Genomic DNA, 55,942 nt, shown 5'->3' with positions numbered 1-55,942 from the left:
GGCGGCCACGACGGTCTGGCCCGTGCGCTCATTCCCCCGCACACGCGCGTCGACGGAGACGCCCTGGTCGCGGTGGCCACCGGGCAGGTGAGCGCGAGCGTCGACGTCGTACGACTGCTCGCGCTGGCCTGCGTCGCCGACGCCGTGCGCTCGGTGGACTCGTGAGCCTGTCTCAGCGGTGCACGTGGGCCCGCTGGCCGTCGCGGTCGAAGATCGCGATCAGCTCCGCCGGGCCGTCCAGCGCGCCGAACGAGTGCGGCGTCATCGTGCTGAACTCCGCCGCCTCGCCGCTCTCCACGACGATCTCCCGGTCGCCGAGCCACAGCGTCACCCGGCCCTCGAGGACGACGAACCAGTCGTGACCAGGATGGACGCGCTGCTCGGGAGGCGTCACGGTGGGCTCCAGGCGCATCTTCAGGGCGCTCGTCCTGCCGTCGGAGCGGCTGAGCGACCAGGTCGTACGACCGTCGACGCTGTGCCCCTCGGGACGGATCACGACGTCCTCGTCCCCCGGGACCTCGAACAGCATGTCCAGGCTCACCTCGAGGGCGCGGGCGAGGGGGACGAGCACGTCCAGCCCGAGCGTGCGCTTGCCGGTCTCGATACGGCTGATGGTGGACGCGCTGAGGTGCGTACGCGCGGCCAGGTCGTCCAGCGAGTAGCCCATGGTGGCGCGCAGCGTGCGCAGCCGGCTCCGGGCCAGGGACTCGACGTCGGCGGACTCGCTCATGGCAGCAGTCTGGCAGGAGTTGCGAATGCTGCAAGAGCCTTTTCTGAAACCGGGCTACCTGTCTAGGGTCGCGGCATGACCGATCACCCTGAGCACCGGACCATCGAACGACACTGCGACGTCGCCGTCATCGGCGGCTCGGCCGCCGGGCTGGCCGGCGCCCTCCAGCTGGCGCGGCAGCGTCGTACGGTCGTCGTCGTCGACGACGGCACCGCCCGAAACGCCCCCGCCGCGCACATGCACGGCTACCTCGGTCGCGAGGGCGCCGAGCCCGCCGAGCTGCGCGCGGTCGGCGCCGAGGAAGTGCGCTCGTACGGCGGCGAGGTCCTCACCGGCCGCGTGCTCGACGTCTCCGGCGAGAAGGGCGCGTTCCGGCTGGCCCTGAGCGGCGGCCACACGCTGGTCGCGCGGCGGATCCTCGCCGCGACCGGCATCCAGGACGAGCTCCCCGACATCCCCGGCCTGGCGGAGCACTGGGGGCGCGAGGTGATCCACTGCCCGTTCTGCCACGGCTACGAGGTGCGCGACCAGGCGGTGGTGCAGGTGCTCACCCACCCGATGGGGCTGCACCCCACTCCCCTGCTCCGCCACCTCACCGACCGGCTCACGCTGGTGCTGCACGACGCTGCGGGGGTCGACGATCAGGCCCTCGACGCCTTGCGTGCGGGCGGGGTCGAGGTCGTCGCCGACTCCGTCACGCGGGTGACCGAGGCTGCTCCGGCCGGTGGAGTGAGCCTGGAGCTCGGAGGGGGCCGGACCCTGACCGCCGACGCGGTCCTGGTCGGTCCCCGGTTCCGGGCCCGGACCGACGTGCTGGAGGGGATCGGCGTGACGGCCGTGCCGCACGCCAGCGGGCTGGGCTCGGTGGTCGAGGTGGACCCGGTGGGCCTCACCTCGGTGGCCGGGGTGTACGCCGCCGGCAACCTCACCGACCCGTCGATGCAGGTGCTGCCGGCCGCGGCGCACGGCAGCCGCGTCGGAGCAGGAGTGGCCTTCAGCCTGGCCGAGGAGGACCTGGCCGCCGAGAGTGGTGCGGGCGGCGCCCGCGCGGACTGGGAGGCGAGGTACGGCGGCGACGACCACGTCTGGAGCGCCAACCCCAACGGGACCCTGGTCGCCGAGGCCTCCGACCTCCCAGTCGGTCGGGCCCTCGACGTCGGCGCGGGCGAGGGCGCCGATGCGCTCTGGCTGGCCGAGCGCGGCTGGGCGGTCACGGCCTTCGACATCTCGGCGTCGGCGCTCGTGCGCGTCGGCGCCGAGGCGGACCGGCGCGGCCTGCGTGTCGAGCGCGTCCGCGGTGACGCCAACGACCTGGCCCCCTTCGGTGCAGAAGGCTTCGACCTGGTGTCGCTGCAGTACGGGTCGTTCCAGCGCACCCCCGACGAGCGTGGCCTGGGCAACCTGCTGGCCGGCGTCGCCCCCGGCGGCACCCTGCTCGTGGTGGCCCACGACCTCACGCCGCTCCAGGCGCCGGTCGACGCGGCGACCGAGACCCGGATGTTCGACCACGGCGCGTTCGTCGGCGTCGACCGGATCCACCAGGCGATCGCTGAGTCGGCCGACTGGCGCGTCGAGACGTACGAGACCCGCGACCGTCCGCCCGGTGCGGCGAGCTCGCACCACGTCTCCGACGTGCTCCTGCGCGCGGTACGCCTCGCCTGACACAGAACTGATCCCCGGGTCCTCGACGAGGAGGACCCGGGGATCTGCTGTGTCCGAGGGGGGACTTGAACCCCCACCCCCTAATACGGGGACTAGCACCTCAAGCTAGCGCGTCTGCCTATTCCGCCACCCGGACGAGTGGTGCGCGAGCGGCTCGATGACCTCTCCGGCGCGGGCGCAACCATAGCAACGATCGGCCCGAGAGCTGGAATCGGGCACCGCCGCCGCGGCCGTGGTCAGCGGTCGTCGGCGCCGCCGGTGAACGTGACGCGCACGTCGTCGTACCCCAGCGAGCCGAACAGGCCGTCGAGCGTCTTCTCGGTGTTGGCCTCGGCGCGGTCGGTGAGGCCGGCCCGCGTCGCGGCGGCGGCGATCTTCTGATCGGCCAGCTCGTAGAGCTGCTGCTGGTCGTCCCCGGCCCCGGAGCCGACCAGGTCGCCGAGCCGGTTCAGCAGGCCGCGCTGCTCGGAGTACGCGTACGACTTGTCGACGTCCAGGCTCGGCCGGCCCAGCTCCGGCGCGGGCAGGGTCACCTCGACGGTGTCGTCGTCGACGACCTTCACGGCGCCCTTGTCGAGGGCCGCGAAGTCGACGTACGACTCGACGCTTCCGGCGGCGACGAACAGCGTGCGCTCGTTGAGCAGGAACTCGGGCACGTTGTCCCGGTTGTTCTGGAGGTCGACGACGACCTGGAAGTCGCCTTCGGCGGCGACGAAGCGCGAGAGATCGCGCACCGACTTCAGCAGGGCCGGCTGGCTGCGGTCGGTGGTCTTCGAGTCGAACGGGTTCAGGTCGGGCAGGTGGGCCACGCGGGCGACCAGGAACAGCACCAGGACGACCAGCCCGACCACGGCCAGCAGGCCCACCAGGCCGCGGGCGAACCAACGCGCGGCAGGTGGGGCCTGGTCCCGTGAAGGCTCCTGTGTCTCGCCCCGGTCGTCGCGGTCCTCGCGTCGGGTCGCGTCGGCGCGCTCGTCGCGCACCGCGCCCGCGCGGATGGGAGCGGTGGGCGCGTCGTCGTCGACGGACCGGCGGGAGTCGGGCACCTCGTCACGATAGGTGGGGGCGCCGCACCGCTCCCGCAGGCTCACCAGCCGGCGGGCAGCGGCTTGCCCTCGGAGTAGCCGGACGCCGACTGCACGCCGACCAGGGCACGCTCGTGGAGCTCGGCGAGGTCGTGCGCGCCGGCGTACGTGCACGCCGAGCGGACGCCGGAGCAGATCATGTCGACGAGGTCCTCCACTCCGGGCCGGACGGGGTCGAGGAACATCCGCGAGGAGGAGATGCCCTCCTCGTAGAGGCCCTTGCGCGCGCGGTCGAAGGCACCGTCCGCCGACGTACGGTTCGCGACCGCACGTGCCGAGGCCATGCCGAAGGACTCCTTGTACGCCCGCCCGTCCGGGCCGACCAGCAGGTCGCCCGGCGACTCGTGGGTGCCGGCGAACCAGGACCCGATCATCACCTGCGAGGCGCCGGCGGCCAGCGCGAGGGCGACGTCGCGCGGGTGGCGTACTCCCCCGTCGGCCCACACGTGGCGACCGAGACGTGCCGCCTCCTCGGCGCACTCCAGCACGGCGCTGAACTGGGGGCGCCCGACCCCGGTCATCATCCGCGTCGTGCACATCGCACCCGGGCCGACGCCGACCTTGAGGATGTCGGCCCCGGCGTCGACCAGGTCGCGCACGCCGTCGGCGGCGACCACGTTGCCGGCCACCACGGGCACGTCGATGCCGGCGCCACGGACGGCCCGCAGCGCCTCGACCATGCGCTCCTGGTGGCCGTGGGCGGTGTCGACGACGAGGCAGTCGACACCCGCCTCGAGCAGGGTCTTGGCCTTGAGGGCCACGTCGCCGTTGACGCCGATCGCGGCGGCGACCCTGAGCCGGCCGTCGTCGTCGGTGGCCGGGGCGTAGATCGTCGAGCGGAGCGCGCCGGTGCGGGTCATCAGGCCCACGAGCACGCCGTCGTGGTCGACGACCGGCGCGAGACGGTGCCGGGTGCCGGCGAGCACGTCGAACGCACCCCGGGGGTCCAGGTCGTCGGTGAGCGTGACGACGTCGGTGGTCATCACGTCCTCCAGGCGGCTGAACCGGTCCACCCCGTCGCAGTCGCTCTCGGTGACGATGCCGACCGGGCGTCGGGCGGCGTCCACGACGACGGCGGCCCGGTGCGCGCGCTTGGGCAGCAGCGCCAGCGCGTCGCTGACCGTCTCGTGCGCCGACAGCGTGATCGGTGTCTCGAAGACCGGGTGTCGTGACTTCACCCATCCGGCGACCTCCGCGACGACCTCGAGCGGCACGTCCTGGGGGATCACCGACAGCCCGCCGCGACGGGCCATCGTCTCCGCCATCCGACGACCCGAGATCGCGGTCATGTTCGCGACCACGAGCGGGATCGTGGTCCCGGTCCCGTCGGTCGACGACAGGTCGACGTCGTAGCGGGACGCGACCGCCGAGCGGCGCGGCACCATGAACACGTCGTCGTACGTCAGGTCCCAGCCGGGGCGGCGGTCGTCGAGGAAGCGCATGGGACGAAGCCTAGGCTTCAGCGGTGACCGACGACCCGCGCCGCCGTGCCCGCGCCTCCGCCGACCCCGAGTGGGTCCGGCCCTGGAGCGATGCGGAGGGACGCCGAGCCGCGCTGGAGACCTTCCGCGACCGGTACGACGACGAGCCGGACCTCGTCGCCGCCGCACCCGGCCGGGTCAACCTGATCGGCGAGCACACCGACTACAACGACGGCCTGTGCCTGCCGCTGGCGCTGCCGCACTCGACGTACGTCGCGATCCGGCGCCGTGACGACGACCGCGTGGTCATCGCCTCCGGCCTCGAGGACGGGGCGTGGACCGGCGCGCTCGACGACCTCGGCACGGCGGAGGGCTGGCCGGCGTACGTCGCGGGCGTGGCCTGGGCGCTCGGAGAGGCAGGGTTCACCGTGCCCGGCTTCGAGATCATGGTGGAGAGCACGGTCCCCCTCGGTGCGGGCCTGTCCAGCTCGGCCGCGCTGGAGTGCGCGACGGGGACGGCGGTGCTTGCGCTGCTCGACGTCGAGGAGTCCCGCGAGACACGGATGGGACTGGCCCGCGCCGGGATCCGCGCCGAGAACGAGGTCGCCGGGGCGGCCACCGGAGGCATGGACCAGACAGTGGCCGTGCTCGGCAGCCCGGCGCACGCGCTGCTCCTGGACTGCCGGTCGTGGGAGACCGAGCTGATCCCGTTCGACCCGGCAGCGGCGGGGCTGGAGCTGCTGGTGGTGGACACCCGAGCCCACCACCAGCTCAACGACGGCGCGTACGAGAGCCGCCGGCGGGCGTGCGAGCGCGCCGCCGCGGCGATCGGCGTGGACTCGCTTCGCAACGCGACGCCGGCGCAGGTCGACGCCCTCGAGGACGCTGAGCTGCGCTCCCGTGCGCGGCACGTCGTCACCGAGATCGCCCGGGTCGCGGAGTGTGCGGACGTCCTGCGGAGCGGGTCCTGGGACCGGGTCGGTGAGCTGATGTCGGCCTCGCACGTCTCGATGCGCGACGACTTCGAGATCTCGTGCCCCGAGCTGGACCTCGTCGTGGACACCGCGACCGCGCGGGGCGCGCTCGGCGCCCGGATGACCGGCGGCGGGTTCGGCGGGTCGGCCATCGCGCTCGTACGCCAGGACGACGTGCCCGACACGGCGCGAGCGATCACCGAGGCCTTCGCCGCGCAGGGCTACGACGCACCCGGCTTCCTGCCTGCGCCCGCCTCGGCGCCGGCCCGCGTACTGCCCGCGCTGCACCTGATCCGCTGACCCGGGCCGCCTACTTCAGCTCGGCGCTGGTCAGGCCCAGCACCCGGCGGGCGACGATCAGCTGCTGGATCTGCTGGGTGCCTTCGAAGATGTCGAGGATCTTGGAGTCGCGTGCCCACTTCTCCAGCAGGTCGTGCTCGGAGTAGCCGACCGAGCCGCACAGCTCCACACAGCCCAGCGTGATGTCGGAGCCGACCCGGCCGGCCTTGGCCTTGGCCATGGACGCCTGCATCGAGTTCGGCTGCTTGTTGTCGGCCATCCACGCCGACTGCAGGGTGAGCAGGTACGCGCCCTCCCAGTCGGCCTCCATCGCGATGAAGCGGGCGGCCGCCGCCGAGAGCGAGTACGTCGGGGCGTCGTAGTCGATGTCGACGCCGGCGTCGGTCAGCAGCTCGCGGGTCAGGTCCAGCGCGGCCCGGGCGCAGCCGACGGCCATCGACGCCACCAGCGGCCGGGTGTTGTCGAAGGTCGCCATGGCGCCCGCGAAGCCCTGCTTGGTGTCGATGTCGGGCGAGCCCAGGAGGTTCTCGGCAGGCACCCGGCAGTCGGTGAAGCGGATCGCCGCCGTGTCGGAGGCGCGGATGCCCAGCTTGTGCTCGAGCCGCTCGACCTCCATGCCAGGCGTGCCCTTGGGCACCACGAAGGACTTGATGGCCGCGCGGCCCTGCTCCTTGTCCAGGGTCGCCCAGACCACGATGTGGTCGGCGCGGTCTCCGGAGGTGACGTAGATCTTCTCGCCGTTGATGACGTACTCGTCGCCGTCCTTGGTGGCCGTCGTACGGATCCGGGCGGAGTCCGAGCCGACCTCGGGCTCGGTGATCGCCATCCCGGCCCACACGCCGTCGAACCGCTCGAGCTGCTCGGCGTTCGCGACCGAGGAGATGGCGGAGTTGCCCAGGCCCTGGCGCGGCATGGAGAGCAGGAGCCCGACGTCGCCCCAGCACATCTCCATGATCGAGAGCACGGAGGCGAGGTTGGAGCCGTTGCGGGTGCCGCCCTTGCCTGACTTCTCAGCTTCGGCGTCCTTGCGCTTCTCCGCCTCGGTCTTCTCGCCGACGCCGGAGGCGCCGGCGCCCTGCGCCTGACCGGAGTCCGACAGGCCATCAATCATGGCGGCGAGCATGTCGAGCTCCTTGGGGTACTCGTGCTCGCCCTCGTCGTAGCGGCGTGAGATCGGTCGCAGCATGTTCATCGCGACCTGGTGGGCCTGGCCGACCAGCGGCTGGAACTTCTTCGGGGCTTCGAGGTTGATCATGACTGTCTCCTGGTTCGTGGGGTGGACTCGCGGGTGCGTACCGGCCCTAGACCAGGACCCCTCCCTCCATGACGCCGATGGCGCGCAGGTCGCGGTACCACCGCTCGACGGGGTGCTCCTTGACGAACCCGTGCCCGCCGAGCAGCTGCACGCCGTCCAGGCCGATCTGCATGCCCTTCTCGGTGCAGATCCGGTGGGCGAGGCCGATCTCACGGGTCGCGTCCTTGCCCGCCGCCACGCGTCCCGCGGCCTTGTAGGTGACCAGGCGCATCGCCTGGAGCTCGATCGCGATGTTCGCCACCATGAACGCGACCGACTGCCGGTGGGCGATCGGCTCGCCGAAGGCCTCGCGCTCCTTGACGTACGGCGTCACGTAGTCGAGCACCGCCTGCGCCGTGCCGACGCTCAGCGCGCACCAGGCCAGCCGGGAGAGCCGGAGGGTCTCGGCGTACGACGTACCGTCCGGGTCGCCGAGCAGCGCGATCGCACCCACCCGGACCCCGTCGAGGTGCAGCCGGGAGAGCGACGCGGCACGGACGCCCATGGAGGGCTCGGACTCGATGGTGATGCCCTCGGTCCCGGACTCGACGAGGAACAGCGCGGGCGTGCCGTCCAGCATCGCTCCCACGACGAACAGCTCGGCGTCGGCGCCGCGCGGCACCATCGACTTCACGCCGTCGAGCACGAAGCCGTCGCCCTCCCGCCTCGCCGTCGTCTGCGGCGTGCGCGGGTCGAAGAGCACCCGTGGCTCAGTCAGCGCCAGGGCCGCGGCCGGGACCCCGGTGTCTCCGGCGGGCTCGGTGAAGGCGGGGAGGTACGTCTGCTGCTGCTCGTCGGTGCCGAAGAGCCCGATCGCGGTCGCGACGGCGCCCGGCGCGAGGGCGGCGACGGCCAGCCCCATGTCGCCCTTGGCGAGCGCCTCGTGGACCAGCGTGCCCGCCATCGCGGTGCGCTCCTCGGAGATGCCGCCGACCTTCTCGGGCAGGCCGAGGATCGGCAGACCGAGCTCGACGGTGGCCTCGAGCACCTCTGCCTGCGCCTCGCAGGCAGTGTCGGCGTCGGCAGCGGCGGGGCGTACGACCTCGTCGGCCAGCTCGGTCACGACGTCGACGAGCATCTGGTCGTCCTCGCTCGGCGTCAGGTCGAACACGCCGGTGGACGTCGCGGCGGTCGCCGGGCGGGCGCCCTTCGTCGCCTTGCCCGCCCGGGCGAACACTCGGCTGGTCGCCCCGAGGGTCTTGAACCCGGCGCTGGTGACCCGGTAGACGGTCTCCTCGGTCTGCTTGCGGATGCCGAAGCGGTCCAGCAGGTCGGTGCCGGCGAGCCGGTTCAGCCCGGCGACGGCGAGGCCGATCGGGTCGCGGCGCTCGGTGGACGCGAGGCCGTTCCTGCCGCCCGCGTTGAGGGCGTTCCTGGCGGTGTCGAGGAGGGACATGCTGGTAATGTAACTCGGAGTTACACACTGCGCCACAGTTCGGCGCTACCGAGTGCGGGTAACCCTCGTCACGGGGGCCGCAGGGCGGGGTCGACGCGTTCTGGGACACTCGGCCGGTGTCCGAGAGTGAACGTCCCGCCGAGGGTTCCCGCGCCGTCCTGCCCGTCTCCCCCGCCTCCGTCGACCTGCCGACCGGCGGCGTCGTACGCCCGATGACGCGATGGGGCACGCCCGTGATGCACGAGGCGCAGGCGCCGGTCACCTCGTACGACGACGAGCTGGCGTCGCTGGTCGCCGACATGGTCGCGACCATGTACGCCGCCGACGGGGTGGGCCTGGCGGCCTGCCAGGTCGGAGTGGACCTGGCGGTGTTCGTCTTCGACTGCCCCGACGAGGACGGCGTCGTGACGCGGGGCGTGGTCTGCAACCCCGTGCTGGAGCTGCCTGAGGGCAAGGACCGTCGCCTGGACGACGGCGACGAGGGCTGCCTGTCGTACCCGGGCGCCTTCGTCGAGTGCGCCCGCCCGGACACCGCGACCGTGCGCGGCCAGGACGCCGGCGGCGCCGACGTCGAGTACACCGGCACCGGTCTGCTGGCGCGGTGCCTCCAGCACGAGACCGACCACACCGCGGGCACGGTCTTCGGCGACCGGGTCAGCGCCCGCAACCGAAAGAAGCTGCGCAAGCAGATGGAGTCGGCGGCCGAGGACTACCCCGAGGGCTGGCCCACCACGAGTTGAGTGGTGCCCCCTACCGGTCCGAGTGGTGCTCGGTACCGGTTCGAGTGGTGCGCTCTGCCGTCGCCCCGCCCGACGGCCGGGAGAACCGGCCACTCGACCCAGCGCCACACACCACTCGACCCGGTGGCGGGCACCACTGAAGCCAGCAGAGGGCACCACTCGACGAAGCAGGTCACGCGCGGCGAGAGCGGGCGACGTGGCAGGCGATGGCGGCGGTCGCGGCGACGTTGAGGGAGTCGACGCCTCGGTCCATGGGGATCCCGGCACGGACCGTCGCTGTCGCCGTCCAGCGCGGGGAGAGCCCGTGCCCCTCCGCGCCGAGGACGAGCGCCAGCCGGTCGGCTCCGGCCACCGCGTCCTCGAGCGGCACCGTGTCGTCGGCCAGGGTGAGCGCGACCGTGCGGAAGCCCCGCCGGTCCAGGTCGAGCAGCGCGTCCGCCCAGTCGGTGAGGCGCGTCCAGGGCAGCGAGAACACCGTGCCCATCGCCACCTTCACCGCCCGGCGGTACAGCGGGTCGGCGCACCGCGGGGAGAGCAGTACGGCGTCGGCGCCGAGCGCGGCGGCGTTGCGGATGGCAGCGCCGACGTTCGTGTGGTCGACGAGGTCCTCGAGCACGACCACGGTCCGCGCCCCGTCGAGCACCTCCTCGAGCGGCGGCAGGGCTCGCCGGTGCAGCGAGGCGAGCGCGCCCCGGTGCACGTGGAAGCCGGTGACCTGCTCGGCCACCGCCTCGTCCACGACGTAGCAGGGCGCCTCGCAGGCGTCGAGGACGTCCGCGAGCCCGTCGAGCCAGCGCGGAGCCATCAAGAACGAGCGGGGACGGTAGCCGGCCTCGACGGCACGTCGTACGACCTTCTCACCCTCGGCGAGGAACAGGCCCTGCTCGCTCTCCAGGCTCCGGCGCAGCGTGACGTCGCGCAGGTCGCGGTAGTCGGCCAGCCGCGGGTCGTCGGCCGCGGACGGGCCGTCGATCTCGATCAGCTCGGCCACGGAGCCTCGGCTCAGCCGTCGAAGGCGGTACGCACGGCGGCCATGTCCTCGTCACCGTGCCCGGACTCCGACGCACGGTCGTAGAGCCCGAGGACGGTACGCAGCAGGTCGGCGGACATGCCGCCGGCCTCCGCCGCGGAGACCATCAGCCCGAGGTCCTTGCGCACGCCGTCCAGGGCGAAGGAGACCGCCGAGTAGTCGCCGCTGATCATCGGCGCACCCTTGACGTGGGCGTACGGGGTGTCGACCGCGCCACCGTCGATGGCGTCGAGGAACAGCTGCGGGTCGACGCCCTGGGCCTGGGCCAAAGCCAGCGCCTGCGCGGTGCCCGCGGTGATCAGCCCGACCCACGAGTTGCAGGCCAGCTTGAGGGCGCTGGCGTCGCCCAGGCGCTCCCCGGCGCGGACCGTGCGGGAGCCGATCGCGTCGAGCACCGGCTGCGCCCGCTCGACCAGTGCCGCCGGTCCGGACGCCAGCACGACCAGGGCGCCGTCCTCGGCCGGCTTCCGCGTGCCGAGCACCGGAGCGTCGAGCATCCGGTCGGCGGCGTCACCGGCCGCCTCGGCGATCCGCCGCGCGCCGTCCGGACCGACGGTGGCGGTCTGCACCCAGACCGCGTCGCCCGACGCGCGGGCGACGTCCTCGGTCACGGCCAGCACGGCGTCGGTGTCGAAGAGCATGGTGAGGACCACGTCGACGCCGCTGACCGCCTCGGCGACCGAGGCTGCCGCCGAGATGCCGTCACCGACGAGCGCCTCAGCCTTCTCGGCGGTGCGGTTCCAGACGACGACGTCGTGGCCCTCCCTCGCCAGCGAGCGGGCCATGCCCGCGCCCATGATCCCGGTGCCGATGACTGCGGTACGCATGCCACCGAGGGTGCCACCTCAGGTGACGGCACCCTCGCGGGTGTCTCGGTCGACGTCACGCGCCAGCGCCACGACCTCGCCGATCACGATGATCGCCGGCGGGCGCACGTCGTGCACCTCGAGGTCGCGCCCGAGCTTCTCGAGGGTGCTGAACACGGTCCGCTCGCCGGCCATCGTGCCGTCGCAGACGACCGCGACCGGGGTCTGGGCCCGACGACCGCCGGACACCAGTGCCTCGGCGATCGCGGGCGCGTTCTGCACCGCCATCATCAGCACGACCGTGCCGTGCATCGACCCCAGCGCCGGCCAGTTGACCAGCGAGTCCGGGTGCCCCGGCGGCAGGTGCCCCGAGACAACGGTGAACTCGTGGGTGACGCCGCGGTGGGTGACCGGGACGCCGGCGACCCCCGGCACCGCGACCGAGCTGGTCAGCCCGGGGACGACGGTCACGGGGATGCCCGCCTCCCGGCAGGCGAGCAGCTCCTCGAAGCCGCGGCCGTACACGAAGTTGTCGCCGCCCTTGAACCGGGCGACGCGGCGCCCGGCCAGCGCGTGCTCGACGATGACCCGGTTGATCTCCTCCTGGCTCGCCGAGCGGCCGCGCGGGAGCTTGGTGACGTCGATCAGCTCGACGTCGGGTGCGAGCTCGCCGAGCAGCTCGCGCGGCGCCAGCCGGTCGGCGACCACGACGTCGGCCTGCATCAGCGCCTTGCGGCCGGCCACGGTGATCAGGTCCGGGTCGCCGGGGCCGCCGCCGATGAGGGTCACCCCCGGCACGCCGTGGGACTGCGGCGAGGCGACCACGCCGTCGCGCAGGGCGGTGAGCAGCTCGTCGCGCACCGCGGCGCTGCGGCGCGGGTCGCGCTCGTCGAGGTGGCTGCCGAGCACGGCGACGGTCACCTCCTCGTGCCTGCCGACCGCGGGTGTGAAGGCGCTGCCGCCGGCGGCGTCGTCCGCGCGCACGCAGAAGATCCGGGCCGCCTCGGCCTCGGCGCAGACGCGGGCGTTGACCTCGGGGTCGTCGGTGGCGGCGATCGCGTACCAGGCGCCGGCGAGGTCGCCGTCGACGTACTCCCTCAGCGCGAGGTCGATCTCGTCGCCGAGCCCCTCGATCGCCGGGGTGACCACCGGGGAGACCACGCTGACCAGCGCGCCGGTGGCCAGCAGCGCCGGGACGCGGCGTGCCGCCACGTGCCCGCCGCCGACGACGACGACCCGCCGGCCGGCCAGCCGGAGCCCGGCGGGGTAGGTGACGAAGTCATGGTCAGCGGGAGCACTCACTCCCCCATTGTCACGTCCCCTACGTTGGAGCCAGGCCCCTGTCCGTCCACCGAAGGAGTACGACGATGAGTCTCGACCGTCCCGTCACCCCCGACCCGTACGAGCTGCTCCCAGCCGTGCCGTCGTTCGACGTCAGCAGCGACGACGTCACCTCGGGGCAGCCGCTCAAGGACGACCAGGTGGCGGACGGCGGCAACTCCTCGCCGCAGCTGACCTGGAGCAACGTGCCGGAGGGCACCAAGTCGTTCACCGTCACCTGCTTCGACCCCGACGCGCCCACCCCGTCGGGCTTCTGGCACTGGGTGCTGGTCGACCTGCCCGCCGACACCACCTCGCTCGAGGCCGGCGCCGGGGCCGAGGGCGCCGACCTGCCGGGCAACGCCTTCATGTGCCGTGCCGACACCGGCGCGCACGCCTTCGCCGGCGCGGCTCCCCCGCCCGGCGACCAGGTGCACCGCTACTACTTCGTGGTCCACGCGGTGACGGAGGAGAGCCTGGGTGTCGACGCCGACACCTCGCCGGCCGTCGTGTCGTTCAACCTGGCGTTCAAGACCGCCGGACGCGCGATCGTCGCCGGTACGTACCAGCACTGAGGTCGGCCGTCGGCCCACCCCTCGGGAGGAAATCGTGGGGTGGGGCGACGGCGCGGGCGGGTTTTCTTGACCCGTTCCAGATCGCGTGCTTGTGTCGTGGGTGTGAGCCACCTCGATCCGTCCGACCTGCTGCGTGAGCACGGGCTGCGCGTCACGCGACAGCGCTCCGCGGTGATCGAGGTCCTGCGCTCGGAGCCCCACTCGCGGGCCGAAGCGGTCATCGACCTGGTCCGTGACCGCGCAGACGTGGCGACCGGTGGTCGCGCCGTCTCCGTCCAGGCCGTGTACGACGTGCTGAACACCCTCACCGCCCGCGGCGTCGTACGACGGATCCAGCCGGCCGGTGCCGTGGCGCGCTACGAGCTCGCCACCGGCGACAACCACCACCACGCCGTGTGCCGCTCCTGCGGGGCGATGCACGACGTCGAGTGCGCGACCGGCTCGGCCCCGTGCCTCGACGCCGATCCCGCACCCCACACGAGCGGCTTCGAGGGCTTCGTGATCGACGAGGCCGAGGTCATCTACTGGGGCCTGTGCCCCGACTGCCAGCGCGAGCATTCCCACCAGACCGCCGGTACCGCCGGCACGAGTTCGACCGACCCCACCGAAGAAGGAGCACGCCCATGACCGAGACGGCGAACCTGCAGGGCTCGACCACCGTCACCGGCGCCCCGGCGCCGAGCGACCGCAACTCCCTGACGCTCGGTGACACCGGGCCGATCCTGCTCCACGACCACCACTTCCTCGACCAGATGGCGCACTTCAACCGCGAGCGCGTGCCGGAGCGCAACGTGCACGCCAAGGGCGGGGGTGCCTTCGGCACGTTCGAGACCACCGAGGACGTCTCGGCGTACACCAAGGCGGCGCTGTTCCAGCCCGGTGTGAAGACCGAGATGCTGGCGCGGTTCTCCACCGTCGCCGGCGAGCAGGGCTCGCCCGACACGTGGCGCGACCCGCGTGGCTTCTCGCTGAAGTTCTACACGACCGAGGGCAACTACGACCTGGTCGGCAACAACACCCCGGTCTTCTTCGTGCGCGACACGATGAAGTTCCCCCACTTCATCCGCTCGCAGAAGCGCCGTGGCGGCACCGGGCTGCGCGACAACGACATGCAGTGGGACTTCTGGACACAGACCCCCGAGTCGGCGCACCAGGTGACGTACCTGATGGGTGACCGTGGTGTCCCGCGCTCCTGGCGGCACATGAACGGCTACGGCAGCCACACCTTCATGTGGGTCAACGAGGCCGGTGAGAAGTCCTGGATCAAGTACCACTTCATCTCCGACCAGGGCGTCAAGGGTCTCACCCAGGCCTCGGCGGACCAGATCGCCGGCGAGGACTCCGACTTCCACCGCCGCGACCTCTCCGACGCCATCGACCGTGGCGACTTCCCCACCTGGCAGCTGCACGTGCAGGTGATGCCGTACGAGGACGCGAAGACCTACCGGGTCAACCCGTTCGACCTCACCAAGACCTGGTCGCACAAGGACTACCCGCTGATCAAGGTCGGCACGATGACCCTGGACCGCAACCCGGAGAACTACTTCGCCGAGATCGAGCAGGCGGCCTTCGAGCCGAGCGCCGTCGTCCCGGGGATCGGGTTCTCCCCCGACAAGATGCTGCTGGGCCGCGTGTTCGCGTACGCCGACACGCACCGCTACCGGATCGGGCCGAACTACCACCAGCTGCCGGTCAACCGGGCCAAGCACACCGAGGGTCAGAACACGTACACCTTCGACGGCCCGATGGCCTACGACCACTCCGGCGACCAGCCCGTCTACGCGCCGAACACCTACGGCCGGGGCTACTCCGACCTCACCGGCGGCGTCGAGGACGGCTGGGAGGCGGACGGCGAGATGGTGCGCGAGGCGTACTCCCTGCGCCCCGAGGACGACGACTTCAGCCAGCCCGGCGCGCTCGTCCGCGAGGTGTGGAACGACGAGCAGCGCGAGCGGTTCGTGCAGAACGTCTCCGGTCACATCCTCGGCGGTGTGAGCGACCGGCTCCTGCCGCTGGTGTTCGAGTACTGGAAGAACGTCGACCCGGAGACCGGCAAGAAGATCGAGGAGACGGTCACCGCGGGCAAGGCGGACCCGCCGGCTCCGCACCCCACCGAGCCCGAGGGCGTCATCTGAGCGCGCTCGTCTCGACGAGGGGCGCCCCGACCGGCCGGTCGGGGCGCCCCTCGCGCGTGTCAGGATCGCCGGCGTGAGCGAGGACTGGCGGCCCGACGTCCTGGGGGCGCCGTACGAGTCGCGCACCCTGCCGCTCACCCCCGACAGCGAGGGTCCGGCCGTGGCGACCCTCGTCCGCCGGCTGGTCCCGGGCGGTGAGGCGCGCGGGGCCGTGCTGCACGTGCACGGCTTCGCGGACTACTTCTTCCAGACCGGACTGGCGCAGTGGTGGGTCGACCGGGGCTGGGACTTCTACGCGGTCGACCTGCGCGCGTACGGGCGGTCCTGGCTGCCGCACCAGACGCCGACGTACGTCGCAGACCTGCGGACGTACGACGAGGACCTCGACGCCGCAGTGGCGGTGATCGGCGACGACCGCCCACTCGTGCTCAGCGGCCACTCGACCGGCGGGCTGGTCGTCCCGCTGTGGTGGCGGCGCCGACCGGCGCTGCCCGTCATCGGCTGCGTACTGAACTCGCCGTGGCTGGAGCTGCGTGGTCCGTCGTGGCAGCGCACGGTCGGCACCCGTCTGATCGACGTCGTCGGACGGGTCGACCCGAGGCGGGTGCTCGAGCGCGAGGTGTCGGGCAACTACGCCCGCAGCCTGCACCGCGACCACGACGGGGAGTGGGACTTCGACCTGACCTGGAAGCCGCTGGACAGCTTCCCGACCCGCTTCGGCTGGCTGCGCGCGATCCGGCGCGCCCACGCCGAGCTGCACCGTGGGCTGGACCTCGCGGCGCCGGTGCTGGTGCTCGGCTCGGACCGTACGGGCTCAGACGTGGTGATGGGCCCCGAGGTGTTCGAGACCGACGTCGTGCTCGACGTCGAGCAGATCCGGCGGTGGACGCCTGCCCTGGGGCGCCACGTGACCCTGGCGCAGGTGCCGGGGGCGATGCACGACGTCTATCTCTCCCGCGCCCCGGGACGCGACCACGTCTACGCCGAGCTGGACCGGTGGGTCGGGGCGTACGTCGACCGCTGACCGCCCGTGCCGCGGTCCACGGCCGGGCCCAGGCTAGGTTCTGCGCCATGAATCCCGTGGTCGTCCTCAGCCTGGGCCGTGTCGGCCTGGGCGCCGTCTCCCTCGCCCGACCCGACCTGGCAGCGAAGGCCTTCGGGCTCGACGCTGCGAGCAACCCGCAGCTCGGGTACATGACGCGCATGTTCGGCTCTCGCGAGGTCGCACTCGGCGTCCTCACCCTGGCCTCGCGGGGCACCGCGCGTCGGGCCCTCCTGGCGGTCGGAGTCGCCGTCGACGGCGCCGACGTGGCGGCGGGGGTCGCCGGCGGCAACGACGGCTCCCTCCCCCGCTCGACCAGCGCACTCGCCGCGGGAGTCGCGGGCGCAGCGGCCGTGACCGGTGCTCTCGCCCTGGCGGGGACGTTCCGCCGCGGCGCGCGGGTGCCGGTCGGCGACTGAGCTCACGTCACCAGCAGGACGACGATCGCCACCACGCCCACGGCGACGATGACCGCCCTGAAGACGACGGGCGGCAGCCGTCGGGCCACGACGGAGCCCAGCTGGGCGCCGATCGCCGAGCCGACGGCGATCACCAGGACTGCCCACCAGTCGATCTCCTCGGCGACGACGAGGAAGACGACCGCAGCGACCGCGTTCGCGACCAGGGCGAGGGCGTTCTTGACGCCGTTGAGCCGCTGCACGGTGTCGGCGATCCCGATGCCGAGCATGGCGAGCAGGATGACGCCCTGCGCAGCGCCGAAGTAGCCGCCGTACACGCCGGTCCCGAGGACGGCGGGCCACAGCCACCACGGGTTCTCGTGACCCGTGCCGCCGCGCTCGGCCTTGCGACGGGCGACCCGTCGCTGGAGCGGTGGTCCGAGGATCACCAGCAGCACACCGACGCCCACGAGCACCGGGACGACCGCGTCGAACGCACCCGCGGGCAGGCGCAGCAGCAGGAGCGCACCGAGCACGCTCCCCAGCAGCGAGGCGATGCCGTAGCGCAGGACGCGCCGTCCCTGACCGACGAGCTCACGGCGGTGCCCGAGGACCGCGGAGAGGCTGCCGGGCACGAGCCCGAGGTTGTTGGAGACGTTCGCCGTGACCGGTGGAAGGCCGGCCGCGAGCAGCACCGGGAACGTGACCAGCGTGCCCGAGCCGACCACCGCGTTGATCGTGCCGGCTGCCACACCGGCGAGCAGGACGGCCACCGCCTCCAGGGCGGAGGAGATCATGCGCCTCCGCCCCGGCGGGGCTCACTCACGTGGCGTCCGGCTCCTCGGGTGAGGGCGTCGCCGGTACGTCGGTCGGTGCCGGTGTCGACGGGGCGCTCCTGCGTCCGCCGGCGCCCTGCTCGGACTGCTCGGCCGCGGCAATCGCCTCGCGGACGGCCTCGTTGGCCTGCGCTCGCGCGGCGTCGGTGTCGGGCGTCTCCGGCTCCTCGGCCCCCATGTCGATGCGGTGCTTGACCCCACCGGTGCTCTGCGGGATCCCGGCCACCTGGTGCACGGCGGACCCGAGGCCCTCGAGGGCCTTGGTGATCTCGGAGGGCACGACCCACAGCTTGTTGGCGTCGCCCTCGGCGATCTTGGGCATCATCTGGAGGTACTGGTAGGCCAGCAGCGACTGGTCCGGCTGGCCGTCGTGGATCGCCTGGAACACCGTGGTGATCGCCTGCCCCTCACCCTGGGCCTTGAGGATCGCGGACTCCCGCTCCGCCTGCGCACGCAGGATGGTCGACTCCCGGTCACCCTCGGCGTTGAGGATCGCGGACTGCTTGTTGCCCTCCGCGGTGAGGATCGCGGACTGCCGCTGGCCCTCGGCGGTGAGGATCGCGGCCCGCTTGTCGCGGTCGGCGCGCATCTGCTTCTCCATCGAGTCCTTGATCGAGGGGGGCGGGTCGATCCCCTTGATCTCGACCCGGCCGACCCGGATGCCCCACCGGCCGGTGGCCTCGTCGAGCACGCCCGACAGCCCGCCGTTGATCTCCTCGCGCGAGGTCAGCGTGCTCTCCAGGTCCATCCCGCCGACGATGTTGCGCAGCGTGGTCATCGTGAGCTGCTCCACCGCGGAGATGTAGTTGGCGATCTCGTAGGTCGCCGCGACCGGGTCGGTGACCTGGAAGTAGATGACCGTGTCGATCGAGACGACCAGGTTGTCCTCGGTGATCACCGGCTGCGGCGGGAAGGAGACGACCTGCTCGCGCAGGTCGATCTTGTAGCGCACCCGGTCCACGAACGGGGTGACGAGGTTCAGCCCGGGGTTCAGGGTGGTGCGGTACTTGCCGAAGCGCTCCACGATCCCCGCCCTGGCCTGCGGGATGATCTTGATCGTCTGTCCCAGGACGAAGGCCACGAGGACCAGCAGGACGAGGATGACGATGAGTGCTGCCATGGCAGGGCTCCTCGGCTCGGGGTGGTGTCGTCGGGCGACGACCCAGGTACGTGACGGGATGGATGGTGCCAAACCCGGCGGCGTGCGGTGAGCCTACGACGTCGCGCCGACCAGTTCCCGGTGCCGACGCGCGCAGCGAGGTCAGGCGCGTCTGATGTACGCGGTGGCGCCGCGGATCTCGACCACCTCGGCACGCTCGCCGGCGTCGAGCTCGTCGAGCTCGTCGTACGGCGCGGCCGTCCACTCCTCGCCGTCGAGCTTGACCCGTCCCGTCCGGCCCGGCCCCATGGCGGTCAGGACGTGCACCGGGGCGCCGATCAGCTTGGCGGGTCCGGTGATCAGGTCGGGTCCGCCGTGCAGCCGCCGCAGCAGGCTGGGTCGCATGAAGGCGAGCAGGCCGACCGCGGAGGCCAGGGCCAGGACGAACTGCAGCACGACCGGTGCTCCGAGCACCGCGGCGACCAGGCCGACGCCCGCACCGACCGCGAGCATCCCGAAGATGAGGTCCAGCGTCAGCATCTCGACGACCGCGAGGGCCGCACCGGCGATCAGCCAGGTCTCCCACACGTGGTCGCGGAACCAGTCCATGGACAGACTCTACCGACCGGCCGCGTGTCGTCCGGGCGAGTACGTCGGACGCCGCCGGGCCGCCCAGCGTCCGTCGAGGTGTCGCTCGAGCCGCAGCGACATCTCGTACGTCGTCGAGAGCAGCTCCTCGGTGAGCACCTCGTCGAGCGGCCCCTGGGCCACCACGGCGCCGTCGCGCAGCAGCAGGCCGTGGGTGAACCCGGGCGGGATCTCCTCCACGTGGTGCGAGACCAGCACGGTCGCCGGCGACGCCGGGTCCGCGGCCAGGTCGCCGAGCGTGGTCACCAGTCGCTCGCGTCCGCCGAGGTCCAGCCCGGCCGCGGGCTCGTCGAGGATCAGCAGCTCGGGGTCGGTCATCAGTGCGCGCGCGATGAGCACCCGCTTGCGCTCGCCCTCGCTGAGCGTGCCGAAGGTCCGTCTGGCCAGGCTCTCGGCACCCACCTGGGCCAGCAGCTCCGCCGCGCGGTCGTGGTCGAGGGAGTCGTACTCCTCGCGCCACCGGCCGATCACCGCGTAGCCCGCGGAGACGACGACGTCGCGCACCTCCTCGCCGCGCGGCACCCGGTCGGCGACCGCGGCGCTGGTCAGCCCGATCCTGGGGCGCAGCTCGAAGACGTCGACCGAGCCCAGCGTCTCCCCGAGGACCGCGGCAACGCCCTCCGACGGGTGCAGCTGTGCGGCGCACAGCTGCATGAGCGTGGTCTTGCCGGCGCCGTTCGGCCCGAGGACGACCCAGCGCTCGTCCTCGGCCACGGTCCAGCTGACCCGGTCGAGCAGCGTCGTCTCGCCACGGCGGATGCTGACCGCGCGCAGGTCGACGACGTCCATGGCGCCAACCTATCGCCCGGCTGGTCCCGTTCTGCCCCCGGATAGCCTTCCCGGCGTGAGCACGCCGCGCGACCACGCTCTGCCCGTCTCCGCGCTGCTCGCCGGCTGGCTCGGCGCGTGCCTGTCCGGCGGGGCGCACCCCGAGGAGATGCTCGACGCCCTGGGCACCGACGAGGTCCTCCACCGGGTGACCGGCCTGGCCCCGGACCCGCTCACCCTGGTCATGACGGTGGCCGAGCTCCGGGCCCGCGGTGCCCGCTGGGTCGGTCTGGCCCTGCCGGTCCCGGGGGACCCGGTGGGCCTCGCCGGCCCGGCGGACGTCAACGCGGCCGCCCTCGACGCCGGTCAGGCCGTGCTGGTCCGCACCGGGGACGTTGCCGTCGCGCTCGTACCGGAGGAGGCCGAGGAGGCGGTCACGTGGCTGGCCCGCCCGGCAGCGACGCCGCGGCCGCTCGACCCGGGCGAGGCGGGCCAGGCCCTCCGCCTGGACCTGCACCGCACGACCGCGCAGCTGGTCGATCTCGACGTCGCCCGCTGGAGCCCCGAGGTGGCCGATGCGCTGATGGCGCTGCGCGACGGCACCGCGCTGCCGCTCCCGCCCTCGTACGACGCCCGCCGACGCGCGGCCGTGGAGCGCGCGGTGACCTGCCTGGCGATCGTCGACCTGGCTCGTGAGTCGGAGTCCGCCGCGGTCAGCGCGGCCGAGATCGAGCGCCGCCGATCGGCGCTCGACCCGCTCGAGCGCTCAGCACGTCACGCGCTGGTGGCCGCCTGCTCCGGTTGAGCCTCGACCCGGCCGGCCGCTGTCGGTCGCGCGACAGGGCCGGCCGGCGAGACGGGCGGACTCAGGGACGCCAGGTGCCCTTGCCCTGGCTCAGCGTCGAGGCGCCGGGACGGAAGTCGTCACGATGGACGCTGCGCCTCTGTGCCGCCACCCCGTCGCTCCGGCTGGCGTCCGCCGTCGGCACGGTGAAACGACCGGTGACGTCGACGAGCACGTCCGTACGTCCGTTCTGGTTGTAGAGGTTGAAGGCGCCGGTGTCGGAGAGCCCGATCACGGCGTGGTTGGCGACCGTCTGGCCCGCGGCCGGGTTGAGGTTGCTGACCTCGGGCTGGGTCTCGTCGGCCGCCCACGCGGTGAGGAACGTGGCGGCGGTGGCCTTCACCGCGGTGACCGTCCCCACGAGTGACCGCGTCGCACCGACGGTGTCGTCGCCACCGGGGGTGGCCACGGTGCTCGGCGCCGTGACGGTGCCGGTCTGGCGCGGACCGAGCGGCGCCGCCAGACCCTGCTTGATCCGGCTGTCGGTGATGCGGACGGGTGCGTCCAGGGGCTCGAAGCGCAGCCCGCCGGTGGAGTCGTGAGCGTAGACGCCGACGACGTCGGCGACGACGTTCACCGTGCCCTGGCTGCCGTTGCCGACGCCGAAGCGGACGAACTTGCCCTGGTCGTCCTGGAGGTTCTGGACGGGGACGACGACGTTGTTCGGCGTTGTCTCGCCCCGCTTGAAGTTGACGTTCGAGGTGTCGGGCGGGGTGTCGGCGGCCCCGTCGTAGGCGACGAGGTAGCCGGGTGCGGTCGGGCCGACGGCGGTCAGGTTGACGGCGAGCGCGTCGACGTCGTCGGGGTCGGTGGTGTCGTCCTCGGCGAGGCCGATGTCGACCACCACGACGTCGTAGGGCTGCAGCGGGCCGAAGACCTCGCCGTTCGAGTCGGGCTCGCGGGTGTCGACGACACGGGTCGGCGGGATGCCGAAGTAGTCGTCGGTGGACGTCGCGGGCGTCGCCGAGGCCGAGGCGTAGTAGCCCTGGACGTCGACGACCACGCTGGTGGTGCCCCCGGTGAGGAGCGTCGGGCGCACCTTGATCGCGCCGTCCGCCCCGACCGGCACGGTGGCGAGCGCGGCGCGGGTGTCTCCGGCGGCGAAGTTGAGGCTGGACACGCCGGCTCCGGTCGAGCTCGACGGGAAGGCGGCGAGGTCGCCGCGCTTCGTCGGACCGGTGACGGTCAGGTTGACCACGACCGCCTCGACGTTGCTCGCCGAGGGGACGCCCGAGCGGCCGGCGACCGGCACGGTCACGACCTCACCGGAGCGCAGCGGGCGACCGATCGCGGTACGGCTGTCGTAGAGACGCGCGGGAGCCACAGCCGCGTAGCTGCCCTCCGCGGTGCCGGCCGACGGTGCCTTCGCGGCGGTGGTGACGTGAGGGGCCGAGGACGCCTGCGCGAGAGGAGCGAACGCGAGGATGAGACCGGCTGCGAGTCCGGAGCTGAGCAGTCGCCGCACGGCGACCTCCCTGGGGTGGTGGAGGGGCAAACAGACGTGCGGAAGATAACAGTCCGGGCCGGCCGGTGACGCGACGCTGCCAGGTCTCGGCCCGGCGGAGTCTCTCGTACGGCCGCCGTCATGCCCTACCGTGACTCCGCGATGACGACGACTCCTGCGGCCTCGAGCGGTGGCGACCCGCGCACCCTGCTGATCACGCTGACCGGCAAGGACCGTCCTGGTGTCACGTCCTCGCTGTTCGCCAGCCTCGCGACCGACGGTGTGGACGTCCTCGACATCGAGCAGATCGTGCTGCGCGGTCGACTGGTGCTCGGCGTGCTGGTCGCCGCGCCCGGGGAGTGGCGCGCCCTCGAGGACCGCGTACGCCGTGCCGCCGCCGAGCTCGACATGCAGGTCGAGGTCGAGAAGGGCGCCGGGGACAACCCGCGCCGCCCGCAGGGTCGCTCCCGGGTCACGGTGCTCGGCAGCCCCCTCGCCTCCCAGGCGGTCGCGGCGATGGCGGGGCGGGTCGCCTCCCTCGGCGCGAACATCGACCGGATCGAGCGGATGGCGCGCTACCCGGTCACGGCGATCGAGCTGCACGTCTCGGGGGCCGACCCCGACGACCTGCGCGTGGCGCTGGCGGCCGAGGCCGCCGCCCAGCACGTCGACGTGGCCGTGCAGCCCGCGAGCCTGGTCACCCGAGGTGCGCGGCTGGTCGTGATGGACGTCGACTCGACCCTGGTCCAGGGCGAGGTGATCGAGATGATCGCGGCCCACGCGGGGTGCGAGGCGGAGGTCGCCGAGGTCACCGAGCAGGCGATGCGCGGCGAGCTGGACTTCGAGGAGAGCCTGCGCCGGCGGGTCTCCCTCCTGGCCGGGGTCGACGAGGCCGTCCTGGAGCAGGTGTACCTCGACCTCGTGCTCACGCCGGGCGCCCGGACGATGGTGCGCACCCTCAAGCGCCTGGGGTACCGCTTCGCGATGGTCTCCGGCGGGTTCACCCAGATCACCGACCGGATCGCGGTCGACCTGGGCATCGACTTCTCCGCGGCCAACGAGCTCGAGGTCGTCGACGGGAGGCTGACCGGACGCGTCGTGGGTCAGGTCGTCGACCGGGCCGGCAAGGCGGACGCGCTGCGACGCTTCGCGCGCGCGGCCGGCATCTCCGAGCAGGCCACCGTCGCCGTCGGCGACGGGGCGAACGACCTCGACATGCTCGCGGCGGCCGGGCTCGGCATCGCGTTCAACGCCAAGCCCCGGGTGCGCGAGGCGGCACGGACGGCGATCAACGTGCCGTACCTCGACACGATCGTCTACCTCCTCGGGATCAGTCGCGAAGAGGTCGAGTGGGCCGACGCACAGGCAGGGATCACGACGCCGGCGCCACCGGTCTGAGCGGGACCGCTCAGTCCGGTGCGTGGAGTGCCGTCAGTCGCGCCGTCCCCGCCGCGAGGCTCGACCACGGCCCGCTGAGCGAGAGCACGGCGACCGCGGCGGTCGGGTAGCCCCGGGTGAGCGACACCAGCGCGTCGGGGTCGGAGTCCTCGTCGGAGAGCGCCTGCGCGAGCATCGCGACGGTCGGGTTGTGGCCGACCCAGAGCACGGTGCCGGTCGCGTCCGGAACGGCGCGCAGCACCTCGAGGGCCGAGTCCTCGGCTGCGGCGTACATCGCGTCCTCGACGTGGGGCTCGAGGTCCAGGGACGCTCCGTCGCCCACGCCGGCGAACGTCTCCCGGGCGCGCACCGCGGAGGAGACCAGGGCCAGGTCGACCGCCGGCGCGTGGGCAGCCAGCCACCGGCCCGTCGCAACCGCGTCACGGGCGCCGCTCTCGGTCAGCCGGCGGGAGTGGTCGTCGTCGGCGAAGCCCTCGGCCCGGGCGTGCCGCATCAGCAGGAGCGTGCGGGCGGTCATGCGAGGAGCCTCCCAGGCCGACGACCGCTCCGCGTGCGGAACGAGCCGGTCGAGACGAGGCTCACGCCCCCATGGCGTGGTAGCCGCCGTCGACGTGCACGATCTCGCCGGTCGTCGCGTGGAAGAAGTCCGAGAGCAGCGCGACGACCGCCTTGGCCGTCGGGGTCTGGTCCGTGTTGTCCCAGCCGAGGGGCGAGCGCCCGTCCCACATCGTCTCGAGGTCCTCGAAGCCCGGGATCGCCTTCGCGGCGAGGGTCTTCAGCGGACCGGCGGACACCAGGTTGACCCGGATCCCCTGGGGCCCGTAGTCGCGCGCCAGGTAGCGCGAGCAGGACTCCAGCCCGGCCTTGGCCACGCCCATCCAGTCGTACGCCGGCCAGGCCACGGTCGCGTCGAAGGTCAGGCCGACGACCGAGCCGCCCTGGCTCATCAGCGGGGCGCAGGCCTGCGTCAGCGACATCAGGGAGTACGCCGAGACCTGCACCGCCTGCGCCACGTCGGGCCACGGTCCGCCGACGAACTTGCCGCCCAGCAGGGTCTCCGGGTTGCCGTACGCGATCGAGTGCACCACGCCGTCCAGCCCGTCCAGGTGCTCGCCGAGGGCCTCGGGGAGCCGGGCGAGGTGGTCCTCGTCGGTCACGTCGAGCTCGACCACGGGCACGGGCTCCGGGAGCCGGTTGACGATGCGCCGGGTGATGCCGAGTGCGCGGCCGAAGTTGGAGACCACGACCTGGGCCCCCTGCTCCTGGGCGACCTTGGCCGTCGCGAAGCCGATGGAGGAGTCCATCGTGACCCCCGCGACCAGGATCCGCTTGCCGTCGAGAATGCCCATGTCGTACTCCTCTTCCTCAGTGGCCCATGCCCAAGCCGCCGTCGACCGGGATGACCGCCCCGGTGACGTACCCCGCCCCGTCGGAGGCCAGCCAGGTCACCGCGGCGGCGACCTCGTCGGCGGCCGCGAACCGCTGCAGCGGGATCTGTGCCTGGTACGCCGACTTCTGCTCCTCGGGGAGCGCGGCGGTCATGTCGGTCTCGACGTAGCCCGGGGCCACGACGTTCGCGGTGATCGACCGGCTCCCGAGCTCGCGGGCCACCGAGCGCGCCATCCCCACCAGGCCCGCCTTGCTGGCGGCGTAGTTGACCTGGCCGGGCGACCCGAGCAGCCCCACGACGGAGGAGACGAGCACGATCCGTCCGCGGCGCAGCCGCAGCATGCCCTTGGCGGCCCGCTTCACCAGGCGGTACGAGCCGGTGAGGTTGGTCTCGACGACCTCGGACCAGTCCTCCTCGCTCATCCGCAGCAGCAGGGTGTCCCGGGTGATGCCGGCGTTGGCCACCAGCACCTCGACCGGGCCCTGGTGCTCCTCGACCGCGGCGAACGCGGCGTCCACCGACGCGGGGTCGGTCAGCTCGCAGGCCACGCCGAACGCGCCGTCGGGAGCGTCGCCGGAGCGCATGGTCACCGCCACCTTGTCGCCCTGGGCGAGGAACGCCTCGGCGATCGCCCGGCCGATGCCGCGGTTGCCGCCGGTCACGAGCACGGAGCGTGGTTCAGTCACCCGGGCGACGCTAGTGACTACCCGCCGGTAGGCGAAAAGGGCTCACTCGTCCTCGAGGCGGAACCCGATCTTCATGGTCACCTGGAAGTGCTCGACCTCGCCGTCCTTGACCTGGCCGCGGACGCCCTCGACCTCGAACCAGTCGAGGTGGCGCAGGGTCTTCGACGCCCGGGAGATGCCGTTGCGGATCGCCTCGTCGATGCCCTCCTGGGAGGTTCCGACGATCTCGGAGAGGCGGTAGGTGCGGTCGGACATGCGGGTCTCCTGTGCTGAGGGGTACGGCGGACTCCGCAGGATGCCACCTGTCGGTGCCTCCCGGTGGACCTACCGTCCCGGGTGGTGGCGGGGAGCTGCGGCCGACGTACGCTCGAGACCATGGCACGCGCGCGCACCGACGAGGTCGTCAACGTCACCTCGGCGCCCCAGAGCCGTGCCGAGGAGCTGGCCGGTCGCCAGCGCAAGTACCTCTTGTCGATGTCGCTGCGTGTGGTCTGCTTCCTCGGCGCCATCCTCGTGGGCCACGGCTGGCTGCTGTACGTCCTCATCGGCGCCGCACTGGTGCTCCCGTACATCGCCGTGGTGGCGGCCAACGCGGTCACCGCTCCCGCGCCGGCCGGTGCGGTGGAGTCTCCGGGTGTCGAGCGCCGTCACCTCACCGGCGGCTCGTGACTCACCTCTAGGGACGAAGTCGGCTCCTCGTGCGGTCGAAGACGTGCCGCGCAACGTCACACATGACATGATCGTGAGTGAGTGTCCGGTCTCCCCCGTCCGGGCACGACGAGTGCCGGGTGGCTCCCCCCGTAGCCGCCCGGCACTCACTGGCTTCCGTCGGCCCTGGTGACTGCGTCCCCGGCCGGGCACGCGAGAATGCCGCCATGGGTGACCAGAGGGAGGCGTTGACCTGCTCGGCGAAGGGCTGTCGCGCCGACGCGGCCTTCGAGCTCCGCTGGAACAACCCGCGGCTGCACACGCCGGAGCGGCGCAAGGTGTGGCTGGCGTGCGCGGAGCACCGGGAGAGCCTGAGCGACTTCCTCGGCGCGCGGGGTTTCCTGCGCGACGTCGTGCCCGTCGGGTCCTGAGGACGCGGTCGGCGGGTCAGCCGCCGATCGCGGACATCGGCCGGCTGGGCTGCAGGAAGGTCAGGTCGTCGATGCCGTGACCGGGCCGCTTGGTCCACATGGCGCGCTGCCAGCGCTCCACGAGGTCGTCGTCGGAGACGCCCGAGCGCATCGCGGCGCGCAGGTCGGACTCCTCGCGCGCGAAGAGGCAGTTGCGGACCTGGCCGTCGGCGGTCAGCCGCACCCGGTCGCAGTCGCCGCAGAACGGGCGGGACACCGAGGCGATGACCCCGACGGTCCCTGGGCCGCCGTCGACGGTCCACAGCTCGGCCGGGGCGCTGCCGCGCGGCTCGACCGCGGGCTCGAGGACGAACGCCGACTGCAGCGACGCCAGGATCTCCTCCGCGGTCACCATCTGCGCACGGCTCCAGTCGTGCTGGGCGTCGAGCGGCATCTGCTCGATGATCCGCAGCTCGTAGCCCTGGTCCAGGCACCACCGGAGCAGCTCCGGCGCCTGGTCGTCGTTGATCCCGCGCAGCAGGACCGCGTTGACCTTCACCGGGGTGAGCCCCGCGGCCTTCGCGGCGGCCAGCCCGTCGATCACGTCGTGGAGGCGCTCGCGGCGCGTGATGGTGGCGAAGGTGTCGGCGCGCACGGTGTCGAGGCTGACGTTGACCCGGTCGAGGCCGGCGTCGGCGAGGGTCTGCGCGTTGCGCTTGAGGCCGAGCGCGTTGGTCGTGATCGACAGCTCGGGCCGGGGCTGCAGGGCCGCACAGGCGGCGACGATCTCGGGCAGCGACCGGCGCAGCAGCGGCTCGCCGCCGGTGAACCGCACCTCGCGCACACCGAGCCGCTCGACGCCGATGCGGACCAGGCGGACGACCTCCTCGTCGGTGAGGACGTCGTCGGTCGGCAACCAGTCGAGCCCCTCGGCGGGCATGCAGTAGCTGCACCGCAGGTTGCACCGGTCGGTCAATGAGACCCTCAGGTCACGGGCGACCCGGCCGTGGGAGTCGAGAAGCTCTGTGCCCATGCTCACAAGTCTAGGTCGCGGTTGGGCGCCCGCGGCGTACGGGCGGCGGGGCGCGGCGGGCTAGCGTGAGCGGCGTGGGGTTCCTGCTGTCGCGCAAGTGGATCGGCTTCTTCGTGGTCGTGGTCGCGCTGGCCTACCTCGCCGTCCGTCTGGGCGACTGGCAGTTCCACCGGCTCGACGAGCGTCGCGCCGACAACGCGGTCACCGAGCGCAACGTGGCCGAGCTGCCCAGCCCGGTCGACCAGGTGATGCGTGTCGGGCAGCCGCTCCCCTCCTCCCGGGAGTGGCGCCGCGTCACGGTCACCGGCGAGTACGACGACGCCCGCACGCTCGTGGTCCGCTACCGCACGCGGGACAGCCAGCCCGGCGTCGAGGTCGTCACCCCGCTGCGCACCCAGGGCGGGGCCGCGGTGGTCGTGGACCGTGGATGGCTGGCGACCGAGAACTCCGGCGCCCGTCCCACCGAACTCCCCCCGGCCGAGAAGGGTCTGGTCACGGTGACCGGCTACGTCAGGGTCGACGCCACCGGCGGGTCGACCGCGGTCGAGGACGACTCCACCCGGGCCATCTCCAGCACGGTCATCGGCAAGCGCCTCCCCTACCCCGCGTACGGCGGTTTCGTCCTCGCCGACAGCCAGGTCCCGCGCCCGGACAAGGCGCTCGGCGGACCCGAGCTCCCCGAGCTCGACGACGGCCCGCACTTCTTCTACGGCATCCAGTGGTGGTTCTTCGGGGCGCTGGCCATCGCCGGGTTCGGCTACCTCGTCGTCGACGAGGTGCGCCGGCGCCGCGACGAGCGCGAGGCCGGCGCCCGCGACGAGGACGACGAGCTGCTCGACCCGGAGCCGCAGCGCTAGGGGCTGACCCCGGGGCTGACGTCGTCGAGGAACTGCGTGCGGTAGAGGTCGGCGTACAGCCCGCCGGCGGCCAGCAGCTCCTCGTGGGTGCCGGACTGGGCGACCCTGCCGCCGTCGACGACGAGGATCTGGTCGGCGTCGCGGATCGTGGAGAGCCGGTGCGCGATCACCAGGGAGGTCCGGCCCTCCAGGGCACGGGAGAGCGCTTCCTGGACGGCGTGCTCGGACTCGGAGTCCAGGTGCGCCGTGGCCTCGTCGAGCACGACGACCGGCGGCGCCTTGAGCAGCAGGCGGGCGATGGCCAGCCGTTGGCGCTCGCCCCCGGAGAGGCGGTACCCGCGGTCGCCCACGACGGTGTCGAGGCCGTCGCTGAGCCCTGCGACCATCGGTGCGATCTGGGCGGCCTCCAGGGCGCTCCACAGGTCGTCGTCGGTCGCGTCGGGTCGCGCGTAGCGCAGGTTGGCCGCGATCGTGTCGTGGAACATGTGCGCGTCCTGGGTGACGTAGCCGACGGTCCGGTGCAGCGAGTCGAGCGTGACGTCGCGTACGTCGGACATGTCCTCGCCACCGGTCCCGATACGCACCGCTCCGCCGGTGACGTCGTAGAGACGCGCGACGAGGTGGGTGAGCGTCGTCTTGCCGGCGCCGGACGGGCCGACCAGCGCCACCATCTGGCCGGGCTCGGCGCGGAAGGACAGGCCGCGGAGGACGTCCGGGTTCGCTGATCCCTCGGGACGGGCGAGGGTCTCCAGGCTGGCGAGCGAGACCTCCTCGGCGAGGGGGTAGCGGAACCACACGTCGTCGAACTCGACAGCCGCTGCACCGGCGGGCAGGTCGGTGGCACCGGGCCGGTCCTGGACCATCGACGGCAGGTCGGTCACCTCGAAGACCCGGTCGAAGGAGACCAGCGCGGTCATCACGTCGACGCGCACGTTGGACAGGCCCTGCAGCGGGCCGAGCAGGCGCAGCAGGAGCGTGGCGAGGCCGACCAGCGCGCCCAGCGAGAGGGCGCCGGAGACGACCAGGCCTCCCCCGATGCCGTAGACCAGCGCCGTGGCCAGCGCCGGCACGAGGAGCAGGGCGGCGGTGAAGACCCGCCCGACGAGCGTGATGCGCACCCCGAGGTCGCGCACCCGGTCGGCCCGCTCGGCGTACGTGCGGTCCTCGTCGGCGTGCCGGCCGAACAGCGTCAGCAGCAGGGCGCCACCGACGTTGAACCGCTCGGTCATCACGTTGCCGAGGGCGGCATTGCCGTCCATCTGCTCACGGGTCAGGCCCGCGAGCCGGTTGCCCACCCAGCGGGAGGCGAGGAACAGCAGCGGGAAGGTGGCCAGGCACACCAGCGTGACCTGCCAGCTCAGCGCCAGCATGGCGATGCCGACGACGACCACGCTGATCGAGTTGGACACCACGCTGGAGAGCACCGAGGTGAAGGCGCGTTGCGCGCCCATCACGTCGTTGTTGAGGCGGGAGACCAGCGCACCGGTCTGGGTGCGGGTGAAGAAGGCGAGCGACATCCGCTGGACGTGGGCGAAGACCTGGGTACGGAGGTCGTAGATCAGCCCCTCCCCGATCCGTGAGGAGAGCCAGCCGTTGATGACCGTGAACGAGGCGTCGACCAGCGCGGTGAGGACCATGGCGCCCGCCAGCCACGCGATCGTCGAGCCGTCCCGCTCCCGGATGCCGTCGTTGATGATGTGGACGACGAGCAGCGGGTTGACCACGGTGATCGCCGCGTCCAGGACGGTGAAGAACAAGAAGACGCCGATCAGCCCGCGGTGCGGTACGGCGATGCCGGCGACGCGACGAAGGGTCTTCCGGCTGACCTTCGCGTCGACCGCCGAGCGGTCGATGCGGTAGCCGCGGCCCATCGGGCCGCCCATGCCGGCCGGTCTGGTCCCGCTCATCTCGGACCACCTCCTCGCGTGTCGTCTAGGTCGTGCCTCCGGCCAGCGCCCGCAGCAGCGGCACCTGCGCCTCGCGCTCGGCGAGCCGTTGCTCGTCGAGCGTTCGTCCTGCGGCTCCTTGGAGCAGCGACTTCGTGCGGCGTACGGCGTCCGCCGGGTGCGCACTGAGCGCCGCCGCCAGCGCGGCGACCGCCCGGCCCAGGTCGTCGGGTTCGACCACCTGCTGGACCAGGCCCAGCCGCTCGGCCTCTGCCGCGCCGACGCTTCGTGCCGTCGCACAGATCTCCAGGGCTCGTGCCAGCCCAACCGCCGTGACCAGCGGTCTTGTTCCCGCGAGGTCCGGCACCAGGCCGAGCGCGGGCTCCTTCATGCAGAACAGCGCGTCGGTCGAGGCCACCCGCACGTCGCAGGCGAGCGCGAGCTGGAAGCCGCCTCCGATCGCGTGGCCGTGGATCTGGGCGATCGAGATGATGCCGGGATCGGCCAGCCAGACGAACCCCTCCTGGTAGCGCGCGACCTCGTCGGCGACGCCTTGGTCGTCGCGCGCCAGCAGCGCACCGAAGCCCTCCTCGCCGGCCGGGCCCTCCGGCGTGAGCATGGCGCGGTCCAGCCCCGCCGAGAATCCGGCTCCCTCCCCCCGGAGGATCACGACGCGGACGTCCTCGGGGAGCGACGCCCCGACGTCGGCGAGGGCGAACCACATCGCGGGCGTCATCGCGTTGCGCCGCTCGGGCCGGTCGAGCGTGACCGTGAGCACGGGCCCCGCGAGGTCGAGACGCAGCCCCGCGGCGGCCAGCTTCTCGGTGTCGGACATCAGCTCGTGCAGGGTCTGCGCCATGGGGCAAACTGTGCCACCGGGGCCCGCCAGGTCGTCGGTGGCGGCTGCCGGACGGGTGCAGGTGGTCTCGACGTCCTCCCTCGCTGCGCTCGGTTCGGGCTCGACCACCCGCGCCTGGCTCCGCACACGTGGTCGGGGCCGCGGTGGGCTGGCATCCCCTGGGTCGTCGAGCAGCGAGCGTCAGCGAGCGCGTCGAGACCTCGCCCTGTCGGAGCGCCCGTCGTTGCGGGTGGCCGGCCTGGGCGCACCCGTGTGCTTGGATCCTTCCAATGTCTGAGATCGAGGTGTGGCCGGGATCCGCGTACCCGCTGGGGGCGACGTACGACGGCGGAGGGACGAACTTCGCGCTGTTCAGCGAGGTCGCCGAGCGGGTGGAGCTGTGCCTGCTCGACCAGGACGGCACCGAGACCCGGGTCGAGGTCCAGGAGATCGACGCCTTCGTCTGGCACTGCTACCTGCCGCAGGTGCAGCCGGGACAGCGCTACGGCTTCCGCGTGCACGGGCCCGACGACCCCGCCAGCGGGCTGCGCTGCAACCCCGCCAAGCTGCTGCTCGACCCGTACGCCAAGGCGACCAGCGGTCAGATCACCTGGGACCCGTCGCTGTTCGGCTACGACTTCGACGACCCCGAGCAGCCCAACGACGACGACTCGGGGCCGCACATGGTGCGTGGCGTCGTCACCAACCCGTACTTCGACTGGGAGGGCGACCGACGCCTCGCCGTCCCCTTCAACGAGTCGGTGATCTACGAGGCGCACGTCAAGGGCCTGACGATGCTGCACCCCGACGTGCCCGAGGAGCTGCGCGGGACGTACGCCGGACTCGCGCACCCCGCCGTCACCGAGCACCTCACCTCGCTCGGCGTGACCGCGATCGAGCTGATGCCGGTCCACCAGTTCGTGCAGGACGACACGCTGCTGCAGAAGGGGCTGCGGAACTACTGGGGCTACAACTCGCTGGCCTTCCTGGCCCCGCACGCCGACTACGCCGCCACCGGCGAGACCGGGCAGCAGGTCCAGGAGTTCAAGTCGATGGTGAAGACCCTGCACCAGGCGGGGATCGAGGTGATCCTCGACGTGGTCTACAACCACACTGCCGAGGGCAACCACCTCGGCCCGACGCTGAGCTTCAAGGGCATCGACAACCCGGCGTACTACCGGCTGGAGGAGGACGACCGGCGCTACTACACCGACTACACCGGCACCGGGAACTCCCTCAACGTGCGGCACCCGCACTCGCTGCAGCTGATCATGGACTCGCTGCGCTACTGGGTCACCGAGATGCACGTCGACGGGTTCCGCTTCGACCTCGCCTCGACGCTGGCGCGCGAGTTCTACGACGTCGACCGGCTGGCCACCTTCTTCGACCTCGTCCAGCAGGACCCGGTCGTCAGCCAGGTGAAGCTGATCGCCGAGCCGTGGGACGTCGGGCCGGGCGGCTACCAGGTCGGCAACTTCCCGCCGCAGTGGACCGAGTGGAACGGCAAGTACCGCGACACCGTCCGCGACTTCTGGCGCGGCGAGCCCAGCCTCGGCGACTTCGCCAGCCGGCTGGCCGGCTCCTCGGACCTGTACGAGCGCTCCGGGCGGCGGCCGGTGGCCAGCATCAACTTCGTCACCGCGCACGACGGCTTCACCCTGCGCGACCTGGTCTCGTACAACGACAAGCACAACGAGGCCAACGGCGAGGACAACAACGACGGCGAGTCGCACAACCGCTCCTGGAACCGGGGCGTCGAGGGGCCGACCGACGACGCGGGCGTGCTCGAGGCCCGGGCCCGGGCGCAGCGCAACGTGCTGGCGACGCTGCTGCTGAGCCAGGGCGTGCCGATGCTCGCGCACGGTGACGAACTGGGGCGGACCCAGCTGGGCAACAACAACGGCTACGCACAGGACAGCGAGCTGACCTGGGTGCACTGGGACGAGGCGGACAAGCCGCTGATCGAGTTCACGCGCGCGGTGGCCGCGCTCCGGCACGAGCACCCGACCTTCCGGCGACGGCGCTTCTTCACCGGCACCACCGCCCTGACCGAGGACGGCGAGCGCCTCGACGACATCGTCTGGCTGCACCTGGACGGCACCCGGATGGCCGACGAGGACTGGGACGACCCGGAGGAGAAGGCGATCGGGATGTGGCTCAACGGCCAGGGCATCGTCGGTCCCGACGAGCGCGGTCAGCCGGTGGTCGACGACCACTTCCTGCTGTACTTCAACGCCGCGGCGGAGGACGCGACGCTCACGCTGCCGCCGGAGGAGTACGCCGCCGCGTGGGACGTCGTCCTGCACACCGGCGGGTCGCCGGGCACGGAGCCGCTGCAGGCCGGGACCGCCGCCACGATCGCGGCGTTCTCCATGCTGGTCCTGCGCGAGCACTCCGGACCTGTCGTGGTCGCCGACCACTCGGTCGAGGCCTCGTTGGCGGAGGCCGCCGAGCGCCGCGGGGAGGGCTGACGCGTGACGTCGCCCGGCCGAGCCCCGACCAGCACCTACCGGCTGCAGATCACGGCGTCGTTCGACCTCGACGCCGCGACCGACGTCCTGCCCTACCTGCACGACCTCGGCGTCGGGTGGGTCTACCTCTCCCCCCTGCTGCGCGCCGAGCCGGGAAGCGACCACGGGTACGACGTCGTCGACCACGCTCTCGTGGACCCGTCGCGCGGCGGTGCGGATGGACTCGAACGACTCTCTGCCGAGGCGCACCGGCTCGGCATGGGGGTGCTGGTCGACCTCGTCCCGAACCACATGGGCGTCGCCTCGCCGGACGTGAACGCGGCGTGGTGGGACCTGCTCGAGCACGGGCCGGCCTCGGCGTACGCCGACTGGTTCGACGTGGACTGGGGGGCCGGCGGGGGCAAGGTCCTCGTGCCGGTCGTCGGCGAGGGCGACGAGGGCTCGATCGAGGTCGGGCCGACCGGGGTGACCTACCACGAGCACCGGTTCCCGCTGGCCCCCGGGACGTCGACGCTCGCCGCGCAGCACTACGCGCTGGTGGACTGGCGCCGCGGCGACGCCGAGCTGAACTACCGGCGCTTCTTCACCGTCACGACGCTGGCGGGACTGCGGGTCGAGGACCCGGTGGTCTTCGACGCCACGCACGCCGAGGTGCGTCGCTGGTTCGACGAGGGTCTCGTCGACGGGCTGCGGATCGACCACCCCGACGGCCTGCGCGACCCCGCGGGATACCTGGACCGGCTCGCCGAACTCACGGGGTCCTCGTACACGCTCGTGGAGAAGATCCTCGAGCCCGGTGAGGAGCTCGAGCGCGGCTGGGCGACCGACGGCACCACCGGGTACGACGTCCTCGGCCTGATCGACCGCGTCCTGACCGACCCGGCCGGTGTCCCCGCGCTCGAGCGTCTCGACGCCTCGCTGCGTGCGAGGTCGAGTGCGGTGACCAGCGGGCGGTCGAGCCCGACCGAGCCCCGGCGAGGGAGGACGTCGAGACCCGGTGAGCCGACCGCCGACCGTGACCGCCTCGGCGCGACCGCTCGCTGGAGCGACCTGGTCCACGCCCGCAAGCGGCACGTCGCCGACACCGCGCTCCTGGCCGAGACCCGGAGGATCGTGCGGGAGCTGCCGGACGGGCTCGCGGACCACGACGTCCTCACCGACGCCGTCGCCGAGGTGCTGACCAGCTTCCCGGTGTACCGCTCGTACCTCCCCGCCGGCCGCGCGCACCTCGACACCGCACTCGCGCTGGCAGAGCAGGCTCGTCCCGAGCTCGCCGAGACCCTCGCCGCTCTCGCTGCGGTGCTCGCCGACCCGGCGCAGCCCGCCGCGCTGCGGTTCCAGCAGACCAGCGGGATGGTGATGGCGAAGGGCGTCGAGGACAGCGCGTTCTACCGCTGGTCCGCGCTCACCTCGCTGACCGAGGTGGGCGGTGACCCCTCGCAGCTCTCGCTGACGCCCGCGGGCCTCCACGCGCAGATGGCCCGGCGTCAGGCCGAGTGGCCGGACGCGATGACGGCGCTGTCCACCCACGACACCAAGCGCAGCGAGGACGTCCGCGCCCGGATCGCGGTGCTCGCCGAGACACCCGAGACCTGGGAGTCTGCGCTGACCCGGTTGCTGGAGCTCGCACCCCTGCCGGGCCCGGGATTCGGCAACCTGCTCTGGCAGGCGGCGTACGGCGCGTGGCCGCTGTCGCGCGAGCGCCTGCACGCCTACGCGGAGAAGGCGATGCGCGAGGCCGCCGAGGTGACGACCTGGACCGACGTCGACGAGGAGTACGAGGACACCGTCCACGCCGCGGTCGACGCGGCGTACGACGTCCCCGAGGTCACTGCGGTGCTCGACGACCTCCTGAGGCGCCTCGGCCCTGCCGGTGAGAGCAACGCGCTGGCCGCCAAGCTGCTGTGCCTGACCCTGCCCGGCGTGCCGGACGTCTACCAGGGCTCCGAGCTCGGCGACCTCTCGCTGGTCGACCCGGACAACCGGCGCCCGGTCGACTTCGCCGCGGCGGCCACCGCCCTCGCGGCCGGCGAGAACACCAAGCAGCGGGTCGCGGCAGCCGCGCTCCGCCTGCGGCGCGACCGACCGGACCTGCTCAGCGGCTACTCCCCCGTCGCCGCCACCGGTGCGGCCGCTGACCACCTCGTCGGCTTCGACCGCGGCGGGCTGATCACTCTGGTGACCCGGCTGCCACTCGGGCTGGCCGCGGTGGGCGGCTGGGGTGACACGGCGGTCGACCTGCCGGACGGGACCTGGCGCGACGCGCTCGGCGGGGCTGTCGTCTCCGGCTCGGCCCGCGTCACGGACGTGCTCGGCGACTCGCCCGTCGCCCTGCTGGTGCGGGAGTCGTGATGGCTCCCCCTTCGACAGGCTCAGGACACAGGTTCGCGGTGTGGGCACCGACGCCGTCGCGGGTGCGGCTGCAGCTCGACGACGCCGTTCTCGACATGACGCGGACGGACGACGGCTGGTGGGTGCCGGACGGGCCGCTGCCCGAGGGCGAGGTGTCGTACGGCTACCTCGTCGACGACGACCCGACGCCCAAGCCGGACCCGCGCTCGCGGCGGCAGCCCGACGGCGTGCACGGCCTCTCCCGCACCTGGGACCCCGGCGCGTTCTCCTGGACCGACGGCACCTGGACCGGGCGTCAGCTCGCCGGCTCGGTGGTCTACGAGATGCACGTCGGCACCTTCACGCCGGAGGGCACGCTCGACGCGGCGATCGAGCGGCTGCCGCACCTGCGCTCGATCGGTGTGGACCTGGTCGAGGTGATGCCGGTGAACGCGTTCAACGGCACCTGGGGCTGGGGGTACGACGGCGTCGCGTGGTTCGCCGTGCACGAGGCGTACGGCGGACCCGCGGCGTACCAGCGCTTCGTCGACGCCGCGCACGCGGCCGGGATCGGCGTCGTGCAGGACGTGGTCTACAACCACCTGGGTCCCTCGGGGAACTACCTGCCGGTCTTCGGACCGTACCTCAAGGCCGAGGGCTCCAACCCGTGGGGCTCGTCGGTCAACCTCGACGGCGAGGGGTCGCCGGAGGTGCGGCGCTACGTGCTGGACAACCTCGCGACGTGGTTCGAGGACATGCACGTCGACGCGCTCCGGCTCGACGCCGTGCACGCGCTCGAGGACACCTCCCCGGTGCACCTCCTCGAGGAGATGGCGGTCGAGACCGCCGCCCGCTCGGCGCACCTGGGGCGCCCGCTCACGCTGATCGCGGAGTCGGACATGAACGACACCCGTCTGGTGACCCCTCGGGAGGCCGGTGGCCAGGGCGTCGACGCGCAGTGGAGCGACGACTTCCACCACGCCGTCCACGTGGCGCTGACCGGCGAGATCAGCGGCTACTACGCCGACTTCGCACCGCTCACCGCCCTGGCGAAGGTCTGCGAGCGGGGGTTCTTCCACGACGGCACGTGGTCGTCCTTCCGCGGGCGACGGCACGGGCGTCCGGTGGACACCGCGGCGATGCCGACGTGGCGGCTCGTGGTGTGCAGCCAGAACCACGACCAGGTCGGCAACCGCGCCCGCGGTGACCGCCCGGCGCTCGACGAGGACCAGCAGGGCGTCGCCGCGATGCTGACCCTGTGCGGACCGTTCACGCCGATGCTCTTCCAGGGCGAGGAGTGGGGCGCGTCGACGCCGTTCGCGTTCTTCTCCAGCCACCCCGAGCCCGAGCTCGCCAAGGCCACCGCGGAGGGCAGGGTCCGCGAGTTCGCCCGGATGGGCTGGGACCCCGCCGAGGTGCTCGACCCGCAGGACCCGGCGACGTACGAGTGCTCCCGGCTGGACTGGGACGAGTGTGCGTCGGGTCGGCACGCGCGGCTGCTGGCGCTCTACCGCGAGCTCGCCGCGCTGCGGCGCCGCCTGCCCGCCCTGACCGACCCGGCCTTCACCTCGGTCTCCTGCGAGGTCGACGAGACCGCGCGGCTGTTCCGGATGAGGCGCCGTGACGTCGAGCTGGTGGTCAACCTGAGCGACGCCCCCGCGAGCGTCGCCGCGCACGGTGAGGTGCTGGTGGCGACGTACGCCGGCGACGCGCTGAGCGGTACGACGCTCACCGGCTCGGTCGACCTGCCGCCGCACGTCGGCGTGGTGCTGGCGACGCCCGCCAGGCCCTAGGGTGACGACGGCCGGCGCCGCCGCTGCCGGCCCAGGCTCCGCGCAGGACCACACGAGCCCCTGTGCCACCACTACCACCCTGCGGACCGTGGGTCCGTCAGTGAGGGGAACCGCATGTGCCGCGTCCTTGCCTACATCGGGCCCGAGATCCCGCTGGAGAGCCTGCTGCTGAAGCCGGACAACAGCCTGGTCAACCAGACCCTCGACCCCGAGCGGCACCCGCTGCTCCAGCTGGCCGGCTGGGGGTTCGGCGCGTGGGGCGAGCACCTGCTCAAGCCCGACGAGCCGCTGATCTACCGCCGGCCGATGGCGGCGTTCTACGACGACAACGCCGACAGCCTGATCCCGAGCCTGCAGGCCAGCACGCTGCTCGCCCACGTCCGGGCGGCGGCGTACGACGCGAGCACGGTGCTGGTGGACGAGAACTGCCACCCGTTCTCCTACCGGGGCACCCCGTGGATCGTCGCCCAGAACGGCGACCTGCCGAGCTGGAAGCTGTTGCAGCGCGAGCTGCTGGCGCACTGCACGGACGAGTACCTCTCCCAGATGCGCGGCAACACCGACACCGAGCTCCTCTACGTCCTGCTCCTCTCGCTGCTGGAGGGTGACGGCGACGAGGACGTGCAGCGCGCCTTCGAGCGGATGCTCGCGCTCGTCGTCGAGGCGATGGAGAAGCTCGACCTCGTCGCGCTGGTCAAGCTCAAGATGGCGCTGGTCGCGCCGGGCCGGATCGTCGGCGTCAACGTCGGGGCCGGCCACCACGGCGAGACGTGGCCCGAGGGCGACTGGCAGCAGCTGCGGAAGTCCGGCCCCGGCACCGACGACTTCTCGCTGTCGATGCTGCTGGAGCCGATGTACATGCTGTCGGGCCGCAACTTCGAGGACTACGAGTCGTCGTACGACGTGGACGTCACACCCGTCGAGGAGGCGACCTCCGTCGTCTTCGCCTCCGAGCCGCTCACCGAGGAGTGCGAGGACTGGACTGAGCTGGAGTACGGCCACATCGTCTTCCTCGCCCGCGACGGCGACACCATCACCCGGACGGTCAGGAGGCTCGACGTCTGAGCGTTCGGCGGTGGTCGAGCAGCGAGCGCCAGCGAGCGCGTCGAGACCCGGTGACATGCGTCGTACAGCGACGCCGGCCGCGGTGGCCGCTCGGCCGCGGGGGTCTCGATGTCTTCGCTGGCTGCGCTCGCGTCGGGCTCGACCTCCGGAGGTGGTGCTCGCGCGACACCCTCCACGAGGGTGCGCTTGGTTGGTCGATCGCGCCATGATGGTGCTCGGACCTGGACACCAGGTGCGAGAGCGCCTCGGCTCCTGAGGCGCCACCGACGCTCGGAAGGTCCCGCCCATGAGCACACCCCGCAAGCCCCGCAACCGGCTGGTCGTGCCCGCCGTACTCGCGCTGGCGCTGAGTGCCGTGACCGTGCTGTTCTCGGCGACGGCGGCATCGGCCCGTGGTGGTGGCGGTGGTGGCGGCTTCGGTGGTGGCGGCGGCTTCCGGGGTGGCGGAGGCGGGTTCGGTCGCGGAGGCGGGGGCTTCGTCTTCTTCGGCAGCGGTGGAGGAGGCGGTGGCGGCGTCGGTCTCATCATCATCATCGTGCTGGTCGTGGCCTTCCTGCTGCTGCGCGCCTGGGCGTCCAACCGCCAGGCGAGGACGACGATGAACACCACGAGTGATCGCAAGGCGCACCGCGCCGACCGGCAGGCCGAGGACCGTGCGCGCTCCGTCGAGGCTCAGGTCGCCGCGCTCGCCGACACGGACGGCACGTTCGACCTCGAGGCGCTCAAGCTGCGCGCCACCGACCTGTACGTCACCGCGCAGCGCGCGTGGACGGCAGGCGACCAGGCGACGCTCGACACGATCCTGTCCCCCGTGGTCTACCGCAAGTGGACCGAGCAGCTGGCCTACTACGTCGGCCGCGGCGAGACCAACGTCGTCGAGATCGTCGACGGGCCCCACCTGCGCCTGGTCAACGTGGCCAACCGCGCCGGCGAGGAGAACGACACCGTCACCTTCCGCATCACCGCGACGCTCCACGACTACGTGACCAGCCGGCGCACCGGCCAGGTGATGACGCGCAAGGACCGTTCGACGCGTCCCGTCGAGTACTGGACGCTCCGCAAGGGCGGGCCGCGCGGCTGGACCGTGGCGGGGATCGAGCAGGCCGAGGACGGGCACCACCACCTCACCGATGCGGTCGAGACCGACGCGTGGAACCAGAAGGCCGTCGCCCGCGACGCAACGCTCGACGTCGCCGAGCGCACCTCCGTCGTCCCGGCCGGGACCGACGTGCTGTCGCTGACCAACGTCTCCTGGGCCGACGCCGCCGACCAGGCCGCCGGCGACCTGAGCCTGGTCGACGCCCGCTTCGACAAGTCCGTGCTCGAGGTGGCGGTCACCGCCTTCCTCGAGGAGTGGGCGATGAACGACGGCAGCCTCGACTTCACCGCCGTCCGCACGCCGAACCGCACCGTCATGCGCACCGCCACGGTCAGCGCCGTCGAGGTGCGCGAGCTGGTCTCCCGCGACCCGATCACGTTCCGCGTGGCCGTCGCCGCGCACGGCATCTACTACGAGGTCGACCGCAGGACCGAGGAGGTGCTCGTCGGCGACCCCCGCAAGGACCGCGACGTGCCGTTCGTCTTCACGCTGCGCCTCGACGACGATGCCGCGCGCGGCTGGACGGTCACGGCGGTCGAGAGCCCGCACTGAGCGGAGCAGGTCGGCGGGTCAGCCGACCGGTGCCGTGAGGACCCGGAGCGCGGCCTCGGCGTCGGACCGCGCGGGACCGGGCAGGGCCCGCCAGGCCGGGTGCTGCGGGGGCAGCGCCTCGACCAGCGACGCCAGGCGCCGACGGTCGGACCCGGCGAAGGCGTCCCGCTCGGCGAACGGGTCCTCGACGCAGGCGAGCAGCGCCACGGCGTCGTACAGGTGCCGGTCCCGGTCTCGGGAGTCGGTGGTGAACGCCGCGGACTTCAGGATCAGGGCGCCGAGGGGCTGCGGCACCGAGACCGTCGTGACCGCACCGGGCACGATCTCGAGCCGGGCGTTGCACGTGCGTCGCAGGGCCTGGGTGCCGCCCTCCACGCGCACCATGACGCGCCCGCGGAGCGTCTCCACCACCCTCGGTGGGGCGTGCTCGGCGACGAGCACGTCGACCACCTCGGGCTCGGTCGCGCCGGCGACCAGGTCGACCGCGCTGTCCCCGCGGACGAACCGGTGGGCGGTGCTGTCCCGCGGGTCGAACGAGTCCAGCAGCCGGTAGCCGATGCCTTCCAGCGCTGCTGCCGTCTGCGCCGGGACGCCGCGGCTGGTCTCGATGTGCAGCACGATGTCGACGTCGTTGGTGGCGCGTACGACGCCGAGCCCACGGTGGATCGAGTGCAGCTGGGTCATCAGCCCACCGACGAGGGTCCACCGGTCCGACGGCAGCACCGAGGCGATCTCCGCGACCCCGGGCCACGGCGCCGGCCAGCCGCCCGCCGCCGGCGCGACGTCGATCGTCGGTCGCGAGCTCACCGTGCGCCCTCGAGCACACCGGTCAAGACCCGCTCCCCCACCCCGCGCTCGCGCGGGTCCAGCGAGGTCGCGGCGTCGAGCGCGGCGAGCACCGGCCCGTCGGCCAGCCGCGCCACCGCGTCGAGGTCGAAGGCGGTCGCGCGCAGCGTGATCGCTCCGACGGGGTCCTCGCGCAGCCCGAAGGAGGCGGCCGTGGCGTCGAGCGCCGCGGCGTCGAGGTAGCCGTCGACCCAGTCGACGTCGCCTGCCGTCAGGCCCAGCGTCGCCCGGTCGGCCACGACGAGACGGTCGGCGAGGCGTCGTACGGCCGAGGAGTGCCCCGTGAACGTGCGTACGACGGCACGGCCGCGGGTGCGGGCCACCAGCTCGGCCGGGTCGGCGGTGTCGCGCAGCGCCGCCCGCAGCCGTGACGTCTGGCTGGCGCCGAGCCAGTCGACGCGCGCGCCGGAGAGCAGCGCGACCGCGGCCCACGCCGTGCTCTCGGCCCACGCGCGGGTGCGACCGGTGGGGTGCGCGGCGAGGTGGCGGTCGAGTGATGTGGCGTCCACGAGACCGCGCGCGACCCGGGTGAGGTCGCCGGTGTCGAGCAGCTGCTGGACCCGGCGCCGGGTCATGCCGAGCCGGCGGGCCGCCTCGTCGGTGGTGCAGAAGTCCGCGGACACGACAGATAGTTTCGCATTGGCGAAACAATCGGTCAATGAGCAGTCGCTCTCCGGTCCATCCCGCCGCCCCGGACGACGTCGGCACCGTGGTGGCCCACGAGCCGCCGCGGCTGACGTTGCTCGAGCACGCCGACGCGGGGCGTGCCTGCCCGGGTCGGGCGGGTCGGGTGCTGCCCTTGCCGAGGACGACCGTCAAGAGGTAAGACAGACTGACCATTCCTGCTCGGGAAGGACCTCCGTGCCCCGTCTCGCCGCACCGCTCGCCCTGGCCGTCGCCGCGTCCGCGCTCGTCGCCGTCCCCACCGCCGACGCGGCCACGGCTCCCCCGTCCGTCACCACCACCGACGCCGGCGGGCGCAGCCTGCACCAGATGCTCGGCGCCCACCCCGGGCGGACGCTGCGCGAGGGCACCCCGCACCAGGCCGGGCTGCTGGCGTCGTACGCCGACCGCGTCGTCACCGACGCCGCGGCCGGCGTGGACCAGGGGCTCTACCCCAGCGAGTCCGTGATCACCGGGCGGCACGGCGTCGTGGCCGAGCAGGGCGCGGCCGGCATGGCGCTGGAGTACGCCGACCGCGACGGCACGGAGCTGCCGCAGGACCAGCAGATCCCCGCCACCGAGAGCACGATCTACGACCTCGCGTCGCTCTCGAAGCTGTTCACCTCGGTGGTCGCCGTCCAGCAGCTGCAGGCCGGGCGTCTCCAGCTGGACCGCACCGTCGCGTCGTACCTCCCGGCGTTCGGCAACCACGGCAAGGACACGATCACCGTCCGCCAGCTGCTCACGCACACCTCCGGCCTGCGGCCGGACCCGGAGCCCGGGCTGTGGACGTACGACACGATGGCGCAGCGTCGCGCGGCGATCCTCACCGAGACGCCTGCCGCGGCGCCGGGGTCGACCTACACCTACTCCGACCTCAACATGATGAGCCTGCAGCTGCTGCTCGAGAAGGTGACCGGCACTCCGCTGGAGACGCTGGTCCACGACGGGATCACCGGACCGCTCGGGATGCGCGACACCGGCTACAACCCGCCCGCGAGCGAGAAGCGCCGGATCGCGGCGACGGAGTTCGAGGACGGGTCGTACGACAGCGGCGAGACCCCCGGCCCGGACCGCGGGCTGGTGTGGGGGCAGGTGCACGACGAGAACGCGTGGGCGCTCGGCGGCGTCTCCGGCCACGCCGGGGTGTTCTCCACCGCGCACGACCTCGCGATCCTGGCGCAGACGATGCTCAACGGCGGGCAGTACGGCCGTACCCGGATCCTGCAGCAGCGGTGGGTCGAGGCGCTGATGACGAACGAGAACTCGGAGTTCCCCGGCGACAGCCACGGGCTCGGCTTCGAGCTCCACCAGTACTTCTACATGGGCGCGATGGCCACGCCGTTCACGGCAGGGCACACCGGCTACACCGGCACCTCGTTCGTCGTCGACCCGACGACCGACAGCTTCGCGATCCTGCTGACCAACCGCGTGCACCCGAACCGCGACGGCGCCTCGACCAACCCCGCCCGCCGGGCCGTCACCGGCGACATGGCGCGAGCCGTCGCCGTACGCCCCGTGGCGGGCAAGGACGCGTGGTTCGCCGGCTTCGCCGACGCCACCACCGCGACGCTGTCGACCACCGTCGACCTGCCGGCCGGTCGGCCGGCGTCGCTCACCTGGGCGAGCTGGTACGACACCGAGCCGGACGCCGACACGTTCTCGCTGCAGGCCTCCACCGACGGCGGCGCGACCTGGACGCCGGTCCCGTTCCGTCTCGACGGGCGCGGTGTGCACGTCGACACGAAGGGCACGGTGTCCGGGTACGAAGGCCGTCAGTGGCTGCGCGCCAGCGCCGACCTGTCCTCACTGTCCGGCCCGGTACGGCTGCGCTGGGTCTCGACGACCGACACGCTGCAGCACGGCCGAGGGGTGTACGTCGACCGCGTGCAGGTCCGCTCGGGGCGGCGACTGGTGCTCGACGGCGAGCACTCCCCCGGCCGGCTCGTCGGCGACGGCTGGACCCGCGCCCGCGACTAGCTGGGGAGGCCGAGCAGCGAGCGCGTCGAGACCCGGTGAGACGACCGCTGGTCAGCACCACGGTGGTCGAGCAACGACCGAGCGCCAGCGAGGGAGTGCCCGTCGAGACCCGGTGAGCCTGCCGCCATCCCGCCACCACAATGGTCGAGCTCGTCGAGACCCGCAGAGGTCAGCGGCGACCGTCACCACGGTGGTCGAGCAACGACCGAGCGCCAGCGAGGGAGTGCCCGTCGAGACCCGGTGAGCCTGCCGCCATCCCGCCACCACGGTGGTCGAGCTTGTCGAGACCCAATGAGACGATCACAACCATGGTCGATGACGTCGTCGCCGATGCACTCGCCTCCCTGGCCGGCGTCCGGCGCTCGAGGGAGTCCGCAGTCGAGCTGGTGCCGCGAGCTCCTGGCCTCTACGCGTTCCACGGTGACGAGGAGGCGTGGTCGATCCTCGATCTTCGTCCTGTGTTCGACGGACAGCCTCTGTACGTCGGCAAGGCCGAGCGGAGCCTGCAGAGCCGCGACGTGATGACTCACTTCGGCACTGGCCGCACCGGCTCATCAACTCTGCGACGCAGCCTCGCTGCTCTGCTCGAAACTCCTCTTCAGCTGGCTGCTGTGCCTCGAAACCTGTCCAGCCCGGACAGGAGCGCCAACTTCGCCTTGGACAAGGGCAGCGACGAGCGCTTGAGCGCGTGGATGGATCAGCGGCTCTCACTCTCGACCTGGACCAAGCCCGAGGGGGTCGTTCTGGACCACATCGAGACCCAGGTGCTCGGCCGACTGCGCCCTCCGCTCAACCTCGGCAAGGTCAAGGAGTCGAGGACCCGGCTTCGCGCGGCGCGGCGACGCATGGCCGATGCGGCGCGATCGTGGCGGGCTGGCGACTGAACCCCGTCCGGAAGCCCGGATCTCGACGACCGCGAGGAGGTCGTCATCACCCGCGCCGGCCACGACCCGGTCGTCATCGTCACGCTCGACGACGTCGAGTCGCTGCGTGAGACGGCCTACCTGATGCGCTACCCCGCCAACGCCCGCCGCCTTCTCGATGCGATGGAGCGTCTGCAACGCGGCGACGGCGAGTAGGGCCGTGCTGCTGGTCTGGGACCCGCACGCGTGGGAGGACTAGGTCTGGTGGCAGACCCAGGACCGCAAGGTGCTCAAGCGCATCAACCTCTTGGTGCAGGACGTCGTTCGCCACGGGAACGGCGGCATCGGCAAACCCGAACCGCCCGAGCACGACGTCGCCGGCTACTGGTCGCGACGGATCACGGACGAGCACCGGCTGGTCCACAAGCTCACCGACGACGCCGTACGCATAGCCGCTTGTCGTTACCACTACGGCCAGTGAGGGTGGGCCGGTGATTCGCGAGCGGCTCGAGCGGGACGTCCCGCTCCTGGTCCAGGTGCTCGAGGCGATCGACGAGACCCGGACCGTGGACTGGCTGGTCGGCCCGGCGGAGCGCTCGTGGGTCTTCGACCAGGCACCGGTGACCGTCGCACCGACCCGCAACGTCATCGGGCACGTCCAGGTGTGTCGCGCCGACCGCCTCGAGGCGGCGAGCGGCGTCGTACCTTCTCGAACGGGAGAGGACCGCTGTCTCGTGGTCGGTCGTCTGTTCGTCCGACCGGGCGCGGCCGCCGGCAACATCGCGCGGTTCCTGTTGCGCGAGTCCGTCCGCTTCGTTCATGCCCAGGGCTGCGCCGCCATCCTCGAGCCGTGGAGCCGCGAGGCACTTCCCGGCGGGGCGGCGGCTCGTTCCGGGTTCAGCGAGGTGACGACCGGCGACGGCGCGGTGCTCGTCTCCGCGCCACCGACAGCCCAGCCTCAGGCCAGCGACACCAGGTCCGCGTAGTCGGCGGTCCACAGGTCCTCGGTGCCGTCGGGGAGGATCAGCACCCGGTCCGGCTCGAGGGCGTGGACGGCTCCCTCGTCGTGGGTGACGAGGACGATCGCGCCGGCGTACGAGCGGATCGCGGCGAGCACCTCCTCGCGCGACGCGGGGTCGAGGTTGTTGGTCGGCTCGTCGAGGAGCAGCACGTTGGCGGCCGAGACGACGAGGATCGCCAGCGCGAGGCGGGTCTTCTCGCCGCCGGAGAGGACCCCGGCGGGCTTGTGGGCGTCGTCGCCGGAGAACAGGAACGAGCCGAGCACGCTGCGGGCCTCGGTGTCGGTGAGCTGCGGAGCCGCGGACTGCATGTTCTCCAGCACCGTGCGCCCGACGTCGAGCGTCTCGTGCTCCTGGGCGTAGTAACCGATCTTGAGGCCGTGGCCGGGGTCGACCTGGCCGGTGTCCGGGCGGTCGACGCCGGCGAGGATCCGCAGCAGCGTCGTCTTCCCGGCGCCGTTCAGGCCGAGGATGACCACCCTGCTGCCCTTGTCGACCGCGAGGTCGACACCGGTGAAGATCTCCAGCGAGCCGTACGCCTTCGACAGGTCCGAGGCGGCCAGCGGCGTCTTGCCGCACGGGGCGGGTGCCGGGAAGGCGATCTTCGCGACCCGGTCGGCCGCCCGCTCCCCCTCGACGCCGGCCATCAGCTTCTCGGCCCGCTTGAGCATCGACTGCGCGGCCTGGGCCTTGGTCGCCTTCGCGCGCATCTTGTTGGCCTGGTCGGTGAGCGTCTTCGCCTTGTTCTCGGCGTTCATCCGCTCGCGTCGTCGCCGCTTCTCGTCGGTCTCGCGCTGGGTGAGGTAGCGCGACCAGCCCATGTTGTAGAGGTCGATCGTCGCGCGGTTCGCGTCCAGGTGCAGCACCTTGTTCACGACGGCGTCGAGCAGCCCGACATCGTGGCTGATCACCACCAGCCCGCCGGAGAACGCCCGCAGCCACTCGCGCAGCCAGACGATCGAGTCGGCGTCGAGGTGGTTGGTCGGCTCGTCGAGCAGCAGCACCTCGGCGTCGGAGAACAGGATCCGAGCCAGCTCGACCCGGCGCCTCTGGCCACCCGACAGCGTCCGCAGCGGCTGGCCGAGCAGCCTCTCCTCGATGCCCAGGGACGCGGCGATCCGAGCGGCCTCGGACTCCGCGGCGTACCCGCCGTTCGCGTGCAGCTCGGCGTCGGCGCTGCTCCACCGGCGCATCGCCTTCTCGGCGACGGCCGGGTCCTCGCTGGCCATCTTCTCCTCGGCGTCGCGCAGTCGGCGAACGACGGCGTCCAGGCCGCGGGCCGCGAGGATCCGGTCGCGCGCCAGGACCTCGAGGTCGCCGGTGCGGGGGTCCTGCGGCAGGTAGCCGATGGTCCCGCCGTTGCTCACCCGACCGGACGCGGGCTGGCCGTCACCGGCGAGGATCTTGGTCAGCGTCGTCTTGCCGGCGCCGTTCCGCCCGACCAGGCCGACCCGGTCACCGGCACCGACCTTGAAGCTGACGTCCTCCATCAGCAGACGCGCGCCGGCGCGCACCTCGAGCTGCTGGACGGTGATCACGAGCGGGCCTCCTGGCGATGGTGAGACGTGGCGCACAGGGTCCGACCCGGACGCACGAACGGTCAGCCTCGAGGGCTGACCGTGACAGGCGTCGCAGGCACCTGCGCGCGACGACTCCACTACTGTACCGGTGGATCACTGACCTGCTGCCCGCCGGCGAGGAGACACCGTGCGCTTCAACCCGAAGGCCCGCCTCGACTCCTCGCAGATCGAGGACCGCACCGGCGGTGGCGGCGGCTCGCGCGGGGGCACGTCGCTCCCGATCAAGGCCGGCGGAGGCATAGGCGGGCTGGTCCTGGTGATCGCCCTCGCGATCTTCGCCCCCGACCTGCTCGACGGCTCCGGTACGACCAGCTCCGACTCCTCGCAGGGTCAGAGCCAGACGCAGGGCAGCGGCGACTTCGCCGCCTGCGAGCGCGACGCCGACCTCGCGAACTCCACCCGCGAGTGCCGGCTGGTCGCGATCACCAACGCGGTCCAGGCGTACTGGGCCGACGCGTACCCCCAGCAGACCGGCAACCGCTACCAGGAGATCCGCACGGTGCCGTTCTCCCAGGCGGTCACCACGGGCGGCTGCGGGCAGGCGACGTCCGACACCGGCCCCTTCTACTGCCCGCGCGACCAGCGGGTCTACCTCGACCTCACGTTCTTCGACACGGTGCTGCGCCAGCTCGGCGGCAACGACACCGCCTTCACCGAGGCGTACGTCGTCGCGCACGAGTACGGCCACCACATCGAGAACCTGATGGGCGTCCTCGGCCGGGTGCGCAGCCGCAGCGGCCCGAACTCCGACTCGGTGAAGCTGGAGACGATGGCCGACTGCCTGGCCGGCGTCTGGACGCGGAGCGCTGCCACCGTGAAGGACGCCGACGGCAACACCTTCATCTCCGACCTGACCCGCGACGACATCGACGAGGGCATCGACGCGGCCAAGGTCGTCGGCGACGACTCCATCCAGGAGCGCACCCAGGGACGGATCAACCCCGAGGGCTGGACCCACGGCTCGTCGCGGCAGCGGATCGCCGCCTTCGACGTCGGCCTGAACCGCGGCACCATCGAGGCCTGCAACTTCTTCCGTGCCGGCAACCGCAACTACCCCGAAGCCTGAGGCGCCGTGCAACGCTCGACCTCCCGTGACCTGGCGCTGATCGCCACCTTCGCCGCCGTCGTGGCCGCGCTCGGGGTGATCCCCGCGGTCTACCCGTTCGGCGGCGCCGTACCGATCACGGCCCAGTCGCTGGGGATCATGCTGTGCGGCTCGATCCTCGGCGCCCGCCGCGGCGCGGGTGCGGTGCTGCTGATGCTCGCGCTCGTCGCGCTGGGGCTGCCGCTGCTGGCCGGTGGTCGAGGTGGTCTCGGCGTCTTCGCCGGGCCGAGCGTCGGCTACCTGGTCGGTTGGCCCGTGGCGGCGTACGTCATCGGCTGGCTCACCGAGCGGGGCGGAGCGCCGTACCGGCTGGCCTGGGGACTCGGTGCCAACGTCGTGGGCGGCATCGTGGTGCTCTACGCGCTCGGGATCCTCGGCACCGCGTGGCGCGCCGACCTCTCGCTCACCGCGGCTGCTGTCGGGTCGGCGCTGTTCCTGCTCGGTGACGTCGTGAAGGTGGTCATCGCCGCCGTGGTCGCGCGCGGCGTCCACCAGGCCTACCCCGGGCTCCTGCGGCGGCGCACCGTACCGGACGAGACCCCTGTCCGCGCCTGAGCCGGTCCGCCCGCTGGAGGCGCCGGACCCCGTCGCCGCCGTGCTCGCGGCCCACCAGGACGGTCAGGACGTGGCGCTGCCGACCTCCGGCACGACCGGGGCGGCCGGCGAGGTCGTCCGTACGACGGCGTCGTGGTGGTCCTCGTTCGCGGCGTACGCCGACCTCAGCGGCGTCCGCCCCGGCGACCGGGTCTGGGTGCCTGGCCCGCTCGCCTCGACGATGAACCTCTTCGCGGCGGTGCACGCCCGGGCGACCGGAGCTCGTCTCTGCGACGCTCCGGCCTCCCGTGCGGTGCTCACGCCCGCGCTGCTCGAGCGGCACCTCGACGAGCTGCGGCCCGGCACCCGCGTCGTCGTCGCCGGTGACGCGCTCTCCCCCGCGCTGTCGGCCCGCGCGGCGGCGGTCGGTGTCGAGACCGCGCACTACTACGGTGCCGCCGAGCTGTCCTTCGTCGCCTGCGGGCGCGACGCCGCCTCCCTGCGGGCGTTCCCCGGGGCCGAGGTCGCGGTGGTGGACGGGGTGGTGTGGGTGCGGTCGGCGTACGTCGCCCGCTCCGGGCCGGCCCTGCGACGACGCGACGACTGGGCGAGCGTCGGCGACCTCGGAACGTACGACGGCACGACGCTGTCGGTGACCGGTCGCCCCGAGGCGATCACCACTGCGGGCGCGACCGTCGTGCTCTCCGAGGTCGAGGCGGCGCTGGCCGGCCGTGCGACCTGCTTCGCCGTGCCCTGGGACGGACTGGGCGCGATCCTCGGCGCCGCGGTGCCACCCGAGGACGACGCAGCGGTCCGCGCGTCGGCCGGCGCCCTCCCGCCGGCCTGGCGACCGCGGCTGTGGCTGTGCGTCGACGAGCCGCCGCTGACCGTGGCCGGCAAGATCGACCGCGCGGCGCTCACCAGGCGCTGGCAGGCAGCGCACCCCGGGCACGGTGCGACGGGGCGGGTGTAGTTGGCTCCGCCCATGACCGGGGTCCGCATCGTCGCCGCGCTGCGTACCCCGATCGGGACCGCGGGCCACGGGCTCGCGGACGTGGACGCCGCCGCGCTCGCCGCCCCGGTCCTCGCGCGACTCGCGGACGTCACCGGCCCCCCGGGCGAGGTGGTGCTCGGCAACTGCACCGGTCCGGGCGGCGACGTCGCGCGGGTGGCGTCGCTGGCGGCCGGTCTCGGCGTCGGCACCCCTGCGCTCACCGTCGACCGCCAGTGCGGCAGCGGCCTCGCGGCGATCGACGTCGGCTGCGCCCTGGTCGCCCGGTCCGGTCGCCCGGTGCTCGCGGGAGGGGTCGAGTCGGCGTCGACCGCACCGACGAGGACCGGCGCGGACGGGAGGGCGTACGACCGCGCGCCGTTCGCGCCGGCGCCGTACGACGACCCCGACATGGGCCTCGCCGCGGATCTGCTCGCCGAGGAGCAGCGGATCGACAGGCAGGCGCAGGACGAGTACGCCGCCCGCTCGCACGCCCGCGCCGTCGAGGCCTGGGCGAACGGGGCCTTCGACGACGAGGTCGTACCCATCGGCGGGCTCGTGCGTGACGAGCGACCCCGGGGCGGGATGACCGCAGACCGGCTCGCTCGCCTGCGCCCGGCCTTCCGCACGGGCGGCACCGTCACGGCAGGCAGCTCCTGCGGGATCAACGACGGCGCCGCCGCGGTCGCCCTGGTCCCCGACGCCGGTGCTGGTCCCGGGCTCCGCGTCCTGGCCACCGCGACCTCCGGGGTCGACCCCGCCCGCCCCGGGATCGGCCTGGTGCCTGCGGTGCAGGAGGCCCTCTCCCTCGCCGGCCTGACCCTCGACGACATCGACGTGGTCGAGCTCAACGAGGCCTTCGCCGGGCAGGTGCTCGCCTGCTGCTCGGTCCTCGGGCTGGACCCCGTCCGCGTGTGCCCGGAAGGCGGAGCGCTGGCGCTGGGCCACCCGTGGGGGGCCAGCGGTGCGGTCCTCGTCGTACGACTCTGGCACCAGCTGCTGCGAGGCCCCGGTCGCTACGGGCTCGCCGGCATCGCCGTCGGCGGCGGCCAGGGCGTCGCCATGGTGGTCGAGGCGCTCCCGTGACCTGCTGGCGGGCGGCACCTTCCCGTTGAGTGGTGCCTCGCACAGGTACGAGTGGTGCCTTCTGCAGGCAGAACGCCCGCGTGAGGCACCACTCGATCCTGTAGAGCGCGCCACTCGGCCCTGCAGGTGGGCGGCGTACGACCGCACGCGGCGCTGACTACGCTCGGTCGGTGCCGACGATCGAGCTGGACGGGGTCTCCCACGCCTACGACAACCGTCGCGTGCTCGACGACGTCAGCGTGACGCTGACCGAGCACCGCATCGGCGTCGTCGGCGCCAACGGTTCCGGCAAGTCGACGCTGGCCAGGCTGCTCAACGGTCTCGTGCACCCGTCCTCGGGGTCGGTCCGCGTCGACGGGCTCGATCCCGTGACGCAGGGGCGGGAGGTCCGCCGACTGGTCGGGTTCTGCTTCACGGACCCCGACGCGCAGATCGTGATGCCGACCGTCGCCGAGGACCTCGCCTTCGGTCTGCGCCGTCACCGGCTCTCCCGCGAGGAGACCGCCGAGCGCGTCGAGGAGTGGCTCGGGTTCGCCGGCCTCGCCGCGCACCGCGACCACCCGGCGCACCTGCTCTCCGGAGGGCAGAAGCAGCTGCTCGCGCTCGCCGCCGTGCTGATCACCCGACCCGAGATCGTCGTGATGGACGAGCCGACCACTCTCCTCGACCTGGCCAACGCGCGTCGGGTCGCCGAGCGGGTCGCCGGGCTCCCGCAGCAGGTGGTCCTCGTGACCCACCAGCTGGACCTGCTCGCACCCTTCGACCGGGTGCTCGTCGTCGACCGCGGGCACGTCGTCGCCGACGCGGCACCCGCGGAGGCCGTGTCGACGTACCGACAGCTGATGGAGGGCCGGTGAGGACCACTCTCGGGCTCTACCGTCCTGGCACGTCGGTGCTCCACCGGCTGCCGGCCGGCGCGAAGCTCGCGACCCTGGTCGTCGCCGGCGTCGTCTCGATCTTCCTGCGCACGCCGTGGTCGGTGGGAGGGGCACTCGTCGTCACGCTCGCCCTCTACGCCGCCGCCGGTCTCGGACCGCTCGTGCTCTGGCGACAGGTACGTCCGCTGCTGTGGCTGCTGGTCGTGCTCGCGGCCTTCCACCTCCTGGTCTCCGGGTGGCAGCGGGCCGTCGTGGTCGTCGGCGTGATCCTCGTCCTCGTGCTGCTGGCTGCCCTCGTCACGCTCACGACGCGGACCACCGAGCTCGTCGACGTCGTCGTCCGCGTCGCCCGGCCGCTGCGACGCATCGGCGTCGACCCCGAGCGGGTGGGCCTGCTGCTCGGCCTGGGCATCCGCTCCGTCCCGGTGGTCGTGGGACTGGCCGGCGAGGTCCGGGAGGCCCAGCTCGCGCGGGGGCTGGGCAGCTCGCCGCGCGCCTTCGCCGTGCCGCTCCTCGTACGCACGCTGCGCCACGCCGACCGCCTCGGTGACGCACTTGCCGCCCGTGGTGTCGACGACTGACTCGTCGGGGCGTCAGCGCCCTCAGCGCGCCCGCACGCGCCGGGTCAGAGGAGGGTCTCGAGGTACGGGTACAGCCGCTGCAGGCCGCGGATCGACGGGGCGACGGACGGGTGCCGGAACTTGCCGGCCAGGGCGCCGGGCCCGCGGGCGGCGGAGGCGAGCACCTGCTCGGTCCGGGTGATCGCGGTGTAGCAGGCGGTCACCACGGCACCGGTGCGCGCCTGGGCTGCGTCCAGGCCGGCGGGGGCGACGTACGCCTGCAGCAGCGTGTCCAGGTCCTCCCGGCAGGACAGAGCGAGGTACCCGAGGTCGGCGCCGACGGCGGCCGACCCCGCACAGGCCCAGTCCACGGCGATGACGTCGTCGCCGGAGCGTCCGCGCAGGTTCGCCGGCGTGGGGTCGCCGTGCCCGGGCACCTGCGGAAGCCCGGAGAGCAGGTCGAGGTGGTGGCGACGTCGCGCCCACAGCCGGTCGGCCACGTCGGCCAGCGGGGTCCGCGCCAGGGTCGGCCAGCCGTCGCGCTCGGCTACCGCGTCCAGCCGGTCGGCCAGCACCGTCCGTGCCCACCACGGTCGGGGGCGTACCGGTGCGGCCGCGAGCCGGCCGAGGGCCCTCGCCAGCGACGGGCCGGTGCCCGGGACGGCCGGCACCGCCTCGGTCCGCAGCACGACGCCCCGGTCATCCTCGGAGGCGTCGAGCAGCCGTGCCGAGCGCACGCCGGGGGTGTCGGCGAACTCGCCGTCGAGGAGTACGTCCGCCTCGCGCCGCCACCACGCCACGTGCGCCGGTCGGGACCGCTCGGCCGGGTCGCCGGACACCGGGGCGACCAGACGCTTCACGACGGCGTCGGTGCCGTCGGCGAACACCTCCGACCCGCTCCGTCCGCCGGCGAGCCGCTCCCACCCCGCGTCGGCGTCCCAGCTCACGACGCCACCTCGGCGTTGTCGACGACGACCCGGACGGCACACGCGTCACGTACCGACCGCTCCAGCACGTCGCGACGCGGGTCGGGCACCGCCAGCCACGGGGGTACGACGACGTGGGCGGGCAGCGACACCAGCACGGCGTCGACCGCCTCCCGGTCCCCTCCGGTCACCAGCGCGGTGAGCGGCCGGTCCCCCAGCACGCGTGCCGCGTGCCCCGCGGCCGCCTCGAAGGCCTCGCGCGCCTGGTTGGCCCGCCGACGCGCGAACCGCTGCTGGCTCTGGCCACCGGCCTTCGTCCGCCCCTGCACGTGGCGCCGGCCCACCTTCGAGTCGGTGACCTCCGCACCGCGCAGCCGGGCGACCGCGAAGCCACCACGTCGAACCAGCAGGACGCCCCAGTGGTCGGGCGGGAGCACGCCGGAGAGGAAGCCGTCGCGGTCGGGCGGACCGTCGTAGCCCCGGCCGAACGGCAGCCGCCAGGCGTACGACGCCCCGTCCTCGGCCGTCCCCTGCAGCGCGCCGTCCGCGACCCTCAGCGAGGTCGGACCGTGGCGGGACTCGAAGTTCTCCGCCCAGCGCGGCAGGCGCACCGGTGGCACGAGGAGGTCGGCCACGGGCTAGAGGTAGACCAGCGGGTCGAACTCCTCGATCGGCACCACCCGCAGCCGCGGCAACGGCTGGTTGAAGGCGCCGACCTCGTGCTCGAGGTCGATGATCTCCAGGTCGGGGACCCTGCGCAGCGCGCCGCTGACCAGCTCCGGGAACGCGAGCAGCCCGAGCCGTCGGCCGGCGTCGTCCTCGGCGAGAGCGTCCATCTGCGGGGCGAAGTCGCCGTCGTGGCTGGCCAGCACCACGTCGGCGTCCCTGTCCAGCAGGGCCTCCAGCGTCTGCTGGATCGCGACGTCGACGATCTTCACGTCCGGCGGACCGCTCAGCGGCACCGGGCGGTAGCCGGTGGCCATCAGCGCCTGCACGAAGGACATCGGCATCTCGCCGTTGACCGCCAGGAAGAACAGCCCGACGACGTCCTGGCCCCAGCGCTCCTTCAGGTGTGCGATCGGGCGCTCCCAGCGCGGACGGTCCTCGGGCTGCGGCCGGCGACGGAGGATCGTGGTCCCCAGCGTCGCGTCGATGTTCTCCCCGTCGACGAGGAGGTACGTCGTCCGCTCACCCGGGTGCGACTGGTCGCTCATGGGGCGACCCTAGTGTCCGAGGCTCCGCGCGGAGCGCATCACGGCTCGGTGTGCAGCACCTCGAAGCGCTCGACGACCACGGGCATCTGCCGCGAGAAGCCCCGGTCGTGGCACGCGACGTCGGTGAAGAAGCGCTGGTGGACCTCGCGCCAGTACGCGAGCGAGCGGTCCCCCTCCCCCTCGAGACGGGCGTGCTCCTCGTCGACCTCGTCGAAGGGCAGCACCTCGACGGCGGTCACCCTGAGCAGCGCCCGCGGGCGGCCGGCTCCGTCGAGCGCGATCGAGAGGTCGCCCGGGCGTGGGACCGCCTCACCCTCGGCCTCGTAGTCCCACAGCGCTCCGGCCGTCGCCGTCTTGGTCCCGTTCAGCACGAGGGCCAGCAGTGCGTCGGCCTGTGCCGCACCGGATCCGAACGCCCAGGCCTCGGGCGCACTGGTCGTGGCGAGGCCGCAGGCCGCCCGGGCGCGCCGCCAGAACGCCTCGACGGCGTCGGGGTCCGCAGGGTCGGTCACCACGGCACCGTACGGCGCTCGCCTGCGGAGGTCTCGACGTCCTCCCTCGCTGGCGCTCGGTCGGGCTCGACCACCTCGTACCCGGCTGGTCGAGCAGCGAGCGTCAGCGAGCGCGTCGAGACCCGGCGACGTGCGCACGGGCCGCCTGACGGAGGTCTCGACGTCCTCCCTCGCTGGCGCT

General features: G+C 72.8%; 55 protein-coding genes, 1 tRNA gene and 2 pseudogenes (1 of these 58 running past the window's edge). 30 read left to right on the top strand and 28 right to left on the bottom strand.

Translation table 11 applies throughout. The annotated features are described in order from the left end of the window. Positions 1-165 carry the end of a P1 family peptidase gene (locus tag IEX42_RS02270; protein ID WP_188777857.1) on the top strand. Its footprint begins 702 nt before the window's first position, so 165 of the gene's 867 nt are visible here — the last part of the coding sequence; its start codon lies off the left edge, out of view; the stop codon is at positions 163-165. Between the two features lie 7 nt (positions 166-172). Here IEX42_RS02270 and IEX42_RS02265 read toward each other — a convergent pair whose 3' ends face one another. Beyond that, on the bottom strand, positions 173-730 hold the full coding sequence (locus IEX42_RS02265; protein WP_188777856.1) for a helix-turn-helix domain-containing protein: 558 nt from the start codon (positions 728-730) through the stop codon (positions 173-175). Between the two features lie 75 nt (positions 731-805). Between IEX42_RS02265 and IEX42_RS02260 the strand changes: the two genes are divergently transcribed. Next, positions 806-2,392: a bifunctional NAD(P)/FAD-dependent oxidoreductase/class I SAM-dependent methyltransferase gene (locus IEX42_RS02260; protein ID WP_188777854.1), complete on the top strand. Its 1,587-nt coding sequence runs from the start codon at positions 806-808 to the stop codon at positions 2,390-2,392. Between the two features lie 50 nt (positions 2,393-2,442). On the opposite strand, the gene IEX42_RS02255 is transcribed toward IEX42_RS02260, so the two are convergent. The 3 genes from IEX42_RS02255 to IEX42_RS02245 form a co-directional block, all read right to left on the bottom strand. After that, positions 2,443-2,528 (bottom strand) — tRNA-Leu (locus IEX42_RS02255). A 100-nt stretch (positions 2,529-2,628) separates the two neighbouring features. Continuing rightward, positions 2,629-3,438, bottom strand: a complete 810-nt coding sequence (locus IEX42_RS02250) for a DUF4230 domain-containing protein (RefSeq protein ID WP_229660521.1) — start codon at positions 3,436-3,438, stop codon at positions 2,629-2,631. 41 nt (positions 3,439-3,479) lie between these two features. Then, complete coding sequence (locus IEX42_RS02245) at positions 3,480-4,919, bottom strand: GuaB1 family IMP dehydrogenase-related protein (RefSeq protein ID WP_188777852.1); 1,440 nt, start codon at positions 4,917-4,919, stop codon at positions 3,480-3,482. A gap of 23 nt (positions 4,920-4,942) precedes the next feature. On the opposite strand from IEX42_RS02245, the gene galK reads away from it, so the two are divergent. Beyond that, entirely contained in the window at positions 4,943-6,172 is a 1,230-nt protein-coding gene (galK, locus tag IEX42_RS02240) for a galactokinase (RefSeq protein ID WP_188777851.1), read from the top strand. A 10-nt stretch (positions 6,173-6,182) separates the two neighbouring features. Here the strand turns inward: galK and IEX42_RS02235 are convergent, their stop codons facing one another. Both IEX42_RS02235 and IEX42_RS02230 read right to left on the bottom strand, forming a co-directional pair. Beyond that, positions 6,183-7,427 (bottom strand): acyl-CoA dehydrogenase family protein, encoded by a 1,245-nt coding sequence (locus tag IEX42_RS02235; RefSeq protein ID WP_188777849.1) that lies wholly within the window; start codon positions 7,425-7,427, stop codon positions 6,183-6,185. Positions 7,428-7,473: 46 nt separating this feature from the next. Continuing rightward, the gene (locus tag IEX42_RS02230) at positions 7,474-8,862 is read right to left on the bottom strand and encodes an acyl-CoA dehydrogenase family protein (RefSeq protein WP_188777847.1); all 1,389 of its coding nucleotides are present in this window, start codon (positions 8,860-8,862) and stop codon (positions 7,474-7,476) included. A gap of 212 nt (positions 8,863-9,074) precedes the next feature. On the opposite strand from IEX42_RS02230, the gene def reads away from it, so the two are divergent. Next, entirely contained in the window at positions 9,075-9,602 is a 528-nt protein-coding gene (def, locus tag IEX42_RS02225; RefSeq protein WP_188780835.1) for a peptide deformylase, read from the top strand. Positions 9,603-9,774: 172 nt separating this feature from the next. On the opposite strand, the gene IEX42_RS02220 is transcribed toward def, so the two are convergent. From IEX42_RS02220 to cobA, 3 genes are read right to left on the bottom strand one after another with little or no spacing between them, the layout of a single operon-like run. After that, positions 9,775-10,593 (bottom strand): TrmH family RNA methyltransferase, encoded by an 819-nt coding sequence (locus IEX42_RS02220; RefSeq protein ID WP_188777845.1) that lies wholly within the window; start codon positions 10,591-10,593, stop codon positions 9,775-9,777. A gap of 11 nt (positions 10,594-10,604) precedes the next feature. After that, positions 10,605-11,459: an NAD(P)-dependent oxidoreductase gene (locus tag IEX42_RS02215; RefSeq protein ID WP_188777843.1), complete on the bottom strand. Its 855-nt coding sequence runs from the start codon at positions 11,457-11,459 to the stop codon at positions 10,605-10,607. 18 nt (positions 11,460-11,477) lie between these two features. Continuing rightward, positions 11,478-12,740 (bottom strand): uroporphyrinogen-III C-methyltransferase, encoded by a 1,263-nt coding sequence (gene cobA, locus IEX42_RS02210; protein WP_188777841.1) that lies wholly within the window; start codon positions 12,738-12,740, stop codon positions 11,478-11,480. Positions 12,741-12,805: 65 nt separating this feature from the next. Here cobA and IEX42_RS02205 point away from each other — a divergent pair, with 65 nt between their 5' ends. The 5 genes from IEX42_RS02205 to IEX42_RS02185 all read left to right on the top strand — a co-directional run bounded on the left by IEX42_RS02205 (position 12,806) and on the right by IEX42_RS02185 (position 16,929). After that, positions 12,806-13,333, top strand: a complete 528-nt coding sequence (locus IEX42_RS02205) for a YbhB/YbcL family Raf kinase inhibitor-like protein (protein ID WP_188777839.1) — start codon at positions 12,806-12,808, stop codon at positions 13,331-13,333. Between the two features lie 102 nt (positions 13,334-13,435). Beyond that, positions 13,436-13,960, top strand: coding sequence for a Fur family transcriptional regulator (locus tag IEX42_RS02200; protein WP_229660520.1), 525 nt, complete (start codon positions 13,436-13,438; stop codon positions 13,958-13,960). After that, a complete protein-coding gene (locus IEX42_RS02195) occupies positions 13,957-15,468 on the top strand; it encodes a catalase (protein WP_188777837.1) in 1,512 nt (503 codons plus the stop codon). The genes IEX42_RS02200 and IEX42_RS02195 overlap by 4 nt, the downstream gene beginning before the upstream one ends. 73 nt (positions 15,469-15,541) lie before the next feature. Then, positions 15,542-16,492 carry an alpha/beta hydrolase gene (locus tag IEX42_RS02190; RefSeq protein WP_229660519.1) on the top strand — a complete coding sequence of 317 codons (951 nt, stop codon included), beginning with the start codon at positions 15,542-15,544 and terminating at the stop codon, positions 16,490-16,492. Between the two features lie 47 nt (positions 16,493-16,539). Continuing rightward, positions 16,540-16,929, top strand: a complete 390-nt coding sequence (locus IEX42_RS02185; protein WP_188777836.1) for a DUF4267 domain-containing protein — start codon at positions 16,540-16,542, stop codon at positions 16,927-16,929. 2 nt (positions 16,930-16,931) lie between these two features. Here IEX42_RS02185 and IEX42_RS02180 read toward each other — a convergent pair whose 3' ends face one another. From IEX42_RS02180 to IEX42_RS02165, 4 genes are all read right to left on the bottom strand, one after another. Then, entirely contained in the window at positions 16,932-17,705 is a 774-nt protein-coding gene (locus tag IEX42_RS02180) for a sulfite exporter TauE/SafE family protein (protein ID WP_188777834.1), read from the bottom strand. A 25-nt stretch (positions 17,706-17,730) separates the two neighbouring features. Then, positions 17,731-18,864 carry an SPFH domain-containing protein gene (locus IEX42_RS02175; RefSeq protein ID WP_188777832.1) on the bottom strand — a complete coding sequence of 378 codons (1,134 nt, stop codon included), beginning with the start codon at positions 18,862-18,864 and terminating at the stop codon, positions 17,731-17,733. Between the two features lie 141 nt (positions 18,865-19,005). Further along, on the bottom strand, positions 19,006-19,452 hold the full coding sequence (locus IEX42_RS02170; RefSeq protein WP_188777830.1) for an NfeD family protein: 447 nt from the start codon (positions 19,450-19,452) through the stop codon (positions 19,006-19,008). A gap of 9 nt (positions 19,453-19,461) precedes the next feature. Then, the gene (locus IEX42_RS02165; protein WP_188777828.1) at positions 19,462-20,280 is read right to left on the bottom strand and encodes an ABC transporter ATP-binding protein; all 819 of its coding nucleotides are present in this window, start codon (positions 20,278-20,280) and stop codon (positions 19,462-19,464) included. Between the two features lie 55 nt (positions 20,281-20,335). Here IEX42_RS02165 and IEX42_RS02160 point away from each other — a divergent pair, with 55 nt between their 5' ends. Further along, on the top strand, positions 20,336-21,064 hold the full coding sequence (locus tag IEX42_RS02160; protein ID WP_188777826.1) for an Rv1486c family protein: 729 nt from the start codon (positions 20,336-20,338) through the stop codon (positions 21,062-21,064). Positions 21,065-21,125: 61 nt separating this feature from the next. Here IEX42_RS02160 and IEX42_RS02155 read toward each other — a convergent pair whose 3' ends face one another. Beyond that, positions 21,126-22,568 carry a hypothetical protein gene (locus IEX42_RS02155; RefSeq protein WP_188777824.1) on the bottom strand — a complete coding sequence of 481 codons (1,443 nt, stop codon included), beginning with the start codon at positions 22,566-22,568 and terminating at the stop codon, positions 21,126-21,128. Positions 22,569-22,709: 141 nt separating this feature from the next. Here IEX42_RS02155 and serB point away from each other — a divergent pair, with 141 nt between their 5' ends. Beyond that, a complete protein-coding gene (gene serB / locus IEX42_RS02150) occupies positions 22,710-23,945 on the top strand; it encodes a phosphoserine phosphatase SerB (protein WP_188777822.1) in 1,236 nt (411 codons plus the stop codon). A 10-nt stretch (positions 23,946-23,955) separates the two neighbouring features. Here the strand turns inward: serB and IEX42_RS02145 are convergent, their stop codons facing one another. The 4 genes from IEX42_RS02145 to IEX42_RS02130 form a co-directional block, all read right to left on the bottom strand. Then, a complete protein-coding gene (locus IEX42_RS02145) occupies positions 23,956-24,462 on the bottom strand; it encodes a SixA phosphatase family protein (RefSeq protein ID WP_188777821.1) in 507 nt (168 codons plus the stop codon). A 61-nt stretch (positions 24,463-24,523) separates the two neighbouring features. After that, positions 24,524-25,294: an enoyl-ACP reductase FabI gene (gene fabI / locus IEX42_RS02140; protein WP_188777819.1), complete on the bottom strand. Its 771-nt coding sequence runs from the start codon at positions 25,292-25,294 to the stop codon at positions 24,524-24,526. Positions 25,295-25,310: 16 nt separating this feature from the next. Next, positions 25,311-26,021, bottom strand: a complete 711-nt coding sequence (fabG, locus tag IEX42_RS02135; protein WP_195826169.1) for a 3-oxoacyl-ACP reductase FabG — start codon at positions 26,019-26,021, stop codon at positions 25,311-25,313. Positions 26,022-26,063: 42 nt separating this feature from the next. Further along, positions 26,064-26,276: a dodecin gene (locus IEX42_RS02130; RefSeq protein ID WP_188777817.1), complete on the bottom strand. Its 213-nt coding sequence runs from the start codon at positions 26,274-26,276 to the stop codon at positions 26,064-26,066. 120 nt (positions 26,277-26,396) lie between these two features. Between IEX42_RS02130 and IEX42_RS02125 the strand changes: the two genes are divergently transcribed. Together IEX42_RS02125 and IEX42_RS02120 are read left to right on the top strand one after the other, a co-directional pair. Next, positions 26,397-26,690 (top strand): DUF3099 domain-containing protein, encoded by a 294-nt coding sequence (locus tag IEX42_RS02125; protein ID WP_188777815.1) that lies wholly within the window; start codon positions 26,397-26,399, stop codon positions 26,688-26,690. A 206-nt stretch (positions 26,691-26,896) separates the two neighbouring features. Then, positions 26,897-27,100 (top strand): hypothetical protein, encoded by a 204-nt coding sequence (locus IEX42_RS02120; protein ID WP_188777813.1) that lies wholly within the window; start codon positions 26,897-26,899, stop codon positions 27,098-27,100. A gap of 16 nt (positions 27,101-27,116) precedes the next feature. Here the strand turns inward: IEX42_RS02120 and moaA are convergent, their stop codons facing one another. Then, positions 27,117-28,112, bottom strand: coding sequence for a GTP 3',8-cyclase MoaA (moaA, locus tag IEX42_RS02115; protein WP_188777811.1), 996 nt, complete (start codon positions 28,110-28,112; stop codon positions 27,117-27,119). Between the two features lie 74 nt (positions 28,113-28,186). Between moaA and IEX42_RS02110 the strand changes: the two genes are divergently transcribed. Continuing rightward, entirely contained in the window at positions 28,187-28,969 is a 783-nt protein-coding gene (locus IEX42_RS02110; RefSeq protein WP_188777809.1) for an SURF1 family cytochrome oxidase biogenesis protein, read from the top strand. Here the strand turns inward: IEX42_RS02110 and IEX42_RS02105 are convergent. Further along, positions 28,966-30,876 carry an ABC transporter ATP-binding protein gene (locus IEX42_RS02105; RefSeq protein ID WP_229660518.1) on the bottom strand — a complete coding sequence of 637 codons (1,911 nt, stop codon included), beginning with the start codon at positions 30,874-30,876 and terminating at the stop codon, positions 28,966-28,968. The two genes, IEX42_RS02110 and IEX42_RS02105, sit on opposite strands and share 4 nt — an antisense overlap. A 25-nt stretch (positions 30,877-30,901) precedes the next feature. Next, complete coding sequence (locus IEX42_RS02100) at positions 30,902-31,714, bottom strand: enoyl-CoA hydratase/isomerase family protein (RefSeq protein WP_188777806.1); 813 nt, start codon at positions 31,712-31,714, stop codon at positions 30,902-30,904. 269 nt (positions 31,715-31,983) lie between these two features. Here IEX42_RS02100 and glgX point away from each other — a divergent pair, with 269 nt between their 5' ends. The 5 genes from glgX (at position 31,984) to IEX42_RS02075 (ending at position 41,004) form a co-directional block, all read left to right on the top strand. Next, positions 31,984-34,164, top strand: a complete 2,181-nt coding sequence (gene glgX / locus IEX42_RS02095) for a glycogen debranching protein GlgX (protein WP_229660517.1) — start codon at positions 31,984-31,986, stop codon at positions 34,162-34,164. A gap of 3 nt (positions 34,165-34,167) precedes the next feature. Then, positions 34,168-36,516 carry a malto-oligosyltrehalose synthase gene (locus IEX42_RS02090; protein WP_229660516.1) on the top strand — a complete coding sequence of 783 codons (2,349 nt, stop codon included), beginning with the start codon at positions 34,168-34,170 and terminating at the stop codon, positions 36,514-36,516. A 38-nt stretch (positions 36,517-36,554) separates the two neighbouring features. After that, a complete protein-coding gene (gene treZ / locus IEX42_RS02085) occupies positions 36,555-38,288 on the top strand; it encodes a malto-oligosyltrehalose trehalohydrolase (protein WP_229660515.1) in 1,734 nt (577 codons plus the stop codon). Positions 38,289-38,402: 114 nt separating this feature from the next. Then, on the top strand, positions 38,403-39,353 hold the full coding sequence (locus tag IEX42_RS02080; protein WP_188777802.1) for a class II glutamine amidotransferase: 951 nt from the start codon (positions 38,403-38,405) through the stop codon (positions 39,351-39,353). Between the two features lie 286 nt (positions 39,354-39,639). Beyond that, a complete protein-coding gene (locus IEX42_RS02075) occupies positions 39,640-41,004 on the top strand; it encodes a Tim44 domain-containing protein (RefSeq protein WP_188777800.1) in 1,365 nt (454 codons plus the stop codon). Between the two features lie 18 nt (positions 41,005-41,022). On the opposite strand, the gene IEX42_RS02070 is transcribed toward IEX42_RS02075, so the two are convergent. After that, a complete protein-coding gene (locus tag IEX42_RS02070) occupies positions 41,023-41,811 on the bottom strand; it encodes a hypothetical protein (protein ID WP_188777798.1) in 789 nt (262 codons plus the stop codon). After that, positions 41,808-42,473, bottom strand: a complete 666-nt coding sequence (locus tag IEX42_RS02065) for a helix-turn-helix domain-containing protein (RefSeq protein WP_188777797.1) — start codon at positions 42,471-42,473, stop codon at positions 41,808-41,810. The genes IEX42_RS02070 and IEX42_RS02065 overlap by 4 nt, the downstream gene beginning before the upstream one ends. Before the next feature lie 238 nt (positions 42,474-42,711). Between IEX42_RS02065 and IEX42_RS02060 the strand changes: the two genes are divergently transcribed. The 5 genes and pseudogenes from IEX42_RS02060 (at position 42,712) to IEX42_RS02040 (ending at position 46,342) form a co-directional block, all read left to right on the top strand. After that, entirely contained in the window at positions 42,712-44,493 is a 1,782-nt protein-coding gene (locus tag IEX42_RS02060; RefSeq protein WP_229660514.1) for a serine hydrolase domain-containing protein, read from the top strand. Between the two features lie 308 nt (positions 44,494-44,801). After that, entirely contained in the window at positions 44,802-45,377 is a 576-nt protein-coding gene (locus IEX42_RS02055; protein ID WP_188777795.1) for a GIY-YIG nuclease family protein, read from the top strand. A 39-nt stretch (positions 45,378-45,416) separates the two neighbouring features. Then, positions 45,417-45,572: pseudogene (locus IEX42_RS02050) on the top strand (type II toxin-antitoxin system Phd/YefM family antitoxin); the annotation flags it as partial. A 58-nt stretch (positions 45,573-45,630) separates the two neighbouring features. After that, positions 45,631-45,837, top strand: a pseudogene (locus IEX42_RS02045) (Txe/YoeB family addiction module toxin); the annotation flags it as partial. A gap of 10 nt (positions 45,838-45,847) precedes the next feature. Next, positions 45,848-46,342, top strand: a complete 495-nt coding sequence (locus tag IEX42_RS02040; protein WP_188777793.1) for a hypothetical protein — start codon at positions 45,848-45,850, stop codon at positions 46,340-46,342. On the opposite strand, the gene IEX42_RS02035 is transcribed toward IEX42_RS02040, so the two are convergent. Beyond that, positions 46,315-47,913: an ABC-F family ATP-binding cassette domain-containing protein gene (locus tag IEX42_RS02035; protein ID WP_188777791.1), complete on the bottom strand. Its 1,599-nt coding sequence runs from the start codon at positions 47,911-47,913 to the stop codon at positions 46,315-46,317. The genes IEX42_RS02040 and IEX42_RS02035 overlap by 28 nt on opposite strands. Before the next feature lie 169 nt (positions 47,914-48,082). Here IEX42_RS02035 and ypfJ point away from each other — a divergent pair, with 169 nt between their 5' ends. The 6 genes from ypfJ (at position 48,083) to IEX42_RS02005 (ending at position 53,130) form a co-directional block, all read left to right on the top strand. Then, positions 48,083-49,021 (top strand): KPN_02809 family neutral zinc metallopeptidase, encoded by a 939-nt coding sequence (ypfJ, locus tag IEX42_RS02030; RefSeq protein WP_188777789.1) that lies wholly within the window; start codon positions 48,083-48,085, stop codon positions 49,019-49,021. A 6-nt stretch (positions 49,022-49,027) separates the two neighbouring features. Next, a complete protein-coding gene (locus tag IEX42_RS02025) occupies positions 49,028-49,615 on the top strand; it encodes a biotin transporter BioY (protein ID WP_188777787.1) in 588 nt (195 codons plus the stop codon). Positions 49,616-49,685: 70 nt separating this feature from the next. Further along, a complete protein-coding gene (locus tag IEX42_RS02020; protein WP_188777785.1) occupies positions 49,686-50,567 on the top strand; it encodes a class I adenylate-forming enzyme family protein in 882 nt (293 codons plus the stop codon). A gap of 12 nt (positions 50,568-50,579) precedes the next feature. Further along, positions 50,580-51,671, top strand: a complete 1,092-nt coding sequence (locus IEX42_RS02015) for a thiolase family protein (RefSeq protein WP_188777783.1) — start codon at positions 50,580-50,582, stop codon at positions 51,669-51,671. 170 nt (positions 51,672-51,841) lie between these two features. Then, positions 51,842-52,528 (top strand): energy-coupling factor ABC transporter ATP-binding protein, encoded by a 687-nt coding sequence (locus IEX42_RS02010; RefSeq protein ID WP_188777781.1) that lies wholly within the window; start codon positions 51,842-51,844, stop codon positions 52,526-52,528. Beyond that, complete coding sequence (locus tag IEX42_RS02005) at positions 52,525-53,130, top strand: energy-coupling factor transporter transmembrane component T family protein (protein ID WP_188777780.1); 606 nt, start codon at positions 52,525-52,527, stop codon at positions 53,128-53,130. Before IEX42_RS02010 ends, IEX42_RS02005 begins: the two co-directional genes overlap by 4 nt. A gap of 44 nt (positions 53,131-53,174) precedes the next feature. On the opposite strand, the gene IEX42_RS02000 is transcribed toward IEX42_RS02005, so the two are convergent. Genes IEX42_RS02000 through IEX42_RS01985 form a run of 4 tightly spaced genes read right to left on the bottom strand, consistent with a single transcriptional unit; the run spans position 53,175 to position 55,761 of the window. Continuing rightward, the gene (locus IEX42_RS02000; protein ID WP_188777778.1) at positions 53,175-54,056 is read right to left on the bottom strand and encodes a phosphotransferase family protein; all 882 of its coding nucleotides are present in this window, start codon (positions 54,054-54,056) and stop codon (positions 53,175-53,177) included. Continuing rightward, entirely contained in the window at positions 54,053-54,670 is a 618-nt protein-coding gene (locus tag IEX42_RS01995; RefSeq protein ID WP_188777776.1) for an acVLRF1 family peptidyl-tRNA hydrolase, read from the bottom strand. Before IEX42_RS01995 ends, IEX42_RS02000 begins: the two co-directional genes overlap by 4 nt. A gap of 3 nt (positions 54,671-54,673) precedes the next feature. Beyond that, the gene (locus IEX42_RS01990) at positions 54,674-55,249 is read right to left on the bottom strand and encodes an NYN domain-containing protein (protein WP_188777774.1); all 576 of its coding nucleotides are present in this window, start codon (positions 55,247-55,249) and stop codon (positions 54,674-54,676) included. 38 nt (positions 55,250-55,287) lie between these two features. Continuing rightward, complete coding sequence (locus IEX42_RS01985) at positions 55,288-55,761, bottom strand: ASCH domain-containing protein (protein WP_188777772.1); 474 nt, start codon at positions 55,759-55,761, stop codon at positions 55,288-55,290. Positions 55,762-55,942 lie beyond the last annotated feature (181 nt).

The sequence above is a fragment of the Marmoricola endophyticus genome (assembly GCF_014644415.1).
Classification (GTDB): Bacteria; Actinomycetota; Actinomycetes; order Propionibacteriales; family Nocardioidaceae; genus Marmoricola; species Marmoricola endophyticus.
Note: the sequence above shows the minus strand (reverse complement) of the source record. Positions and strands in the feature narration are given on the sequence as shown.

Coding starts and splice junctions, on each gene's coding strand:
- IEX42_RS02265 (WP_188777856.1), bottom strand. CDS start 730: ATGAGCGAGTCCGCCGACGTCGAGTCCCTGGCCCGGAGCCGGCTGCGC.
- IEX42_RS02260 (WP_188777854.1), top strand. CDS start 806: ATGACCGATCACCCTGAGCACCGGACCATCGAACGACACTGCGACGTC.
- IEX42_RS02245 (WP_188777852.1), bottom strand. CDS start 4,919: ATGCGCTTCCTCGACGACCGCCGCCCCGGCTGGGACCTGACGTACGAC.
- IEX42_RS02235 (WP_188777849.1), bottom strand. CDS start 7,427: ATGATCAACCTCGAAGCCCCGAAGAAGTTCCAGCCGCTGGTCGGCCAG.
- IEX42_RS02230 (WP_188777847.1), bottom strand. CDS start 8,862: ATGTCCCTCCTCGACACCGCCAGGAACGCCCTCAACGCGGGCGGCAGG.
- def (WP_188780835.1), top strand. CDS start 9,075: ATGACGCGATGGGGCACGCCCGTGATGCACGAGGCGCAGGCGCCGGTC.
- IEX42_RS02215 (WP_188777843.1), bottom strand. CDS start 11,459: ATGCGTACCGCAGTCATCGGCACCGGGATCATGGGCGCGGGCATGGCC.
- IEX42_RS02205 (WP_188777839.1), top strand. CDS start 12,806: ATGAGTCTCGACCGTCCCGTCACCCCCGACCCGTACGAGCTGCTCCCA.
- IEX42_RS02195 (WP_188777837.1), top strand. CDS start 13,957: ATGACCGAGACGGCGAACCTGCAGGGCTCGACCACCGTCACCGGCGCC.
- IEX42_RS02185 (WP_188777836.1), top strand. CDS start 16,540: ATGAATCCCGTGGTCGTCCTCAGCCTGGGCCGTGTCGGCCTGGGCGCC.
- IEX42_RS02180 (WP_188777834.1), bottom strand. CDS start 17,705: ATGATCTCCTCCGCCCTGGAGGCGGTGGCCGTCCTGCTCGCCGGTGTG.
- IEX42_RS02175 (WP_188777832.1), bottom strand. CDS start 18,864: ATGGCAGCACTCATCGTCATCCTCGTCCTGCTGGTCCTCGTGGCCTTC.
- IEX42_RS02170 (WP_188777830.1), bottom strand. CDS start 19,452: ATGGACTGGTTCCGCGACCACGTGTGGGAGACCTGGCTGATCGCCGGT.
- IEX42_RS02165 (WP_188777828.1), bottom strand. CDS start 20,280: ATGGACGTCGTCGACCTGCGCGCGGTCAGCATCCGCCGTGGCGAGACG.
- serB (WP_188777822.1), top strand. CDS start 22,710: ATGACGACGACTCCTGCGGCCTCGAGCGGTGGCGACCCGCGCACCCTG.
- IEX42_RS02145 (WP_188777821.1), bottom strand. CDS start 24,462: ATGACCGCCCGCACGCTCCTGCTGATGCGGCACGCCCGGGCCGAGGGC.
- fabI (WP_188777819.1), bottom strand. CDS start 25,294: ATGGGCATTCTCGACGGCAAGCGGATCCTGGTCGCGGGGGTCACGATG.
- IEX42_RS02130 (WP_188777817.1), bottom strand. CDS start 26,276: ATGTCCGACCGCACCTACCGCCTCTCCGAGATCGTCGGAACCTCCCAG.
- IEX42_RS02125 (WP_188777815.1), top strand. CDS start 26,397: ATGGCACGCGCGCGCACCGACGAGGTCGTCAACGTCACCTCGGCGCCC.
- IEX42_RS02120 (WP_188777813.1), top strand. CDS start 26,897: ATGGGTGACCAGAGGGAGGCGTTGACCTGCTCGGCGAAGGGCTGTCGC.
- moaA (WP_188777811.1), bottom strand. CDS start 28,112: ATGGGCACAGAGCTTCTCGACTCCCACGGCCGGGTCGCCCGTGACCTG.
- IEX42_RS02105 (WP_229660518.1), bottom strand. CDS start 30,876: ATGAGCGGGACCAGACCGGCCGGCATGGGCGGCCCGATGGGCCGCGGC.
- IEX42_RS02100 (WP_188777806.1), bottom strand. CDS start 31,714: ATGGCGCAGACCCTGCACGAGCTGATGTCCGACACCGAGAAGCTGGCC.
- glgX (WP_229660517.1), top strand. CDS start 31,984: ATGTCTGAGATCGAGGTGTGGCCGGGATCCGCGTACCCGCTGGGGGCG.
- IEX42_RS02080 (WP_188777802.1), top strand. CDS start 38,403: ATGTGCCGCGTCCTTGCCTACATCGGGCCCGAGATCCCGCTGGAGAGC.
- IEX42_RS02075 (WP_188777800.1), top strand. CDS start 39,640: ATGAGCACACCCCGCAAGCCCCGCAACCGGCTGGTCGTGCCCGCCGTA.
- IEX42_RS02055 (WP_188777795.1), top strand. CDS start 44,802: ATGGTCGATGACGTCGTCGCCGATGCACTCGCCTCCCTGGCCGGCGTC.
- IEX42_RS02015 (WP_188777783.1), top strand. CDS start 50,580: ATGACCGGGGTCCGCATCGTCGCCGCGCTGCGTACCCCGATCGGGACC.
- IEX42_RS01990 (WP_188777774.1), bottom strand. CDS start 55,249: ATGAGCGACCAGTCGCACCCGGGTGAGCGGACGACGTACCTCCTCGTC.